General features: G+C 56.6%; 50 protein-coding genes, 1 tRNA gene and 1 riboswitch. Of the genes, 26 read left to right on the top strand and 25 right to left on the bottom strand.

All coding sequences use genetic code 11. The features are described 5' to 3' along the window. Window positions 1-43: 43 nt before the first annotated feature. Window positions 44-832, bottom strand: coding sequence for a 4,5-DOPA dioxygenase extradiol (gene ygiD, locus EKN83_RS19045; protein WP_126801483.1), 789 nt, complete (start codon window positions 830-832; stop codon window positions 44-46). A gap of 196 nt (window positions 833-1,028) precedes the next feature. Here ygiD and zupT point away from each other — a divergent pair, with 196 nt between their 5' ends. Continuing rightward, a complete protein-coding gene (gene zupT, locus EKN83_RS19050; protein WP_025758519.1) occupies window positions 1,029-1,802 on the top strand; it encodes a zinc transporter ZupT in 774 nt (257 codons plus the stop codon). Between the two features lie 31 nt (window positions 1,803-1,833). Here the strand turns inward: zupT and ribB are convergent, their stop codons facing one another. Continuing rightward, the gene (ribB, locus tag EKN83_RS19055) at window positions 1,834-2,487 is read right to left on the bottom strand and encodes a 3,4-dihydroxy-2-butanone-4-phosphate synthase (protein ID WP_008502964.1); all 654 of its coding nucleotides are present in this window, start codon (window positions 2,485-2,487) and stop codon (window positions 1,834-1,836) included. Window positions 2,488-2,596: 109 nt separating this feature from the next. Further along, window positions 2,597-2,747: riboswitch (FMN riboswitch) on the bottom strand. Between the two features lie 119 nt (window positions 2,748-2,866). Between ribB and ubiK the strand changes: the two genes are divergently transcribed. Then, window positions 2,867-3,163 (top strand): ubiquinone biosynthesis accessory factor UbiK, encoded by a 297-nt coding sequence (gene ubiK, locus EKN83_RS19060; protein ID WP_013098757.1) that lies wholly within the window; start codon window positions 2,867-2,869, stop codon window positions 3,161-3,163. Between the two features lie 95 nt (window positions 3,164-3,258). Here ubiK and hldE read toward each other — a convergent pair whose 3' ends face one another. The 3 genes from hldE to EKN83_RS19075 are packed head-to-tail and all read right to left on the bottom strand — an operon-like array spanning window position 3,259 to window position 8,908. Then, a complete protein-coding gene (hldE, locus tag EKN83_RS19065; RefSeq protein WP_126801484.1) occupies window positions 3,259-4,689 on the bottom strand; it encodes a bifunctional D-glycero-beta-D-manno-heptose-7-phosphate kinase/D-glycero-beta-D-manno-heptose 1-phosphate adenylyltransferase HldE in 1,431 nt (476 codons plus the stop codon). Window positions 4,690-4,729: 40 nt separating this feature from the next. Further along, window positions 4,730-7,585, bottom strand: a complete 2,856-nt coding sequence (gene glnE / locus EKN83_RS19070; protein ID WP_126801485.1) for a bifunctional [glutamate--ammonia ligase]-adenylyl-L-tyrosine phosphorylase/[glutamate--ammonia-ligase] adenylyltransferase — start codon at window positions 7,583-7,585, stop codon at window positions 4,730-4,732. A 21-nt stretch (window positions 7,586-7,606) separates the two neighbouring features. Continuing rightward, window positions 7,607-8,908, bottom strand: a complete 1,302-nt coding sequence (locus EKN83_RS19075; protein WP_126801486.1) for an inorganic triphosphatase — start codon at window positions 8,906-8,908, stop codon at window positions 7,607-7,609. A gap of 229 nt (window positions 8,909-9,137) precedes the next feature. Between EKN83_RS19075 and EKN83_RS19080 the strand changes: the two genes are divergently transcribed. Continuing rightward, window positions 9,138-9,758 (top strand): TIGR04211 family SH3 domain-containing protein, encoded by a 621-nt coding sequence (locus tag EKN83_RS19080; protein WP_025912514.1) that lies wholly within the window; start codon window positions 9,138-9,140, stop codon window positions 9,756-9,758. A 60-nt stretch (window positions 9,759-9,818) separates the two neighbouring features. Then, window positions 9,819-11,060 carry a multifunctional CCA addition/repair protein gene (locus EKN83_RS19085; protein ID WP_126801487.1) on the top strand — a complete coding sequence of 414 codons (1,242 nt, stop codon included), beginning with the start codon at window positions 9,819-9,821 and terminating at the stop codon, window positions 11,058-11,060. A gap of 10 nt (window positions 11,061-11,070) precedes the next feature. Here EKN83_RS19085 and bacA read toward each other — a convergent pair whose 3' ends face one another. Together bacA and folB are read right to left on the bottom strand one after the other, a co-directional pair. After that, complete coding sequence (bacA, locus tag EKN83_RS19090) at window positions 11,071-11,892, bottom strand: undecaprenyl-diphosphate phosphatase (RefSeq protein ID WP_025758526.1); 822 nt, start codon at window positions 11,890-11,892, stop codon at window positions 11,071-11,073. Between the two features lie 106 nt (window positions 11,893-11,998). Continuing rightward, window positions 11,999-12,367 carry a bifunctional dihydroneopterin aldolase/7,8-dihydroneopterin epimerase gene (folB, locus tag EKN83_RS19095; protein ID WP_025758528.1) on the bottom strand — a complete coding sequence of 123 codons (369 nt, stop codon included), beginning with the start codon at window positions 12,365-12,367 and terminating at the stop codon, window positions 11,999-12,001. A 107-nt stretch (window positions 12,368-12,474) separates the two neighbouring features. On the opposite strand from folB, the gene plsY reads away from it, so the two are divergent. The 10 genes from plsY to ureG all read left to right on the top strand — a co-directional run bounded on the left by plsY (window position 12,475) and on the right by ureG (window position 20,283). Beyond that, on the top strand, window positions 12,475-13,089 hold the full coding sequence (plsY, locus tag EKN83_RS19100) for a glycerol-3-phosphate 1-O-acyltransferase PlsY (protein ID WP_025758529.1): 615 nt from the start codon (window positions 12,475-12,477) through the stop codon (window positions 13,087-13,089). 90 nt (window positions 13,090-13,179) lie between these two features. Continuing rightward, window positions 13,180-14,646 (top strand): MFS transporter, encoded by a 1,467-nt coding sequence (locus EKN83_RS19105; protein WP_045285918.1) that lies wholly within the window; start codon window positions 13,180-13,182, stop codon window positions 14,644-14,646. A gap of 151 nt (window positions 14,647-14,797) precedes the next feature. Then, window positions 14,798-15,625: an urease accessory protein UreD gene (locus EKN83_RS19110; RefSeq protein ID WP_095441933.1), complete on the top strand. Its 828-nt coding sequence runs from the start codon at window positions 14,798-14,800 to the stop codon at window positions 15,623-15,625. Between the two features lie 10 nt (window positions 15,626-15,635). Beyond that, window positions 15,636-15,938: an urease subunit gamma gene (locus EKN83_RS19115; RefSeq protein WP_025758533.1), complete on the top strand. Its 303-nt coding sequence runs from the start codon at window positions 15,636-15,638 to the stop codon at window positions 15,936-15,938. Window positions 15,939-15,948: 10 nt separating this feature from the next. Continuing rightward, window positions 15,949-16,263, top strand: a complete 315-nt coding sequence (locus EKN83_RS19120; RefSeq protein WP_126801488.1) for an urease subunit beta — start codon at window positions 15,949-15,951, stop codon at window positions 16,261-16,263. Then, complete coding sequence (gene ureC / locus EKN83_RS19125) at window positions 16,256-17,959, top strand: urease subunit alpha (protein WP_126801489.1); 1,704 nt, start codon at window positions 16,256-16,258, stop codon at window positions 17,957-17,959. The genes EKN83_RS19120 and ureC overlap by 8 nt, the downstream gene beginning before the upstream one ends. 9 nt (window positions 17,960-17,968) lie before the next feature. Continuing rightward, entirely contained in the window at window positions 17,969-18,433 is a 465-nt protein-coding gene (gene ureE / locus EKN83_RS19130; RefSeq protein WP_126801504.1) for an urease accessory protein UreE, read from the top strand. Window positions 18,434-18,442: 9 nt separating this feature from the next. Then, complete coding sequence (locus EKN83_RS19135; protein WP_126801490.1) at window positions 18,443-18,982, top strand: HupE/UreJ family protein; 540 nt, start codon at window positions 18,443-18,445, stop codon at window positions 18,980-18,982. Next, on the top strand, window positions 18,982-19,656 hold the full coding sequence (locus tag EKN83_RS19140; RefSeq protein ID WP_126801491.1) for an urease accessory protein UreF: 675 nt from the start codon (window positions 18,982-18,984) through the stop codon (window positions 19,654-19,656). The genes EKN83_RS19135 and EKN83_RS19140 overlap by 1 nt, the downstream gene beginning before the upstream one ends. Window positions 19,657-19,665: 9 nt before the next feature. Then, window positions 19,666-20,283, top strand: a complete 618-nt coding sequence (ureG, locus tag EKN83_RS19145) for an urease accessory protein UreG (RefSeq protein ID WP_126801492.1) — start codon at window positions 19,666-19,668, stop codon at window positions 20,281-20,283. Between the two features lie 37 nt (window positions 20,284-20,320). Here ureG and EKN83_RS19150 read toward each other — a convergent pair whose 3' ends face one another. After that, window positions 20,321-22,345, bottom strand: a complete 2,025-nt coding sequence (locus tag EKN83_RS19150; protein ID WP_126801493.1) for a S8 family serine peptidase — start codon at window positions 22,343-22,345, stop codon at window positions 20,321-20,323. A 286-nt stretch (window positions 22,346-22,631) separates the two neighbouring features. On the opposite strand from EKN83_RS19150, the gene EKN83_RS19155 reads away from it, so the two are divergent. Continuing rightward, a complete protein-coding gene (locus EKN83_RS19155) occupies window positions 22,632-23,315 on the top strand; it encodes a response regulator transcription factor (RefSeq protein ID WP_126801494.1) in 684 nt (227 codons plus the stop codon). An 18-nt stretch (window positions 23,316-23,333) separates the two neighbouring features. Here the strand turns inward: EKN83_RS19155 and tsaD are convergent, their stop codons facing one another. Beyond that, window positions 23,334-24,347, bottom strand: coding sequence for a tRNA (adenosine(37)-N6)-threonylcarbamoyltransferase complex transferase subunit TsaD (gene tsaD, locus EKN83_RS19160; RefSeq protein WP_025758545.1), 1,014 nt, complete (start codon window positions 24,345-24,347; stop codon window positions 23,334-23,336). Between the two features lie 236 nt (window positions 24,348-24,583). Here tsaD and rpsU point away from each other — a divergent pair, with 236 nt between their 5' ends. From rpsU to rpoD, 3 genes are all read left to right on the top strand, one after another. Further along, complete coding sequence (gene rpsU / locus EKN83_RS19165) at window positions 24,584-24,799, top strand: 30S ribosomal protein S21 (RefSeq protein WP_001144069.1); 216 nt, start codon at window positions 24,584-24,586, stop codon at window positions 24,797-24,799. Window positions 24,800-24,913: 114 nt separating this feature from the next. Beyond that, complete coding sequence (dnaG, locus tag EKN83_RS19170) at window positions 24,914-26,659, top strand: DNA primase (protein WP_025758547.1); 1,746 nt, start codon at window positions 24,914-24,916, stop codon at window positions 26,657-26,659. Window positions 26,660-26,824: 165 nt separating this feature from the next. Beyond that, window positions 26,825-28,672: an RNA polymerase sigma factor RpoD gene (rpoD, locus tag EKN83_RS19175; RefSeq protein ID WP_025758549.1), complete on the top strand. Its 1,848-nt coding sequence runs from the start codon at window positions 26,825-26,827 to the stop codon at window positions 28,670-28,672. 87 nt (window positions 28,673-28,759) lie between these two features. Here the strand turns inward: rpoD and mug are convergent, their stop codons facing one another. After that, window positions 28,760-29,266, bottom strand: a complete 507-nt coding sequence (mug, locus tag EKN83_RS19180; RefSeq protein WP_025758550.1) for a G/U mismatch-specific DNA glycosylase — start codon at window positions 29,264-29,266, stop codon at window positions 28,760-28,762. Window positions 29,267-29,391: 125 nt separating this feature from the next. Between mug and EKN83_RS19185 the strand changes: the two genes are divergently transcribed. Beyond that, window positions 29,392-29,467 (top strand) — tRNA-Ile (locus EKN83_RS19185). A 179-nt stretch (window positions 29,468-29,646) separates the two neighbouring features. Here the strand turns inward: EKN83_RS19185 and EKN83_RS19190 are convergent. From EKN83_RS19190 to EKN83_RS19210, 5 genes are all read right to left on the bottom strand, one after another. After that, on the bottom strand, window positions 29,647-30,264 hold the full coding sequence (locus tag EKN83_RS19190) for a hypothetical protein (RefSeq protein ID WP_126801495.1): 618 nt from the start codon (window positions 30,262-30,264) through the stop codon (window positions 29,647-29,649). A 44-nt stretch (window positions 30,265-30,308) separates the two neighbouring features. Beyond that, window positions 30,309-31,634 carry an McrC family protein gene (locus tag EKN83_RS19195; RefSeq protein ID WP_126801496.1) on the bottom strand — a complete coding sequence of 442 codons (1,326 nt, stop codon included), beginning with the start codon at window positions 31,632-31,634 and terminating at the stop codon, window positions 30,309-30,311. Continuing rightward, window positions 31,631-33,613, bottom strand: a complete 1,983-nt coding sequence (locus EKN83_RS19200) for an AAA family ATPase (protein ID WP_126801505.1) — start codon at window positions 33,611-33,613, stop codon at window positions 31,631-31,633. Before EKN83_RS19200 ends, EKN83_RS19195 begins: the two co-directional genes overlap by 4 nt. Before the next feature lie 570 nt (window positions 33,614-34,183). Further along, complete coding sequence (locus EKN83_RS19205; protein ID WP_095441926.1) at window positions 34,184-34,438, bottom strand: hypothetical protein; 255 nt, start codon at window positions 34,436-34,438, stop codon at window positions 34,184-34,186. A 596-nt stretch (window positions 34,439-35,034) separates the two neighbouring features. Beyond that, window positions 35,035-35,718, bottom strand: a complete 684-nt coding sequence (locus EKN83_RS19210) for an outer membrane protein (RefSeq protein ID WP_126801497.1) — start codon at window positions 35,716-35,718, stop codon at window positions 35,035-35,037. A gap of 363 nt (window positions 35,719-36,081) precedes the next feature. Between EKN83_RS19210 and EKN83_RS19215 the strand changes: the two genes are divergently transcribed. Next, window positions 36,082-37,251, top strand: coding sequence for a DNA repair protein (locus EKN83_RS19215; RefSeq protein WP_095450136.1), 1,170 nt, complete (start codon window positions 36,082-36,084; stop codon window positions 37,249-37,251). Here the strand turns inward: EKN83_RS19215 and EKN83_RS19220 are convergent, their stop codons facing one another. Then, window positions 37,252-38,016, bottom strand: a complete 765-nt coding sequence (locus EKN83_RS19220) for a siderophore-interacting protein (protein ID WP_025759595.1) — start codon at window positions 38,014-38,016, stop codon at window positions 37,252-37,254. Window positions 38,017-38,162: 146 nt separating this feature from the next. On the opposite strand from EKN83_RS19220, the gene EKN83_RS19225 reads away from it, so the two are divergent. Then, window positions 38,163-38,657, top strand: a complete 495-nt coding sequence (locus EKN83_RS19225) for a PadR family transcriptional regulator (protein ID WP_025759594.1) — start codon at window positions 38,163-38,165, stop codon at window positions 38,655-38,657. Here EKN83_RS19225 and EKN83_RS19230 read toward each other — a convergent pair. Together EKN83_RS19230 and EKN83_RS19235 are read right to left on the bottom strand one after the other, a co-directional pair. Next, on the bottom strand, window positions 38,654-40,213 hold the full coding sequence (locus tag EKN83_RS19230) for a methyl-accepting chemotaxis protein (RefSeq protein WP_047959500.1): 1,560 nt from the start codon (window positions 40,211-40,213) through the stop codon (window positions 38,654-38,656). The genes EKN83_RS19225 and EKN83_RS19230 overlap by 4 nt on opposite strands. A gap of 336 nt (window positions 40,214-40,549) precedes the next feature. After that, on the bottom strand, window positions 40,550-42,070 hold the full coding sequence (locus EKN83_RS19235) for a PAS domain-containing methyl-accepting chemotaxis protein (RefSeq protein ID WP_126801498.1): 1,521 nt from the start codon (window positions 42,068-42,070) through the stop codon (window positions 40,550-40,552). A gap of 435 nt (window positions 42,071-42,505) precedes the next feature. On the opposite strand from EKN83_RS19235, the gene ygjG reads away from it, so the two are divergent. After that, window positions 42,506-43,885, top strand: a complete 1,380-nt coding sequence (gene ygjG, locus EKN83_RS19240) for a putrescine aminotransferase (protein ID WP_032672648.1) — start codon at window positions 42,506-42,508, stop codon at window positions 43,883-43,885. An 85-nt stretch (window positions 43,886-43,970) separates the two neighbouring features. On the opposite strand, the gene EKN83_RS19245 is transcribed toward ygjG, so the two are convergent. Then, window positions 43,971-44,573, bottom strand: a complete 603-nt coding sequence (locus tag EKN83_RS19245; RefSeq protein WP_025759591.1) for a helix-turn-helix domain-containing protein — start codon at window positions 44,571-44,573, stop codon at window positions 43,971-43,973. 42 nt (window positions 44,574-44,615) lie between these two features. Here EKN83_RS19245 and EKN83_RS19250 point away from each other — a divergent pair, with 42 nt between their 5' ends. Further along, window positions 44,616-45,305: a B3/4 domain-containing protein gene (locus tag EKN83_RS19250; RefSeq protein ID WP_088244385.1), complete on the top strand. Its 690-nt coding sequence runs from the start codon at window positions 44,616-44,618 to the stop codon at window positions 45,303-45,305. Between the two features lie 53 nt (window positions 45,306-45,358). On the opposite strand, the gene lsrG is transcribed toward EKN83_RS19250, so the two are convergent. Genes lsrG through lsrA form a run of 6 tightly spaced genes read right to left on the bottom strand, consistent with a single transcriptional unit; the run spans window position 45,359 to window position 51,045 of the window. Beyond that, window positions 45,359-45,652 carry a (4S)-4-hydroxy-5-phosphonooxypentane-2,3-dione isomerase gene (gene lsrG, locus EKN83_RS19255; RefSeq protein ID WP_008503162.1) on the bottom strand — a complete coding sequence of 98 codons (294 nt, stop codon included), beginning with the start codon at window positions 45,650-45,652 and terminating at the stop codon, window positions 45,359-45,361. Further along, complete coding sequence (gene lsrF, locus EKN83_RS19260) at window positions 45,649-46,536, bottom strand: 3-hydroxy-5-phosphonooxypentane-2,4-dione thiolase (RefSeq protein WP_126801499.1); 888 nt, start codon at window positions 46,534-46,536, stop codon at window positions 45,649-45,651. Before lsrF ends, lsrG begins: the two co-directional genes overlap by 4 nt. Before the next feature lie 11 nt (window positions 46,537-46,547). Continuing rightward, complete coding sequence (lsrB, locus tag EKN83_RS19265) at window positions 46,548-47,549, bottom strand: autoinducer 2 ABC transporter substrate-binding protein LsrB (RefSeq protein WP_025759587.1); 1,002 nt, start codon at window positions 47,547-47,549, stop codon at window positions 46,548-46,550. After that, complete coding sequence (lsrD, locus tag EKN83_RS19270; RefSeq protein WP_025759585.1) at window positions 47,546-48,529, bottom strand: autoinducer 2 ABC transporter permease LsrD; 984 nt, start codon at window positions 48,527-48,529, stop codon at window positions 47,546-47,548. Before lsrD ends, lsrB begins: the two co-directional genes overlap by 4 nt. Beyond that, window positions 48,530-49,561, bottom strand: a complete 1,032-nt coding sequence (gene lsrC, locus EKN83_RS19275; RefSeq protein WP_126801500.1) for an autoinducer 2 ABC transporter permease LsrC — start codon at window positions 49,559-49,561, stop codon at window positions 48,530-48,532. It abuts the gene before it with no gap. Then, window positions 49,558-51,045 carry an autoinducer 2 ABC transporter ATP-binding protein LsrA gene (gene lsrA / locus EKN83_RS19280; RefSeq protein WP_095450132.1) on the bottom strand — a complete coding sequence of 496 codons (1,488 nt, stop codon included), beginning with the start codon at window positions 51,043-51,045 and terminating at the stop codon, window positions 49,558-49,560. The genes lsrC and lsrA overlap by 4 nt, the downstream gene beginning before the upstream one ends. Before the next feature lie 215 nt (window positions 51,046-51,260). Here lsrA and lsrR point away from each other — a divergent pair, with 215 nt between their 5' ends. The 3 genes from lsrR (at window position 51,261) to EKN83_RS19295 (ending at window position 56,089) form a co-directional block, all read left to right on the top strand. Beyond that, window positions 51,261-52,232, top strand: a complete 972-nt coding sequence (lsrR, locus tag EKN83_RS19285) for a transcriptional regulator LsrR (protein ID WP_126801501.1) — start codon at window positions 51,261-51,263, stop codon at window positions 52,230-52,232. 32 nt (window positions 52,233-52,264) lie between these two features. Continuing rightward, entirely contained in the window at window positions 52,265-53,899 is a 1,635-nt protein-coding gene (lsrK, locus tag EKN83_RS19290; protein ID WP_126801502.1) for an autoinducer-2 kinase, read from the top strand. A gap of 168 nt (window positions 53,900-54,067) precedes the next feature. Then, window positions 54,068-56,089, top strand: coding sequence for an NADPH-dependent 2,4-dienoyl-CoA reductase (locus tag EKN83_RS19295; protein WP_126801503.1), 2,022 nt, complete (start codon window positions 54,068-54,070; stop codon window positions 56,087-56,089). The last annotated feature ends 28 nt before the right edge of the window (window positions 56,090-56,117 follow it).

Raw genomic sequence — 56,117 nt, forward strand, 5'->3', positions numbered from 1 at the left:
TAAACACCAAAAACGGCAACCTGACGTTGCCGTTTTGCTTTTATTATCCCACCTGCACCGACAGCATACTCAAACTTCCCATCTCAATACCGTCGACCGGGATCGTAATCGGCTCTTGTCCATCCCATGCGCCAAGAACGTACAGCAGCGGCAGGAAATGCTCCGGCGTCGGGTTAGAGAGCGAACCGCCCTCGTGATCCAGATAGTTCACCAGCGGATGCTCCTCCACCGGGCCCTGCCAGAACAGGTTCGCTTTTACAAAGTCGTTAAACGATGTTGCCCACGGGTACGGGGTATTTTCACCGTGCCAGCGTGCCGTGCGAAGGTTATGCACCACGTTGCCGCTCGCCACCAGCATGATGCCTTCATCACGAAGCGAAGCCAGCTTGCGCCCCATCTCCATGTGCCAGGCGGCCGGTTTGGTGCTGTCGATGCTCAGCTGCACCATCGGGATATCCGCATCAGGGTACATTTTGATCAGCACGCCCCACGAGCCATGGTCAAAGCCCCAGGCTTCTTTATCCAGCGCGACCGGGACAGGTGCCAGCAAATCAACCAGCTTTTGTGCCAGCTCAGGCGAGCCGGGGGCCGGATAATGTGTGTCATACAGCGCCTGCGGGAAGCCACCGAAATCATGAATGGTTTTTGGCGTTTCCATGGCGGTCACGCCCGTCCCACGGGTAAACCAGTGTGCAGACACCACCACAATCGCTTTTGGACGCGGCAACGTTTCGCCCAGATGATGCCATGCGCGGGTATAGACGTTATCTTCCAGCACGTTCATGGGGCTACCGTGGCCTAAAAACAGGGCTGGCATACGGGAAGTAGTCATGGTGATATCCTTACAGAAGGTGTCAATTTAATGGTGCTACATTACGCGCAATCGGGCCAGGATGAACGCTGATAAGCGTGAAGATCATCATCAGGAAATTTGAATGTAAGGAATGTGTAAAACAGCGTTCCCTCTCTCGCTTTACGCGTAGTGAATCATTAGGATTAATGAGAATCATTATCACAAGGAGCAATGCATGTCAGTCCCCTTGATCCTGACCATCCTGGCGGGCGCCGCAACCTTTATCGGTGCACTCCTCGGCGTGCTTGGCCAGAAGCCGTCTAACCGCGTACTGGCCTTTTCACTGGGCTTTGCTGCCGGGATCATGCTGCTTATCTCCCTGATGGAGATGCTCCCCGCCGCGCTGGGCACAGAGGGCATGTCTCCGCTGCTGGGTTACGGTATGTTTGTCTTTGGGCTGCTGGGGTACTTTGCTCTTGACCGTATGCTACCGCACGCGCATCCGCAGGATTTAATGCAGAAAAACATTACCCCCATGCCGCGGAATATTAAGCGCACGGCGATTCTGCTGACGCTGGGCATCAGCCTGCATAACTTTCCGGAAGGGGTCGCCACCTATGTGACGGCCAGCAGTAATCTTGAGATGGGCTTCGGCATCGCGCTGGCGGTCGCCTTACACAATATTCCTGAAGGACTGGCCGTTGCCGGGCCGGTTTATGCCGCCACGGGTTCAAAGCGAACGGCCGTGTTTTGGGCAGGGATATCCGGCATGGCAGAAATTCTTGGCGGCGTGCTGGCCTGGCTGATCCTCGGCAGCCTGGTCTCGCCTGTTGTGATGGCGGCCATCATGGCAGCGGTGGCCGGGATTATGGTCGCGCTTTCGGTGGATGAACTGATGCCGCTGGCGAAAGAGATTGACCCGAACAACAACCCCAGTTACGGCGTGCTGTGCGGAATGTCGGTGATGGGGTTCAGCCTGGTATTGCTGCAGACGGCAGGAATTGGGTAAAAAAACGCCGGGATGTCCCGGCGTTTTATCATCAGCTGGCTTTGCGCTCGTGCGCCTGACGATACTCGATCAGATCTTCAATCGTCACGACCGGCATGTTGTGCAGACGCGCGAAGGTGATGCACTCTGGCGCACGCGCCATGGTACCGTCGTCGTTGGTCAGTTCACACAGCACGCCAGCGGGTTTGAAGCCTGCCAGCGTCACCAGATCGATAGTCGCTTCGGTGTGACCACCACGGGTCAGCACGCCGCCCGCCTGCGCACGCAGTGGGAAGACGTGGCCAGGACGGTGCAGATCGGAAGGTTTTGCGTCATCGGCGATGGCGGCACGGACGGTGGTCAGACGGTCAGCCGCCGATACACCGGTGGTCACGCCATGCGCGGCTTCGATGGTCACGGTAAAACCGGTTCCGAAGGCACTGGTGTTGTTCTCAACCATCATAGGCAGCTCAAGCTGCTTACGACGGTCTTCAGTAATACACAGGCATACGATGCCGCTGCCGTGACGGATGGTCAGCGCCATCTGTTCAACGGTCATGTTTTCGGCGGCGAAAATCATGTCGCCTTCGTTTTCACGGTTTTCATCGTCAAGCACCATCACACCGCGACCTTCGCGCAGCGCATCCAGTGCATGTTCAACACGTTGAGTTGAAGTGCCAAAAGAGGAAAGTAGCGTCTGATTCATGGTAAAAAAACCTCATTAACATTATGGTTACCAGAATCAGGGCAGTCTTAGGAGCGCCGTATTATAAGCGGCAAAAAGATAACGTGAGCGGGCCCATGCCCGACTGGATCGTTACTCTCTCCCATCCGGACTCTAACCGTCGGCCCCGGAATTACACCGGATCTGCTGACCTTTGAGAATGCACCCAAAGCGCTCGCGGGCTTTCAGCGTGACGCTGATTTACCGCCGGTGGGGAATTTCGCCCCGCCCTGAGAATAAGCGAGATAACTATAACGCTATTGATTAACCTGGGCAATGCATAAGCATCAAACAATTTTGTTTACCCCGGGCATGACGCGCTACAATGGACACTAACACCTTTCCATCAAGGGAAACGACAATGATTGACCCGAAAAAAATTGAGCAGATCGCGCGTCAGGTTCATGAATCCATGCCAAAAGGCATTCGTGAATTTGGTGATGACGTTGAGAAGAAAATCCGCCAGACGCTGCAGGCGCAGTTGGTTCGCCTTGATTTAGTCAGCCGTGAAGAGTTTGACGTGCAGACGCAGGTGCTGCTGCGCACCCGCGAGAAGCTGGCGCTGCTGGAACAGCGTCTGACCGAGCTGGAAAACCGTAATACGCCGGAAGAAGTGAAGCCGGCCCCGGCGATTCCGCCGGTGGATGACCAGGCCTAAAATCAATGCAAAACGGCAACCTGGGTTGCCGTTTTTTAGGTTTGCGCCCTCTCCCTGTGGGAGAGGGTTGGGGTGAGGGCATCAGCCCGCACGGACTACTGACTGTCTTTCTGAATCTTCTTAATGATGTTGGTGGTTGAACACCCGTCTTCAAAGTTCAGCACCATCACTTCGCCGCCGTTGGCCCAGACCTCTTCGCTGCCCGCGATTTGCTCCGGTTTGTAATCCCCACCTTTCACCAGCAGATCCGGCAGAATTCCGGCAATCAGGCGCTGCGGCGTGTCTTCCTCAAATGGCACCACCCAGTCCACCGCTTCCAGCGCGCCGAGGACGATCATGCGCTGTTCCAGCGGGTTCACCGGGCGCGTTTCGCCCTTCAGACGTTTCGTCGAGGCATCGCTGTTCACCGCCACAATCAGGCGATCGCCCAGCTTACGCGCATTCGCCAGATAAGAGACATGGCCCGCGTGCAGGATGTCGAACACACCGTTGGTCATCACCACTTTCTCACCGCGCTTGCGCGCAGCGGCGACGGCCACTTTCAGCTCGTCTTCGCTCATGACGCCAAAACCGGTATCGGCACGACCGCGTACCGCGTTTTCCAGCTCGATGGGCGAAACGGTAGAGGTACCGAGTTTCCCGACGACTACGCCTGCCGCCGCGTTGGCAAAATAGCACGCCTCTTCCAGAGAGTTACCCGCGGCGAGGGTTGCCGCCAGCACGCCAATCACCGTATCACCGGCACCGGTCACGTCGTACACTTCCTGCGCCTGAGTCGGCATATGCAGCGGCGCTTTACCCGGTTGCAGCAGGGTCATCCCCTGCTCGGAGCGGGTGACCAGCAGCGCAGAGAGTTCGAAGTCAGCAATGATTTTCATGCCGCGCTCGACGATCTCGGCTTCGGTCTTGCATTTGCCCGCCACCGCTTCAAACTCAGAGAGGTTAGGCGTCAGCAACGTTGCGCCACGGTAACGCTCAAAGTCCGTCCCTTTCGGGTCGATCAGCACCGGCACATTGGCTTTGCGCGCCAGCTGGATCATCGTCTGCACGCTCGCCAGCGCGCCTTTGGCGTAGTCGGACAGCACCAGCGCGCCGATATTGCTCAGCGCCTGGTTGATGCGCTCGTGCAGCGGCTCAGGATCAACCCCTTCGAACCCTTCTTCAAAGTCGAGACGGATCAGCTGCTGGTTACGCGACAATACGCGCAGCTTGGTAATGGTCGGGTGTGTCGGAACAGAAACGAAGTCGCACTTCACGTTCACGTCCGCCAGCGACTTGCTCAGCGCACGCGCCGCATCGTCAATGCCGGTCAGGCCCACCAGACGCGAATGCGCGCCCAGAGAAGCAATGTTCATCGCCACGTTTGCCGCGCCGCCGGGACGCTCTTCAATGGTGTCGACCTTAACCACCGGTACCGGTGCTTCCGGAGAGATGCGGCTGGTCGGCCCATACCAGTAGCGATCCAGCATCACATCCCCAACAACCATTACTCCAGCACGTTCAAACTCTGGCAGTGTTACTTTCATTCCTGACTCCAGAAAGATTCACAATTTGCGCGCGATAATATCACACTTGTTTTGTTACGCACGGTTCCACCAGCCACTTCTGCCAGCTGGCCGTTACCTGAGCGCGTTCAGCGGTGAAACAGTCCAGCGCCACATGCCCTGGCTGCTCCTGCAACGCCAGATGATGAAGTTCATCGCGCAGCGTGGTGTAGGCGCGGGTTAAGGCCAGCGCCTCCTGCTCGTCCATGATGTCGTTTTGCGCCAGCAGTTCCAGAATGCGCACGTTATCCGACCAGCGCGTCAGCTTCGGCTTGTCGTGCGCGTGGAGCAACACCAGATACTGGGTAATAAACTCGATATCGGTAATACCGCCCTCGTCGGCTTTGATATCAAAGCGATCGCGGTGTTTATTGCCCAGATGCGCGCGCATTTTTTCACGCATCTCGCGCACTTCGGTCTGCAGCGTACTGCCCTCACGCGGGGTGGTCATGACCTCCTTACGGATAGCGTCGAACTGCGTTTTGAGCTGCGGATCGCCATACACCACGCGGGCGCGCACCAGCGCCTGATGCTCCCACGTCCAGGCTTCATTCTTCTGATAATCGGCGAAGGATTCCGTCGAGGTGACCAGCATCCCCGCCGCACCGGACGGGCGCAGGCGGGCATCCACTTCATACAAAATGCCCGACGAGGTGCGGGTACTGAACAGATGCATGATGCGCTGCGCCAGACGCAGGTAGAACTGACGCCCGTCAATCTCGCGCTCGCCGTCGGTCATCACGTCGACCGGGCAGTCGTGGAGGAAGATCAAATCCAGATCGGAGCTATAGCCCAGTTCCCAGCCGCCGAGCTTGCCGTAGCCTACCACCGCGAAGCCGCGACCTTCACGATCGGCCAGATGTTTCGGCTGGCCGTAGCGCGCCACCATCTGCACCCATGCCTGCTGTACCACCGCGTCGATGATCGCTTCCGCAAGCCAGGTTAAGTGATCGCTCACTTTCATCACCGGCAGCGTGCCGGCGATATCCGCCGCCGCCACGCGCAGCATCTGCGCCTGCTTAAACTGGCGCAGCGCCTCCAGCTGTTGCTCCTCGTCCTCTTCCGGCACGCGCAGCAGATACTGACGCAGCTCGTCCCGGTAGGCATCGGTTGCCGTCGGCTGATAGAGGGTATTTGGATCAAGCAGCTCATCCAGCAGCAGCGGGTAACGCGCCAGCTTGTTGGCCACCATCGGCGAGGCGGCGCAGAGCGTAATCAGGTGCTTCAGCGCGCCGGGGAACTCGCTCAGCAGTTCAAGATAGGTGGTGCGCGTGATAATGCCACTTAGCAGCGGCATCATGCGTGACAGGGGCACCGGCGCATCCGCCCGCGAACAGACCTCGCTCAGCAGGTGCGGCATCAGGTGATCCAGCACCTGACGTCCGCGCGGCCCAATGGCGCGTTTGTTCAGTTCCAGACGGAAATCGGCAATCAGCGCCACCACGCGATGGCGCGCGTCGTCGGTTAAGTGCGTCAGCACCGGCGTGGTGTCATCCTCCTGGAGCGCGTCCTGCCACAGCTCGCGCCAGTGTTCGGAAAGCGCATCGTCCTGCGATTCGCTTTCATCATCACCGATCAGCTCGTTAAAGATTCGGCGCACGCCTGCCATATGGGCATCGAGTCGTTCGGTCAGCGTTGACCAGTCGTCCACGCGCATTCCCCACGCCAGACGCGCCCGGTTAAGGTCATCGCCCGGCAGGGTCTGGGTCTGTTCGTCATTGATGCTTTGCAGCAGGTTTTCCAGACGACGCAGGAACAGGTAGGCCTCGCGCAGAGTGTGCGCATCGCCGTCCGGCAGAAGGTGCAGTTGCTCAATCGCTGACAGCGTCGGCAGCAGCGAGCGGGACTGTAGCGACGGCTCACGTCCGCCGCGAATAAGCTGGAAGACCTGAACGATAAATTCAATTTCGCGGATGCCGCCTGCGCCAAGCTTGATATTGTCCTTCAGGCCGCGGCGGCGCACCTCACGGGCGATCATCCCTTTCATATTACGCAGGGACTGGATGACACTGAAATCGATATAACGTCGGAAGACAAACGGGCGTAGCATGGCGCGCAGCTCGTTGGCGTAGGCATCGTCACTGTCGCCCATGATCCGCGCTTTGACCATCGCGTAACGCTCCCAGTCGCGCCCTTGCTCCTGGTAATAATCTTCCAGCGCCGCAAAGCTTAGCACCAGCGGGCCGCTGTCGCCAAACGGACGCAGGCGCATGTCCACACGGTAGACAAACCCGTCCTGGGTGGGTTGATCCAGCGCCTTAATCAGACGCTGACCGAGACGGGTAAAGAACTGGGCATTGTCCAGCTCGCGACGCCCGCCGCGCGTAGAGCCGTTCTCCGGCCAGGCAAAAATCAGGTCGATATCGGAGGAGAAATTCAGTTCGCAGCCGCCCAGCTTGCCCATCCCCAGGATCAACAGTGGCTGAGGAACCCCTTCCTCGCTGCACGGCGTGCCCCACTCTTTACAGCAGGCGGCGTAGAGCCAGTCTCGCGCGGCGACAATCAACGTTTGCGCCAGCTCGCTTAACTGCAGCAGCGTGCTCTCTTCACTCACGATTTCCAGCGCCTGCGCCCAGGCAATGCGCACCATCACCCGACGGCGGAACTGGCGCAGGACGCGCATCAGCGCGGCCTCATCCGCAACGTCTTCGAGTGCAGTCTGCAGCCAGCCAGCATAGTGCCGCCACTCATCTGCCTGCGGCGGTGCGTTTTCAAGTTCCGCCAGCCAGTCCGGATTGGCGGTAATACTTTCCTGCACAAAGTCACTGAAGGCGAGCACGCTCTTCGCCTGTTCGCTTAACGATGACGCCGGTAATGACTCAGGCAGACGTTCGCAAACGGTCTGCCACTGCTGCTGTAACTGCGAAGAAAGCGGCATTTTAGGGGTTCCTTGCCAGAGTTAACGTTTTCCGCTGTGCAGCCAGAACGGCTCCTGCGAAATGGCCTCGTTACGGAAATGCTCTATCTCAATATGCTGACGGGTTTCAATGGCATGCTTCAGCCCCTGCCAGTTTTCCAGCCACGCCTGCGCCTTTGGACCGTCGTAAGCGCCGGAGAGGAGCAGCATGCTGTCGATGTTGCGCGAAAGACGAGGGAGCTGATCGCCATACCGATCGCCCAGCGGATAGGCAAAGGTGTTTTTCAGCTCGGCGGCATGACGGGAGAGATGAATATCCGCAAAACGCTTAAAGTTTTCCGCGATTTTGGCCTGCGCTTTCGCATCCAGGAAAGTGCGCCAGCCGCGCGTCACCAGGAACTCGGTCAGTGCGAGTTTTGCCGTTGCGGTTTGCGGGCTGTAGATCGCCGTTTGCGCCGAGACGTCGGAAAGCATCAGCGTTTCGGTTTGCGTCAGCAGATCACGTAAGTGAGCGCTCGCTTTCCGAGGGACGATGCCGCCGAAGAGCGCCAGGGTATGGCGCACCAGGGCAATAGCCGACAGCACGTGGTATTTGGCGTGTTTCACGTTTCGCACCCACAGCTCTTCATGGTACTGCCACTGAGAAAGCGCCAGTTCCAGTGCGGCTTCCAGTCCCTGCTCAACGCTGGCTTTCGGCGCAACATGCAAAATGGTTGTCTCTTTCAGCACACGTGGCGCATTCCCGGCGGCCAGATGGTAGCCCCGCGCGGCTTTGCTCAGGCTCCCCTGGCGCAATCCGGACTGGTTCACCAGCTTGCGCGCCAGCTTCAGCACATCGTTCGCATCCCCTTCCAGCAGCTCAAGCTCCAGTTCGCAAATCGGCTCCTGGAACTCACCCGCCTTCACATCACCCAAATCAAGGGCGATTTCAATGCGGCTTTTGCCTTCTGTCACCAGCCATTTTTCGCGCCAGAAATCGGTGCTGAACAGCGGCTGCACCTGTTCCGCGAGGGTGGAAGGCAGCGCCCCTTCTGGCCAGACTTCGGCCGGGAAACGTTCCAGCTCAAGTTCTGGCTTATTGATGTCGATATTATATTCCGGACGCTGATGTAACCCGCCGACCACGCGGCCGGCAATTTTCATCGTCATCTCGTAGCGTCCGCTTGCGCCACGGATGCGCAGCCCCATATCGTGGCGGCGCAGCCAGTTGTCTGGCGTTTCGTAATAGATATTAAGCAGTTGTACCGGTGCATGGTGTTCGCCGGAAAGCGTATGCAGATGCTGGCGGAGTGCGTCAACGCTGTCTTTTTCGACGATAAATTTTAATTCGATTTCCTGAGCCATAGCCTTGTACTTTTGCGGGCGTCACAGACGCGTCAATGAGGGCGAACTTCCTCGCCATTTATTTGTCAGTACATAGTATTTTGCGCCAAATTGCCATGCAATGAGCAATTTGACGGGCGTAAATGTGTAGAGTCGTGACACAGATGATTCTGATTGCTGACGAATGCTTTGCGTAGAGACACTGTTGCCACTACTATCGTTCCACTTTTTATGAAAATAACGACTAATGATGCTTAAATTACGCCTGATTGGACTTACTTTACTCGCTTTTAGCGCCGCAACCGCCGTGCACGCTGAAGAGAAGCGTTACGTTTCTGACGAACTGAACACCTGGGTACGCAGTGGCCCCGGAGATAATTATCGCCTCGTGGGTACGGTAAATGCCGGCGAGGAAGTGACGCTGTTACAGACCAACGCGGACACCAATTACGGTCAGGTTCGCGACAGTTCCGGCCGTACGTCCTGGATCCCGCTGAAAGAGCTGAGCACCGTGCCAAGCCTGCGCACCCGCGTGCCGGATCTGGAAAACCAGGTAAAAACCCTGACCGACAAGCTGAACAACATCGACGGCACCTGGAACCAGCGCACCGCTGAAATGCAGCAGAAAGTGGCGCAGAGCGACGGGGTGATTAACGGTCTGAAAGAAGAGAACCAGAAACTGAAAAACGAGCTGATTGTCGCGCAGAAGAAAGTGAATGCCGCCAATCTGCAGCTCGATGACAAACAGCGCACCATCATCATGCAGTGGTTTATGTATGGCGGCGGCGTGCTGGGCGTAGGTCTGGTGCTGGGTCTGGTTCTGCCGCATCTGATCCCAAGCCGTAAGCGTAAAGACCGCTGGATGAACTAATTCGTCTTCTCTGCCAGACTTACGTATTATCCTGGAAAAGAGAAAACAGGAGTGTAAGGCGTGAAGAGTTATCTGGTCGGTGGTGCGGTACGAGATGCGTTGTTAGGTCTGCCGGTCAAAGATAAAGACTGGGTGGTGGTTGGCGCCACCCCGGAAGAGATGCTCGACGCGGGCTACCAGCAGGTAGGCCGCGATTTTCCCGTGTTTCTGCACCCGCAAAGCCGCGAAGAGTATGCCCTGGCGCGTACCGAGCGGAAATCGGGCTCGGGCTATACCGGCTTCACCTGCTATGCCGCGCCGGACGTGACGCTGGAGCAAGACCTTCTGCGTCGCGATCTCACCATCAACGCGCTGGCGCAGGACGAGAACGGCCAGATCGTTGACGCGTATGGCGGCCAGAACGATCTGCGCAACCGTCTTTTACGTCACGTCTCCCCGGCGTTTTCTGAAGATCCGCTGCGCGTGCTGCGCGTGGCGCGCTTTGCCGCACGGTACGCTCATCTCAGCTTCCGGATTGCCGATGAGACAATGGCGCTGATGACCGCCATGACCGAAGCCGGCGAGCTTGCACACCTGACGCCAGAGCGCGTCTGGAAAGAGACGGAAAATGCCCTCACCACCCGCAACCCGCAGGTCTTTTTCCAGGTTCTGCGCGACTGTGGCGCGCTGAAGGTGCTATTTCCGGAAATAGACGCGCTGTTTGGCGTCCCCGCGCCGGCGAAATGGCACCCGGAAATTGACACCGGCGTGCATACGCTGATGACGCTCAGCATGGCGGCCATGCTGAGCCCGGACGTGGACGTGCGCTTTTCCACCCTGTGCCACGATCTGGGCAAAGGCTTAACGCCAAAAGAATTTTGGCCTCGCCATCACGGTCATGGCCCGGCGGGGGTGAAGCTGGTCGAAGGGCTGTGCCAGCGTCTGCGCGTCCCGAACGAGATCCGCGATCTGGCGAAACTGGTGGCCGAGTTCCACGACCTGATTCACACCTTCCCGATCCTGAAACCGGCCACCATCGTCAAGCTGTTCGATAACATCGACGCCTGGCGCAAACCCCAGCGCGTGGAGCAGATAGCGCTCACCAGCGAAGCTGACGTGCGCGGGCGCACTGGGTTTGAAGCCTGTGACTATCCGCAAGGGCGCTTGCTGCGGGCGGCGTGGAACGTGGCAAAAGCCGTGCCGACAAAAGACGTTGTCGAGGCGGGATTCAAAGGACCGGAGATTCGGGAAGAGCTGACAAAACGGCGAATTCAGGCGGTATCAGACTGGAAGGAAAAGCATTGCCCTCAGCCAAAAGACTGAGGGCAGTCGGTCAGAAGAAGACCACGTACACCGCAGCCGCGACGATAAAGCGATAGATCGCGAACGGAATAAACGAGATACGCTTAATCAGCTGCAGGAAGGTTTTGATGGCAATCAGCGCCACGATAAACGCGGTGATGAAGCCAACGGCGAACATCGGAATGTCGCCGGTGGTCAGGAAACCCATGCTTTTATAGAGGTCAAGCGCGGTGGCGCCCATCATCATCGGCACGGCCAGCAGGAACGAAAACTCTGACGCGGCGTAACGGCTCACGCCCATCAGCATCCCGCCGGAAATGGTGGCACCAGAACGCGAGAAGCCCGGCCACAGCGCCAGACACTGGAAGCAGCCAATGATAAACGCCTGACGATACGTCATATCATCCAGACCTTCCGCCCGCGGCGTTTTTGGCTTCAGCACTTCCGCGGCGATCAGCAGGAAGCCCCCTACCACCAGCGCGTACATCACGTTAATCGGGTTGAACAGTGATTTAATGGTGTCGTGGAATACCAGCCCCAGCACTACCGCCGGGAGCATGCCGAGCAGAATATGGATAAGCGTCAGACGGCCGGTACCTTCACCTTCGCGCTGAGGAAGACGACCAAAGTGGATCCCGATCAGGCCAAACAAACGACGCCAGAACATGACCACCACGGCCAGAATAGAACCCAGTTGAATGACCACTTCGAAGGTTTTTGCGGTATCGCCTTCAAAGCCCAGCAGATGGCCAACGATAATCATATGGCCGGTACTGGAAACCGGTAAAAACTCCGTCAATCCTTCGACCACACCCAGTATTGCCGCCACCAGCAGCGAGTGCATATCGCTCATCTATAAACCCCTAAAAAGATATAAAAAAACGGTGCCCCATACGGACAACCGATAAAGATACAGTCCTGAGACCGGTATAACCTAAAATGGTTTAGCTATTATGACGTTAAATCTTCCCTTTCAGATTTGTGCCACGCTCGATGATGACCCCCACATTGGCGGCACGCGCCACCGCGCCCGGCTTGCTCAGTTTGATACGCACCCACGGTGAGTTGAATTTACTCAGCAGCAGTTCCGCGACCTCTTCCGCCACCCGCTCGACCAGCGCGAAACGTTGCCCTTCAACGTGGGCGATGACCGTTTCACTGATGTCGGCATAGCTCAGACAGTCATTCACGTCATCACTTTTTGCCGACTTGCGGTTATCCCAGCCCATTTCGATATCGAACACCAGCTTCTGCTCGATGGTCTGTTCCCAGTCGTAAACACCAATTGTGGTGATTACCGAAAGTTGCTCTATAAATACAATATCCATCACGACCTGCCTGCTTTTTGGCTAAACCGGATACCACTTCCGGCGAATTATGCGTATTATCCACAGATGCTGAGAATACAGATACATTTTCAAAACGGAACAGCGTTATGAGTGCAATCGCGCCTGGAATGATCCTCCTCGCCTACCTTTGCGGCTCAATCTCCAGCGCCATTCTGGTCTGCCGCATCGCCGGGTTACCTGACCCGCGTGAAAGTGGTTCCGGGAACCCGGGAGCGACCAACGTACTACGAATTGGCGGCAAGGGAGCAGCCGTAGCGGTTTTGGTTTTTGATGTTCTGAAAGGGATGCTACCCGTCTGGGGCGCGTATGCGCTGGGCGTCACGCCGTTCTGGCTGGGGCTGATTGCGATTGCCGCCTGCGTTGGCCACATCTGGCCCGTATTCTTCGGCTTTAAAGGTGGTAAAGGCGTGGCGACGGCCTTTGGTGCCATTGCGCCTATCGGCTGGGATCTGACCGGCGTGATGGCAGGCACCTGGCTGTTGACCATTCTTCTCAGCGGCTATTCGTCGCTGGGCGCCATCGTCAGCGCGCTGATCGCCCCGTTCTACGTCTGGTGGTTCAAACCGCAATTTACCTTCCCGGTGTCGATGCTCTCCTGCCTTATCCTGCTGCGCCATCACGATAATATTCAGCGCCTGTGGCGTCGTCAGGAGACCAAAATCTGGACGAAGCTCAAGAGGAAGAAAAAAGACGCTCAATAAGGTTAGTTATGCCTTATAGCCAAATGTGATTTTGGTCACCTTCTGCCTGTGGTAACTGTTAGAGACACAACACAACCACATCAGAAGAAAATGGCAGACATTACAGACACCACTCCTCTTTCAACACCACGCCACGCAGCGGATGGCGATATCCAGTGGGTGCGCAACGCCGCTGACGTTTCGCGGCTGGTCAATCACGGTTCGCAGGGACGGGCCAATGCACGCATCGTTATCGGCATCGCATTGGGCGGTATTTTTCTCGACGCCTACGACCTTGGTGCGCTGGCGTTCGGTATCAAAGACATCACCCGCGAATTTAACCTCACGCCAGCAGGCACCGGCATGGTGGCCTCGGCCATTACCTTTGGGGCCATTGTCGGGGCGCTGCTTGGCGGTTATCTTACGGACAAAATTGGCCGCTACCGGGTCTTTATGGCCGACATGCTCTTCTTCGTGGTGGCCGCCATTGCCTGCGCGCTGGCACCTAACGAATACGTGCTGGCGGGCGCCCGGTTTGTCATGGGGCTTGGGGTCGGGATCGACCTGCCCGTGGCGATGGCCTTTTTAAGCGAGTTTGCCAGGCTGAAAGGCCCGGGAAACAAAGCCTCCAGCGTCGCGATGTGGTGCCCCACCTGGTATGCCGCCATCAGCGTCTCCTATCTGCTGGTGCTCTTCTTCTACGCCGTGCTGCCGGAAAGCCACAGTGACTGGCTGTGGCGCCTGATCCTCGGTTTTGGCGCGGTGCCGGCGCTGGTGATTATTGCTATTCGTAGCCGCTATATGAGCGAATCGCCGGTCTGGGCGGCGAATCAGGGCAACCTGAAAGAGGCGGCGTCGATTTTACGCCAGTCGTATAACATCAATGCCCACGTACCGCAGGACGCGCTCAGCCAGCCAGCACCTGTCGTCAATAAAGCAAAATGGGCAAACTACCTGAACCTGTTTCGCGGCATATATTTACGCCGTACGACGCTCGCCACGCTGCTGTCTGTGGTCTCCTCCTTCGCCTATAACGCCGTGGCGTTTGGTCTGCCGGTGATCATCTCCAGCTTCTTTGTACAGTCGATGCTGACGACCATTCTGATTTCCCTGGTGCTTAACCTGCTGTTTGCCTTCGTCGGCGGGCTGCTTGCGGTACGCTACGTGCCGCGCTTCGGTGCCTGGCGGATGTCGCTTGCGGGCTACGCCTGCCAGCTGGTCGCGCTGCTCGGGCTGGCGCTGGTGGGGCGGCCTGAAGGCGCAACGGAAGGTGTGGTCGCCGTCGGCATGCTGGCCCTGTTCCTGTTCGGCCAGGGCTTTGGTCCGGGTGCGCATACCATGACGTTTGCCTCCCTGAGCTACCCGACCTCGTTGCGCGGCGTCGGCGTGGGTCTCAACCAGACGCTGATGCGCAGCAGTTCCACGCTGTCGCTGTTCCTTTTCCCGCTGCTGGTCGCATCCCTTGATACCGCCGTGTTCTGGGTGATTGCGCTGGCGCCGTTTATCGGCCTGGCCTCGCTGCTGGCGATCCGCTGGGAGCCATCCGGGTATGACGTAGATGCGGAGGATTACCGCTAGTCTCATCGCCTTTCTTGCCGGGTGGCGCTGCGCTTACCCGGCCTGCATTAATCATATGAGCCGGTTTTTATCCATAAGCGACTCATATGACAGCCTTCAATTCTGCCAGGGCATACTGAAACGACCCCGATGATGAGCAGATGGATGCAGCATGTTAGCAGCTCAGGTCACTGATAATACGTATAAAGGCTGGCAGGCGTCGCTTGCCCTGCAGTTTTGTCACACCCCTGAGAAAACCCTCCTGCACTCCGCTCATCACCTCGGGCCGCTAACTGTTCAGCGGCCGTTTTATCCTGAAGGTGAAACCTGCCACCTCTATCTGTTGCACCCACCTGGTGGCGTTGTGGGTGGTGATACGCTGGATATTTCTGTCCGGCTGGACGCCAACAGCCACGCGCTCATCACCATGCCCGGCGCCAGCAAGTTCTATCGCAGCAGCGGCCCGCAGGCCTGCCTGAATCAGCACTTTTATCTCGATGATGGCTCCACGCTGGAGTGGCTGCCGCAGGACACCATTATCTTTCCCGGCGCCAATGCCGCGCTGCGTTCCGTCTTCCATCTGAAGGCCTCCAGTACGCTGCTGGCGTGGGAGTTATACTGCCTGGGGCGTCCGGTGATCGGTGAGACCTTCAGCCACGGCACGCTGGAGAGCCGCCTTGAGGTGTGGGTCGACGACGAACCGCGCCTGATTGAGCGTCAGCATCTCAGCAACGGCGATCTCACGCCCGTTGCCGGGCAACCGTGGCTCGGCACGCTGCTGTTCTATCCGGCCAGAGAAGAACATCTCGACGCGGCGCGGGTGCTGCTCGCCCCACTGGATACGTTTGCGGGCGCCACGCTCACGGACGATCTCATGTCGGTGCGTTTTCTCTCCCACGACAACCTGATTTGCCAGCGGGTGATGCGCGACATCTGGCAGTCGCTTCGCCCGCTTCTCACCACCAAAACCGCCTGTTCGCCGCGTATCTGGCAGACATAAGAGAAACGTTATGGAACTGACCCCCAGAGAAAAAGACAAGCTGTTGCTGTTCACCGCCGCGCTGGTTGCCGAACGCCGCCTTGCGCGCGGAGTAAAGCTCAATTACCCGGAATCGGTCGCGCTGATCAGCGCCTTCATTATGGAAGGCGCGCGCGATGGCGAAACCGTCGCCGCACTGATGGAGGCGGGCCGCCACGTTCTGAGACGTGACCAGGTGATGGAGGGCGTACCGGAGATGATCCCGGATATTCAGGTGGAAGCCACCTTCCCGGACGGATCCAAGCTCGTCACCGTCCATAACCCGATCGTCTAAGGAGCGCGTGATGATCCCAGGTGAATACCAGATCCAGCCCGGTACTATCGCCCTCAACCTCGGGCGAGACACCCGGCGTGTCATCGTCGAAAACCACGGCGACAGGCCGATCCAGGTCGGGTCGCACTACCACTTTTACGAGGTCAACCCGGCGCTGAAGTTTGACCGGGAGGCCACCCGTGGCTACCGGCTGAACATCCCGGCGGGTACCGCCGTGCGCTTCGAGCCCGGCCAGAAGCGTGAAGTGACGCTGGTGCAGGTAACGGGCGCGCAGCGCATAGTCGGTTTTCGCGGTGAGGTAATGGGAGAGGTGAAACATGGCTGAGATTTCGCGCCAGGCTTACGCCGATATGTTCGGCCCTACCACCGGCGATAAAGTGCGGCTGGCCGACAGCGAGTTGTGGATCGAAGTGGAAGATGATCTCACCGTCTACGGCGAAGAGGTCAAGTTCGGCGGCGGGAAGGTGATCCGCGACGGCATGGGTCAGGGGCAGATGACCGCAGACGACTGCGTGGATCTGGTGCTGACCAATGCGCTGATTGTCGATCACTGGGGGATCGCGAAAGCCGACATCGGCGTGAAGAACGGGCGGATCTTTGCCGTCGGCAAAGCCGGTAACCCGGACATTCAGCCCGGCGTAACGATCCCGATTGGCGCCGCGACGGAAGTGATCGCTGCCGAAGGGAAGATCGTCACCGCCGGCGGGATCGATACTCACATCCACTGGATCTGTCCGCAGCAGGCGGAAGAAGCGCTGGTCTCCGGCGTCACCACCATGATCGGCGGCGGCACCGGGCCCGCGGCGGGCACCAACGCCACCACCTGCACGCCCGGCCCGTGGTATATCGCCCGCATGCTACAGGCTGCGGATACTCTGCCGGTGAACATCGGTCTGCTCGGCAAGGGCAACGGTTCAAACCCCGACGCGCTGCGCGAGCAAATCGCAGCCGGCGCCATTGGGCTTAAGATCCACGAGGACTGGGGCGCGACGCCTGCGGCGATCAACTGCTCGCTTGAGGTGGCAGAAGAGATGGATATTCAGGTGGCACTGCACAGCGACACGCTGAACGAGTCCGGCTTTGTGGAAGACACGCTGGCCGCCATTGGCGGACGCACGATCCACACCTTCCACACCGAAGGGGCAGGTGGCGGCCATGCGCCGGATATTATCACCGCCTGCGCGCACCCGAATATTCTGCCCTCCTCCACCAACCCGACGCTGCCCTACACGATGAATACCATCGACGAGCATCTCGACATGCTGATGGTGTGTCACCACCTCGATCCGGATATCGCCGAAGACGTCGCCTTTGCCGAGTCGCGCATTCGCCGGGAGACCATCGCCGCCGAAGATGTGCTGCACGATATCGGCGCGTTTTCTCTCACCTCATCAGACTCTCAGGCCATGGGCCGTGTGGGAGAAGTGATTATCCGCACCTGGCAGGTGGCGCACCGCATGAAGGTCCAGCGCGGCGCCCTGCCGGAAGAAAGCGGCGATAACGACAACTTCCGCGTGAAGCGCTATATCGCCAAATACACCATTAACCCGGCTCTGACCCACGGCATCGCCCATGAAGTAGGCTCCATCGAGGCGGGCAAGCTGGCCGATTTAGTGGTCTGGTCCCCGGCGTTCTTCGGCGTAAAACCCGCCACCATCGTCAAGGGCGGAATGATCGCCTGCGCGCCGATGGGCGATATCAACGCCTCCATACCCACCCCGCAACCGGTTCATTACCGCCCGATGTTTGGTGCGCTGGGTGCCGCGCGCCACGCCACGCGGCTGACGTTTGTCTCACAGGCCGCTGACGCGCGGGGCATTCCGCAGCAGCTCAACCTGCAGAGCGCCACCGCGGTGGTGAAAGGCTGCCGGACGGTGAAAAAGGCGGACATGATCCATAACGGTCTGCAGCCAAATATCACCGTCGATTCGCAAACCTATGAAGTGCGCGTTGACGGTGAACTGATTACCAGCGAACCGGCTGAGGTTCTGCCGATGGCGCAACGCTATTTCCTGTTTTGAGGAGTGATGATGATCTATTTAACCCAACGCCTGGACCATGCGCATCCGATTACCGCCAGCGTCACGCTGCCGATTGACGTGCGGGTGAAAAGCCGCGCCCGCGTGGCGCTGAACGACGGCCGCGAAGCCGGGCTGATGCTGCCGCGCGGTTTACTGCTGCGCGGCGGCGACCTGCTCAGCAACGACGACGGCAGCGAGGTGATCGAAGTGATCGCCGCCCCGGAGTCCGTCTCCGTGGTGCGCTGCGCCGATCCGTTCCTGCTCGCCCGCGCCTGCTACCACCTGGGCAACCGCCACGTGCCTTTGCAGGTGATGCCCGGCGAGTTGCGCTACCACCACGATCATGTTCTCGACGACATGCTGCGCCAGTTCGGGCTGGAGGTGACGTACGCCACGCTGCCGTTTGAACCGGAAGCGGGCGCGTATGCCAGCGATACCCACAGCCATAGCCACTCTCACGCCCATTCACACTAAGGATTACTCATGCGCACGTTACTTCCCCTGTTACTGCTGGCCTTTTCGGTTCCCGCGCTCGCCCATCCTGGCCACGGCGCCGACAGCTTTCAGGCTGGTTTCTTCCACCCGCTGACCGGGCTCGATCATCTGTTGATGCTGACGGGCGCCGGCGTGCTTTCGGCGCTGAGCGGCCGCAAACTGCTGCTGCCGTTTGCCACCCTCGGGATGATGCTTGTCGGCGCCGTGGCGGGTAGCCTGCTCGGCGGCTTTAGCGGCATGGAGATGCTGATTATCGCCTCGCTGGCGGTCTGCGGCGTGATGATGTTTAAAACCGAAAACCGCCTGCTGCTGGCGGTGCCAGCCCTGGCGATGTTCCACGGCTGGGCGCACGGCGTGGAGATGTCCGGCCATAGCTTCTGGCTCTTCACCAGCGGGTTTATGTTCGCCAGCGCGACCGTACTGTGCGCCAGTTTCGCCGCAGGCTTGCTGCTGCGCCGACACGAAGGTCTGCGCAAAACCTTCGGCGGCGGGCTGATCGTCTCTGCCCTGCTGGCGCTGATGAGCTGATGGAGCATTCCCGCCAGTGGCTGCGCCTGATGCAGCTCTCCAGCAGCAGCCTGCCGGTCGGGTCGTTTACCTGGTCGCAGGGGCTGGAGTGGGCCGTGGAAGCAGGCTGGATCACGGATGCCGACGCCTTTAAACGCTGGCAAACGCAGCAGATGGAGCAGAGCTTTTTCTGCGTTGACCTGCCGCTGTTTGTCCGGCTGTACCGGGCCTGTGAACAAGGCGACCTTGCGGCAGCAAAACGCTGGACGGCTTACCTTCTCGCCTGCCGGGAAACCCGTGAACTGCGGGAAGAAGAGCGCAATCGCGGTGCCGCCTTTACGCGTCTCATTAAAAGCTGGGAGCCGGACTGCCCGGCCCGGTGGCAGGCGCTGTTTATGCAGAGCCAGCTCTGCGGCATGGCGTGGCTCGGCGTACGCTGGGGCATTGGCGTGCACGAGCTGGCCCTGAGTCTCGGCTATAGCTGGATTGAGAGCGCGGTAATGGCGGGCGTCAAGCTGGTGCCGTTTGGGCAACAGGCCGCGCAGCAGCTGATCATTGCGCTGAGCGACCATTTTGCGGCCGGGCTTGAACAGGCTTTTTTACGTGGCGACGACGAGCTGGGGGCGGCAACGCCGCTTTCCGCCATCGCTTCTGCCCGCCACGAAACACAATATTCACGACTTTTCCGTTCCTGAGGAAGCAATATGGCTAATTACAAACATCCCCTGCGCGTGGGCGTGGGCGGCCCGGTGGGGTCGGGCAAAACCGCGCTGCTGGAAGCACTCTGCAAGGCGATGCGCGACACGTATCACCTGGCGGTGGTGACGAATGATATCTACACCAAAGAGGATCAGCGCATCCTGACCGAAGCAGGTGCCCTTGAGCCGGAGCGCATCGTCGGCGTGGAGACTGGCGGCTGCCCGCACACCGCCATCCGCGAAGATGCTTCGATGAACCTGGCAGCCGTTGAAGCGCTGAGCGAAAAATTCGGCAATCTGGATCTGATCTTCGTTGAAAGCGGCGGCGACAACCTGAGCGCGACCTTCAGTCCCGAGCTGGCTGACCTGACGATCTACGTCATCGACGTGGCCGAAGGTGAGAAGATCCCGCGCAAGGGCGGGCCGGGGATCACCAAATCCGATTTTCTGGTGATCAACAAAACCGATCTCGCGCCGTACGTGGGGGCTTCGCTGGAGGTGATGGAGCGCGACACCAACCGCATGCGCGGCGAACGTCCGTGGACCTTTACCAACCTGAAAGCGGGTGACGGTCTGGCGACGATCGTTGCGTTTCTGGAAGAAAAAGGGATGTTGAATGTGTAATGCGGAAAAAGCCTGGCAGGAGGCCAGGCTTCACGCGTTATTTACAGCTGTTTCCAGCACTTCCCTGTTCTCGCCATGCGCCCCACTGGCCGCCGGTTCCCGGCGTTTCCTGGCCCGGGTTGACATACCACTGGTTAAACCAGATTTTACCGTCGTACGAGACTTTGGTGCATTTGGTTGGATAGGCAATTTTGGCGTTGTAGGCCGGCGCCGCAGGTTTTACCGGTGTGTCATCTTTCGCCGGCGTATCGTCCTTCGGCGGCACCGCTGGCTTACTGACCTTAATGGTCATGCTGTCGGTCGCGGTACGCCCATCCGCGCCGGTGGTGGTCAGGGTGTAGGTCGCCTCTCCCTCGCTGTTAGCAGGAATGACGGCATAGGCATGCGCGCTATCCACACTCTTGACCAGCGTGCCATTCAGTTTTTCTTCCAGCGAGAAGGTTTCCGTCCCTTTCGTCACGCTCCAGTTAAAGGATACGGCATTCAGGCTCTTGCTGCCGTCCAGCGGATAGGTACTTACGCCAGTCGTCGGGGAGACCATCGTATAATCCGCTCCCGCGGCGGCAGTTGGCGCCGGAGCGGCAGGCGTGCCGCCGTCTTTCAACGCCATAATACGGGCAACCGCACGCTCCATATCCGGGAAGGTGCCAATCTTAGCCGAATCCCCGTTTGCCAGCGGCGTCCCGGTTTCCTGCAGAATCTGACGCATCTGCTTCGGCGTAACGGTAATCCCGTGCGCTTTTGCAATCCCTGACAGGCTCGCCACCACACCTGCAATGATGGGGTTAGCGGAGGACGTACCGGCAAATGAACGGGTGTAGTTATTGACGCCGTCTCTGTACAAATCGCCACTGCCGGTAGTCACCACGTCCCAGCAGCCCCACGCCGCGCTGGTCACGCGTGAGCCATAGCTGCTGAAGTACGCTTTTTTGCCATCACTCGCACACATTGCGCCAACAATAATCGCGCCGGAATCCTTCACTGACAGATCAAATTTACCGTTGTAAGCCGGATCGTCAAGGCTGAGGCCACCGTTACCTGCGGCAGCGATGACATATACTCCTTTATCGGTCAGCGCCTTAGTGATATCAAAGAAGGCTGGCTGCGCCTCCCACGGGTTATAACACTCTTTCGTGCAGCCAGCAGGTTTGGCGCTTTCGGCCTGCATACCCACCTGCACCACGTCGCCCGCTTTCAGCAGGGGGATCATGTTATAAAGATTGTTCGTCTGCCAGGCGGCATAACCCACCTTACTGTTCCAGGCAAAGCCGCGAATACCGCTGCCGATATCTTTCCCTGCCATAATCCCCACGGAAGAGGAGTCATGATCGCCACAGCCGGGTTTCCAGGTGCGGTCGCCCTGGCTCAGGGCCATCGCCGGTAAGTTAACGTGGCTGGTGTTCCAGGCGCAGTTTTCGGTGGAGATAATGGTAACGCCAGTCCCATCGCTACCGGCATAACCGCTAACGCCGTCGCGGTTAACTCCACCCATATAATAACCCGGGCGTTTTTCCGCAGAGGATTTTAAATAATCCTGCAGGTTACGGAAATCAGGAACGGCAGTGGCGGTCAGCGTCGCATTTCCGGCGGACTGGCGTAAAAGCGGCGGCGTGGTATTATCATGTTGATATTCATCCAGCGAAACCGGCATGGCTTCCGCATACACTAATTCTACTTTTGGATTTTGTTCCAGCTCGGCAATCGCGTGGTTAATAAAGGCTTTATCCTGACTTTTGTTTTCAGGAATATCTATCCGCATATAGCGATCAAACCCGTAGGTAGCATCCAGTTTAGTTAATTCATCCGACTGGGTGCTACGAAGTTTATTGGAGCGAAACATTTTATTCGCCACTAAAGAGGGATCGCCGAGCGTGAGCTCATCTGACGCCGTCGTGGTGGCGGTATTTGTAGCTTTCAGGAGGGGCTTGCCGGGCTTAAGTTTTACGACGATAGCCGTATACGTGACGCCCTCCTGAGCGAACTCTACCTTTGTCGCTGCTTCAGCATACGCAGAGCTGGTTACTGCTGCGCAAATTAACAGTGAGAGAATACTTTTTTTCATTTGAGCCATTGTTCCTTTATGACATGTATACGCTTAATTGCTTTATTCAAACTGTATTAATGCGCATCACGGAACAATGAGAACCCTCTATTTAACGCTGAGAATTTTCTTTATAAAGCGTCACAAAAAGGAGAGAAAATAAGTCAACCAGTTATGAAAATAAAATTACTTAAAAACAAATAACGATAATAAAAATATCTTCCCGCATGTTTTACAGATAAAACCATCTCTCAGGTAAAATAATTTCAACCAGGACATATACGCGTATAACGCAAGAGGAACCTCCGTGACCGTCAAATTTGCCATTGCTGATGAAAACCCTATTTTTCGGCGGGGAGTGTACGCCATTATTGTGGATCAGCTGGCAACTAACCTGAGTCTTCACTCGCTTTCCTTTACGTTGGTGGGGGAAGCGGATGCGACATCAGCCCTGGTGGAGATGCTCGCGCAAGAAACGCCTGACATTTTGCTGCTGGGCTACAACCTGCGCACATCGCAGGGGCCACATCCTGCTTGCGGAATGGACGGTCTGGCGCTGCTGAAGTGGATCACCCGTCAATATCCGCTGCTGAAGGTCATTATGGTTTCCCCCTACAGCAACCCACAGCTGATTCGCGCGGCGCTGAAAGCGGGCGCCCACGGCTACATTACCCGCAATGTCAGTGAAAAGCGGCTCATTCAGGCCCTGGTTACCGTGGCTGGCGGGGAGATGTATATTGAGCGCTCAACAATGAACGCCTTTTTCCAGTCAGGAAAGCAGAGCGCAGACGAGCTGTCGCCGCGTGAGATGGATGTGCTGCGTCTGCTGTGCAGAGGGTTACCGCTGGTGGCAATCGCGAGGCAGATGCATCTGAGCATCAAAACCGTCAGCGCACATAAGCTCCGGGCGATGGAGAAATTACATGTCGCCAGCGACTGCCATCTTTATTGTCTGCTCACTACGACCCGGATGTTTGATATCGCCATCTGACATCCGGGTTTAGCGCCTTCAGGCCTCGGGCAGCTCCGCCAGCGGCCAGCGCGGACGTACGGAGACGCTGAGATCGGCGGTCGCTCCCGCGTTCAGACGCACCATCCCGGCGTAGGCGATCATCGCCCCGTTATCGGTACAGAATTCCGGACGCGCATAGAACACTTCCCCGCGACGTTTTTGCATCATCTCGGCCAGCTTCGCGCGCAGCGTGCGGTTGGCGCTGACGCCACCGGCCATCACCAGACGCTTAAAGCCGGTCTGATCCAGCGCGCGCTTGCACTTGATCATCAGCGTATCGACCACCGCATCTTCGAACGCGCGGGCAATATCGGCCCGGGTCTGCTCGCTGTCATCATTATTGCGGATAGTGTTGGCCGCGAAGGTTTTCAGCCCGGAGAAGCTGAAATCCAGCCCTGGCCGGTCGGTCATCGGGCGTGGGAATACAAAGCGCCCTTCCGTTCCCTGCGACGCCATTCTGGACAGCATCGGGCCGCCCGGGTAATCCAGCCCCAGCAGCTTGGCGGTTTTGTCGAACGCTTCACCGGCGGCGTCGTCGATCGACTCGCCCAGCAGTTCATACTTGCCAATCCCCGTCACGCTGATCAGCTGGGTATGCCCACCTGAAACCAGCAGCGCCACAAACGGAAACTCAGGCGGATTCTCTTCCAGCATCGGTGCCAGAAGATGCCCTTCCATATGGTGCACCGGAATGGCCGGCACATCCCACGCGAACGCCAGCGAACGTCCCACCGTGGCGCCAACCAGCAGCGCGCCAACCAGCCCCGGGCCTGCGGTATAGGCCACGGCATCAATATCGTTTGAACGCAACCCGGCCTCTTTCAGCGCCGCCTGAATCAGGGGAACCGTTTTACGCACGTGGTCACGAGAGGCCAGTTCAGGCACGACGCCGCCGTAGTCAGCGTGCAATTTCACCTGACTATACAGTTGGTTGGCCAGAAGCCCTTTTTCGTCGTCGTAAATGGCGATGCCGGTTTCATCGCAGGATGTTTCAATACCCAGTACACGCATGACTTGTTTTACCTCGCTTCAATACCGCGCAGTGTAGGGCGAATGCGGGTTGATGTAAAACTTTGTTCGCCCCAGGACATCCGCTCGTGTATACTCTTCCCCCTTATAAAAGTCCCTTTCAAAATCGCTTCGGTGCTTTACAAAGCAGCAGCATTTGCAGTAAAATTCCGCACCATTTTGAAATAAGCTGGCGCTGATGCCAGCGGCAAACCGAATTTATTAAAGGTGAGAGTTACATGCCGGTAATTAAAGTACGTGAAAACGAGCCGTTCGACGTAGCACTGCGTCGCTTCAAACGTTCATGCGAGAAAGCAGGTGTTCTGGCTGAAGTTCGTCGTCGTGAGTTTTATGAAAAACCAACGACCGAACGTAAGCGCGCTAAAGCTTCCGCTGTGAAACGTCACGCGAAGAAACTGGCTCGCGAAAACGCACGCCGTACTCGTCTGTACTAATTGATTGAGGGCCAACGCCCTCAATTGACAGACAGAGTAATAGTCGTAAGGCCGTGCTTCCGGAAGGAATGCGCGGCTTGTTTTCGTTTATAAGTCGCTTAAATTTTGGGGCATATGGCCGGAAGAATCCCACGCGTTTTCATCAATGACCTGCTCGCCAGAACCGACATCGTCGATCTCATCGACGCGCGGGTAAAGCTGAAAAAGCAGGGCAAGAATTACCATGCGTGCTGTCCGTTCCATAACGAAAAAACCCCCTCCTTCACCGTAAACGGTGAAAAGCAGTTTTACCATTGCTTCGGCTGTGGTGCTCACGGTAATGCCGTTGATTTTTTAATGAACTACGACAAGCTCGAGTTCGTTGAAACCGTCGAAGAGCTGGCGGCGATGCATAACCTTGAAGTGCCGTATGAAGCAGGCAGTGGCCCAAGTCAGATCGAGCGCCATCAACGGCAAACGCTGTATCAACTGATGGATGGCCTGAATTCGTTTTACCAACAGTCTCTTAAGCACTCTGCGGCTGAGCCTGCGCGTCAGTATCTGAACAAGCGCGGACTGAGCGATGAGGTCATTGCGCGTTTCGCTATTGGTTACGCCCCGCCCGGCTGGGACAACGTGTTAAAGCGTTTTGGCGGCAATAGCGAAGATCGTAAGTCTCTTATCGATGCAGGCATGCTGGTCACCAACGACCAGGGACGTAGCTACGACCGCTTCCGTGAACGGGTGATGTTCCCGATCCGCGACAAGCGTGGCCGGGTGATTGGTTTTGGTGGTCGCGTGCTGGGTGATGCCCTGCCGAAGTACCTCAACTCCCCGGAAACCGATATTTTCCATAAGGGCCGCCAACTGTATGGCCTTTATGAGGCGCAACAGAACAATGCGGAACCTCCGCGTCTTCTGGTCGTCGAAGGGTATATGGACGTTGTTGCGCTGGCGCAGTACGACATTAACTACGCGGTAGCGTCGTTAGGAACGTCCACGACGGCGGATCATATCCAGCTGCTGTTCCGCGTGACCAACAACGTGATTTGTTGTTACGACGGTGACCGCGCAGGACGTGACGCCGCCTGGCGCGCACTGGAAACCGCGCTACCCTACATGACCGACGGCCGACAGTTGCGCTTTATGTTTCTGCCTGACGGTGAAGACCCGGATACGCTGGTGCGTAAAGAGGGCAAAGCGGCGTTTGAAGCGCGGATGGAGCAGGCTCAGCCGCTCTCCACGTTTCTGTTTAACAGCCTGATGCCGCAGGTCGATTTGAGTACCCCTGACGGGCGCGCGCAGCTCAGCACGCTGGCGCTGCCGTTAATCAGCCAGGTGCCAGGCGAAACGCTGCGTATCTATCTGCGTCAGGAGTTAGGCAACAAGCTCGGCATTCTGGATGACAGCCAGCTTGAACGTTTAATGCCTAAACAGGCTGAAAACGGCACGGTTCGCGCCGCGCCTCAGCTAAAACGCACAACCATGCGTATACTGATAGGGTTGCTGGTTCAAAACCCCGAGCTTGCGCCGCAGGTGCCGTCGCTGGCGGGTTTGGACCACGAAAAATTGCCCGGACTTGGCTTATTTTCAGAACTGGTCAACACTTGTTTGTCTCAGCCAGGTCTGACCACCGGACAACTTTTAGAGCATTATCGCGGTACAAAAGAGGCCGCTACCCTTGAAAAATTGTCGATGTGGGACGATATAGCTGATAAGGACATTGCAGAAAAAACGTTCACCGACTCACTCAACCATATGTTTGATTCGATGCTTGAGCTGCGCCAGGAAGAGTTGATTGCTCGCGAGCGCACACACGGTTTGAGCAGCGAAGAGCGCCGGGAGCTCTGGATGATTAACCAGGAACTGGCGAAGAAATAAGTCAAAGACAAAAGTATTTAACGGCTTAAGTGCCGAATATCGATCGGGAAGCCCCCGGCAGCCGCACTGAGAGGCAGCGGCAAAAATATAAGTACGCCCTCGCTTTAAAGGTTGGCAGCCCCATCGCCGACACCAATCAAACGAATTAAGTGTGGATACCGTCTTATGGAGCAAAACCCGCAGTCACAGCTGAAACTTCTTGTCCAACGTGGTAAGGAGCAAGGCTATCTGACCTATGCCGAGGTCAATGACCATCTGCCGGAAGATATCGTCGATTCAGATCAAATCGAAGATATCATCCAAATGATCAATGACATGGGCATTCAGGTGATGGAAGAAGCACCGGATGCCGATGATCTGTTGCTGGCTGAAACCTCCAACAACACTGACGAAGATGCGGAAGAAGCTGCTGCACAGGTACTGTCCAGCGTGGAATCTGAAATCGGGCGTACTACTGACCCGGTCCGCATGTATATGCGCGAAATGGGCACCGTTGAACTGTTGACCCGCGAAGGCGAAATTGACATCGCAAAACGCATCGAAGACGGGATCAACCAGGTTCAGTGCTCTGTAGCCGAGTACCCGGAAGCGATCACCTATCTGCTGGAGCAGTACGATCGCGTTGAAGCGGAAGAAGCGCGCCTGTCTGACCTGATCACCGGTTTTGTCGACCCGAACGCTGAAGAAGATATGGCACCAACCGCTACTCACGTCGGTTCTGAACTGTCTCAGGAAGAGATGGATGATGACGAAGACGAAGATGAGGAAGAGAGCGACGACGACACCGCGGATGATGACAACAGCATCGACCCGGAACTGGCACGTGAGAAATTTGCCGAGCTGCGTACTCAGTACGAAGTGACGCGTGACACCATCAAAGCGAAAGGCCGCAGTCATGCCGCCGCTCAGGAAGAGATCCTGAAACTGTCTGAAGTGTTCAAACAGTTCCGCCTGGTGCCAAAACAGTTCGACTACCTGGTGAACAGCATGCGCGTGATGATGGATCGCGTACGTACCCAGGAACGCATCATCATGAAGCTGTGCGTTGAGCAGTGCAAAATGCCGAAGAAGAACTTCATCACCCTCTTCACCGGCAACGAAACCAGCGAAACCTGGTTCAACGCAGCTATCGCGATGAACAAGCCGTGGTCTGAAAAACTGCACGACGTGAAAGAAGACGTGTATCGCGGCCTGCAGAAACTGCAGCAGATTGAAGAAGAGACTGGCCTGACCATCGAGCAGGTTAAAGACATCAACCGTCGTATGTCCATCGGTGAAGCGAAAGCCCGCCGAGCGAAGAAAGAGATGGTTGAAGCGAACTTACGTCTGGTTATCTCTATCGCCAAGAAATACACCAACCGTGGTCTGCAGTTCCTGGATCTGATTCAGGAAGGCAACATCGGTCTGATGAAGGCGGTAGATAAGTTCGAATACCGTCGTGGTTACAAGTTCTCCACCTACGCAACCTGGTGGATCCGTCAGGCTATCACCCGCTCTATCGCGGATCAGGCGCGCACCATCCGTATTCCGGTGCATATGATTGAGACCATCAACAAGCTCAACCGTATTTCCCGCCAGATGCTGCAGGAGATGGGTCGTGAGCCGACGCCGGAAGAGCTGGCCGAGCGTATGCTGATGCCGGAAGACAAGATCCGTAAAGTGCTGAAGATCGCCAAAGAGCCAATCTCCATGGAAACACCTATCGGTGACGATGAAGATTCGCATCTGGGGGATTTCATCGAGGATACCACCCTCGAGCTGCCGCTGGACTCTGCCACCACCGAGAGCCTGCGCGCCGCCACGCACGACGTGCTGGCCGGCCTGACCGCCCGTGAAGCGAAAGTACTGCGCATGCGTTTCGGTATCGATATGAACACCGACCACACGCTGGAAGAAGTGGGTAAACAGTTCGACGTAACCCGCGAACGTATCCGTCAGATCGAAGCGAAGGCGCTGCGTAAGCTGCGTCACCCAAGCCGCTCTGAAGTGCTGCGTAGCTTCCTGGACGACTAACCCAGGTAAACAGCAAAAAGCTCCCAATCGGGAGCTTTTTTTTTGTTTATTTCCTCTCCCAGGGTGAGGGCATCAGGCCGCAGAGGATTAAAGCCCCCGCACCATCAGCGCCTCATCCAGCTCCCGATAGGCCTCTACCAGCTTGTCCAGCGTTGCCCTGTTGAGCCCGCTCGGATTCGGCAGCACCCACACCTGCGTCACGCCGATGGTGATAGCCTGCTTGCCCCACTGCGCCCCACGCTGGCTGAACGCCTGCTCGTAGGCCTGCTTACCGAGGATCGCCAGCGCGGCGGGCTGATAATCTTCAATTTTCTTGATCAGCTCCCGACCGCCACTGCGCAACTCATGCAGGTTGACTTCGCTCGCCTGTACCGTCGGGCGCTCAACCAGCATGGTAATGCCGCAGCGCGTATCCAGCAGGTGCTGTTCCTCTTCGGGCTTTAGTAACCTGTCGGTAAACCCGGCCTGATAGATCACCTTCCAGAAGCGATTTCCCGGATGGGCAAAGTGAAAACCGGTGTGCGCCGAGGACTTGCCGGGGTTAATGCCGCAGAACACCACCCGCAGTCCTGGGGCCAGAATATCGTTGATCATCGTTACTCCCGCTCAATACATCGTCAGGGAAGTATAAAGGATTGATTATGCATTGTTTATAAAAACAGCAGGCAGGTGTGAATGGCTGGATTGCTGAGGGGAGTTACTTTATAATTCACCGCCACGGCCCCTTAGCTCAGTGGTTAGAGCAGGCGACTCATAATCGCTTGGTCGCTGGTTCAAGTCCAGCAGGGGCCACCAAACATATCAAGGACTTAGATGAGAAATCATCTAAGTCCTTTTTCTTTGCGTCGGATTTGGGTCTGGGAATGGGTAAGTCCAGCTATAGGGCAGGATCGTCTACCGGGGGGTTAGTCCATAAATGGCTCTGAGCAGTCTGTTAAACCCGTGCCGATTCAATATAAATCGTTAAGGTGGAATTAAGGTATTTTACTCTTTAAACAAGAATGCTTTTTCACAGTGCTAAGCTTTGTTATATTGATGGCTTCTTTCTCAAGAAGACAAAGGCTTACTGAGCAAATTTTAAAGTAATCATTACCAGTAAATGGCTCTGAATGAGAATAACTGCGTTCATTATTTACCGAAGAACAGCCAGCGGAATGCAGACAAGTTGAATTTGTAAGGTCCAGTTCACTACTTATCTCACTTCTTTTAAGCAAATTTAAAACATAGCCTTCAGGATTTTCTTTTAGCCAGTATTTATATTGCATTTCGCTGTTGTGAATTTCTTCACTGTGGAATCGCACAACAGATGCATTCTGCTCAGTAATATATTTCATTGCTGCCAACAAATAGGAGGCTTTGAAAGTCACATCCTGATAGTCTTTTGCTAACAAACTTTCACTTTCTTCAAAGCGCTCAACAAACGCTGCAACTTCTTTAGGATCGATACGGCTGATATTATCTTTTCCATTTCGGACAAACAGTTTTGTTTCTTCAGCATAGAGAGTAAAAGGTACATTTCTTGAGCCAGTGAATAGCTCAACTGGTTGGGAAAATGTCTCCAACAGTAAATGGTAGAAATCTTTATAGAGCATGATTACTTCTCCCTCGCCATTCTAACTTTCTAGAAGTGAATGGCTTATTCATAAGCCGTTGCAGGATCATCCCCCGGAAAGCAGCGGAACGAATCCCGCCATTCACCTTTTACTAACCCCCCCGACTCAAGGTCAAAGGGCACGCACCACAATGATAAATCTTCGTCGAAACGGAACACCGGTAGTGGTTTAGCAAAGTACTGATGCCGCGGATAAATCAACATCATATTTCCTTGCCCATGGAGATACTTCTGCCCATAGGCAAACATCTGATAGAGGTCAGCCTGGCTGATTTCATACTTCCTTAGGCTGTCACCGGCTCTGCTATCTAATAGTTTCCATTTAGCATCGAGGACCAACGTCTGCCCACCGATGATAAGAAAGTCCGGTTTAAGCATAAACCATCGTTGAGATGACTTTTCGCTAACAGGAACATGCTCTAGCAAGTACTGGCTCTTAGTCTGTTCTATGAGTTGGTAATCGTGATGCAACGCTCCAGCCAGACCGTATCCTACCCAGCCCTCATATAACTTCTCCATCGGGAACAACAAAGAAATTCCCTGATGCGACCCATGTTGAAAATCCGGATTCATCTGTTCAAGAATGAGTTTGCACCACGGTTTTATGGCGCGATAACCCAAAAGATATTTACCATCACTCCATTGCCTCATGGATTGTGTTTTACTACCACAAATAGGCTTAATGCCATCCAGTTGGTGGCTAAGTGAATTTGCCTGCCTCCAATTCTGTCCTTGCCTGGTCATTTTAAGCGCCCAATCCAAAGCGGTCCGCAACAGACGGTTCTCGATACGCTGTGGGGAAAACTCGGCATAACGCACATGAAAATGAGTCTCTCTGCCCGGAGGCGTTCTCATCTGCGCAGTGACATTCCATTGACCACGGATGAACGCGCTATGTTCATCCTCGATAAGGTGGTAATCAAAACGCAGCCCTTTACGCACTAACTCAGTAAGATTCCGCAAAAATTCACTGATTATCCATTCATGTAGAGGCTGGTCACTACGTTGCAACGCCGCCTGGTTCGCCTCACGGGGTGTAATACCTAAAGAGGTGCTTAGCATTCGGCGTAAAAGCAGACGCAGGGAGACTACTTCAGCTGGAGCTTCAAATGTGGTTTTTGGTAAAATTTCAATTGATTCGCCATTCGGGGATTGGAGATAACCGACATAACTTCCCAAACGCAAAAAACGCTTTCCTTCTCGGTTGAGAATTTGAGAAGTACCACTCCACTTTTGTTGCAATTGCTCAAGCCAGGAAAAGGTTGCCTCAGAGACAATCCCCAAGTCCATACTGGCTACTTGAGAGTTATCACAGGTAAGCAGAGCGTATTCCCGAACCTGGATCATCATGCGACAATACCCTGATAAGCTTCTGCCGACACGAAAGCATGCTCATTGATACGGAAACGCCTGTCAGACAAACTATCCGCAATATCTTTCGGGAATAGTGCAGAAAATGATGGTAGTTGTGCTGACTGTTGCAACAGGATAAAACGATTTTCTTTTGCTTTCACCGAATCATTCAGCACCCAACCGATACGCTCATAATCGTCAAAGAAATACTCTCTCAGCAATGGAATGATTTTGTCCTTGAAAATGCTGGCAAGACAGGCCTCGCGGTCGTCATTATCATCTAATTTCTTTAATGGCATAAAGTAAGCATGACCAATCATATGCTCACTATCCAGCAGCGCTTCGATACGTTGATTAATACGCGTTAACAACGTTTCGACATTAACGCCAAATACCGTGACCCCTGCTAACAGCTCCGGGCGTGAGGGCATTTCGGTAAAGCTAAAACGTCGTCTTAGTGCCAGGTCTATTTGAATCAGGGATTTATCCGCAGTATTCATCGTCCCAATAACATAGATATTTTTTGGTACTGAGAATGTTTGTTTTGAATAGGGGAGCATGAGTGACCGCTCGTCATCAGCCCCCTGACGCTTGTCTGGTTCAAGAAGAGTAATAAGCTCACCAAATATACGCGCTATATTACCGCGATTGATTTCATCTATTATCAGTACATGTGGAAGATCCTGACTATCGACATTCTCAACTGGAGCCAACAACTGTGCTAATTTTTCACGATCAATCGTCGTATCCTGCAATTCATAAAGGGTCATCTGAGATAGCGATTTGGTGAAAATTTGCTCTTTAGGCAGACTTGGGGTGTATGTTCTTAACCATTTAACTGAGCGCATTTGATGGTAATACTCACGCTCATCATTGGGGAAGTAAGTATATTCTCCAGTAATTTCAGCTATTGCACGGAACTTATGATTACCATCAGAGACGACGACTAAATCACCTTTCTTAATAATATTTTTAAAAGTATTAACGGCGACTGCCATATAATTACTGGTGCCTTCCAATGACTGTTTTGCTGATGCAATCCGAGCTTTAATTGATTCATAGGTTGGGCAATGACTAAAGTCGATATCTTCTCCCCAGCCCAGGAGGACATAATTGTTTGCCAGGCAATCTTCATACACATCCTCTTCTCCTCCCATGGTATTACCCAAAGACATTTTCCAGATCCGCCGACCTTTGAGAGAGATAGATTGTGTTGCATTCCCCTGGATCTTAACCCTGGCATTCAGACACAGCTGTTTAAAAATACCATCCACAACGTCGTAGCGTAGCGCGCCCGATTTTTCATCAGTTGTCGCGCGAATTCCTTCAATAAAGTCTTCATAGGAGAAACTCTGATGGAAAGTGGTGAACATAATGCGCTGCTTTTCTACCAATGCCTTATAGCGTTCTTTTACCAACTCCCGAAAGTCATTGCCATGATGTTCTCGCGTAGCTTGTTGGTACCAGGCATGATCGGCAATTTTGACCGCCATTTCAGTCGTCGTATAGGTTTTGCCTGTGCCAGGTGGTCCGAAGAGAATCTGATTTAAGGGGTACATAGGCGATCGTTCCTTGTGTTCGTTGTCTCTTTTTAGTTCGGTTTGGGGAATCGAAGAGGGTTGACCACCCAGTAAAGTCACCAGCGCCAGTAGCGCTTCGACTGATTCAACATCAGCCGCGAAACCATATTGAGACGTACCATTATCTTTCGGGTAACGACGGTAGCTGGTGCTTTTTACTTTTTCCCAAAGGCAGTGTATACCCGCAATACGATCAATTTCCGCCTTTAAGGATAGGGTTTCCGGTGCAAGAACCAATGGGCTCTTGTTAACCACGCCATCCCGGCTACGTTTGACATACAGATACTTTCCATCCCCAAGCGCATGCTCGGATGCATAGCTTGGCTCGAATTTTCCAGCCTCAAGCCGGTAACCCAATTCATTCAACGCCTGGTATATCTCGAGCGAATTCAGCATTTCCTGCACCACACTCCTTGATGAAAAGGCGTTAAGCCCCTTCCAACATATCTAACACAACCCGCTCAAAGCCGTTCGCCAGTCAGGGTTAGAGAGGTATTGCACCATCAACTCTGCTATCTGGTAAATGCGTTTCCATGTCATCGCCTGTTCATTTTCACTTACCTCACCCAATCAAATTTTGGGTCAGGCAATGGGCCAGGTAACGATATTACTGCCGCAAACATTTACGGACAAACAGAAACCAGGGTAAAGGAATTACACAATGATTTATATCACCTTAAATCAAGTCCCCGCATAAATGAGCACATATAAGAAATAATGATTTTTATGATTCATAATCGCTTGGTCGCTGGTCCAAATCCAGCAGGAGGAAAAAAATTTTATCTTTAAAATCATATAATTAAACCACTCTAACGAGTGGCTTTTTCTATGTAACTGACAGTATCCCATTACCGTTACATAGCATCTTAACTTAACCCGATCTCGATCCAGCCCCCAACAGTATGACGCAGATCAGAACACACTTAACTCCCCCTCACCTGCCGCCTTGTGGATCAGTTTTGAAGATTAGCTTTTGTATCGAGTGACATGGCGGCAAATTTTTTTCGTTACAAAAATGGCGAGTACACCCAGCAGAATGGAAGCTAAGCCAAGGAAAATCAATAAAGAAAGGATATGACTGAACAAGCCGCCAAAGCTTGTAAAATCACTTAATCGAGCAAACTGCTCTGGAGTGAGTACACGAACGACGATCTCCGGAATAGTGAGAAAGAAAATAATCACCACCAGAACATAAATTGCCACTCTACCGCTTTTTTTCATTTTCTTGCTTGCCCCTATGACGATGATGATCAATTATTGGCAGGGTAATTTTACAACAAGGAAAATTATAATGGCAGACAGCTATGCAAAAATGAAGGTGAAATCAGAAAGGAATTTTACCCTGACGATTACTGCCGCAATGCCTGTCGCGAGGTAATAAATGAAGAATGACGTCTGACATTAGCACTTGTCGAAATCTATAACCGAAACGATGTTGCTCTTGATATACCACAAATGACAAAAATAATTTATCAAATTGAATCAGGTGGCAACAATGAGGAAATAATCGGTGATGCTTTATATGAGTTATTAAAAAGATGAAACGAGCAATATTATGGTTTCTGCAGTCATATATTTATTATATCCCTATAGCGCTCATCGTTGCTGGCGCTTATCTGTTCGCGCGTTTTATCCCTGACTATTTTGGTCTTCTTACCCTGGCATGGATCATCATCGTTACCTATTTTTATGTAAAACATAATCGATGGTTTTGATGGGAATCAGCAAACCTACATGCCACATGCACGCAAGAAAAAAGCCAACCCCGCACTTCCACGGTGTTGGCCCTGTTTTAAAGCAGTGACATTCACAACAGGTTAAAACACGTAACGCATGCCCAGCGTAAATTCGTTAGAGACGATGTGCGCCTTCATCTGCTCATCTTTTAAGCCACGCGCGTTAGTAAAATTGTTATATCCGCTTTCAATCTTACCCATATCGATATAACGATAGCCCAGATCGACATACAGACGTTCAACCGGCGTGTAGCTTACTCCCGCCCCTAACGCATAAGTCAGGTTGCTTTGTGTTGTCGAGGCATATTCACGTCCGGCGTTACCCTGCCAGCCGCCCGCTTTGATCTTGCTCACGCCAAGCCCTGCGGTTCCGTAAACAGAGACACCGTAGCCGAGTTCATAATCGCGGTAGACATTCAGCATCAGACGTTCTGTTTCGGTCTGCAGGTGGTTAAAGCTGTTTGCGAATGTGCTGGAGCCGCTGGTGTACTCCGTTTTTTGTTTAAAGGTGTATTCACCTTCGGTACGCCAGCCGTTACCGAACTGGTAACCTGCGGCAATCGCCGCGCCGCCAAAATGCTCTTTCTCTTTACCGCCCACAAACTGCCCGACACCCGGACGGGAGCTGGTATCCATCTCTTTGGCCCGCTGTTCAATCTGCAGATATTTTGCCGAACCGTAATACCCTTCTTCCGTATTTGCCGCCAGAACGGTAGCCGGGATCATCGCGACAGGCAGGGCGACTACAATAGCTTTCATCTTCATCTACACTCCTTTGGAAAAACATTCCGCACGGCGAACCATCGTCTGCCGGTGTCAGGAAAAGTCAGTGAGACGAAGCATAAGCACTCCCGAAAGGTCAAACTATTCGGAGGAATACGCGTTTTACCTGGTAATTTTACGTAGGGACTGGTCTTGTTTTTAAAACGATTGTTATTTCTTTCAATGGATTAGCGCTTATCATCAAAATCAACTTGCTCATTTCATCTGTTACGCGCCCATCTTCACATTCTGCAATTCTAAAGAAATCCCCCATCGCGCCGATCATCATCCGTGTGTATTATTTCCTGTAGCTTTTACAACAACTACCCTTAACTCAAATACTTAAGCGCCAAAGCGAAAGGCATCATGAGCACACCGATCAAACGGCTAGAAATCATTAAAAATGCCATTGAACTGGAAGATGACGACATCATCCAGAGCCAGCTGACACGCCTGAAAAATGAAGCGTTTGACGATGCGCTACAGGCAATCGTCGTGGCGCTTGAGGAGAAGAACTACACCGCGGCGATGGCAGCAATCGTCGCCTGGTTGCAGGGCCAGCGCGCCGTGACCCCATGGCGCGACCCGCAGGTGGCGGCCAGTAAGCTGGAGCTGAAGGCGCTGGAAGAGCGTCTTCGCGATCTGATTGACCGTCGCAACGCGCGGGTGCAGCAGCTGGATGAATTTAACGATCTCTATTTCTCCCGCCTCGGTCCCCTGATGCAGCAGATCCTCGCCCTGCGTAAAACCCTGGCGGAGCTAAACCTGCGTCGTCAGCAGGCGGAGGCGCGTCGTCGCGAGGAAGATTACCGTCGCTGCCAGCACTATATGGCGCAGGCGGTAGAGGTGCTGGCGACGCTCACCCAGCGCTGGCGCGATCTCCCGGCAGATTCCGTACAGGCCGCCGAGGCACGTAAGCATCTGGAGCAGCAAAGTAATCTGATTGCCAACCTGCTGGCCGAGGCGCTCGAACTGGAGAGCGGCTTAACGCGCGAAGAGGAGCCTGCGCGGCAGGCCCGCGACGAAGCCAACGAAGAGTATGAGAAGTATCGCGAGCAGCATCACGATGCCGAAGTGCGGATGCGTAAGGGGAAAGATCTTTCGGACGAAGATCGGAACGAACTGAAGCGACTCTGGCGACAGGCGAGCAAACTTTGCCATCCGGACCTGGTGGCAGACGACCTGAAAGAAGAAGCCAACGCGATGATGGTGCAGCTTAACCAGGCCAAACAGCGTGGAGATGTGAAAGCCATCCGCTCACTGGTGGCCCGTCTGCAGCAGGGCTTCGAGCCGCTGATGGCCAGCGACAGGCTGAACGATCTGGAGCGTATCCGCAAAAAAATGGCGCAGGTGCGCGAGCAGATCGACATTTTAGTGAACGAGCTGGCGGAGCTGGAGAAAGAGGAGTCCTGGCTGCTGGTCTCGTCGCTGAGCAATATGGAAGCGTACTTTGCGCAGCAGGAGAAGGCGCTGCACGAGGTCCGCGCCTCGCTCGAACATCAGGTGAACGAAGCGCAGCTGGATTCCGCCGCCTGACTATTTGTCGTGCCAGTATGCGCTGGCACGCACCAGCTGTGGGTCAATCGCGTCGGTTTCAAACTGACGGCTCAGCGTTTTCACCACCTTCCCTTCCCCGGTGAGCCAGATGAAATAGTCCTCCGCCGGGACGCTCAGCGCCGCCAGATGATCTGCGACCGCCTGCTCGCTGTGCCCCACCATCCAGGTGATATCGAACCCACTCAGGTGCGCCAGATACGCCTTATAAGACTCGTCTCCAACCGTCACTACCGCATGAACCTCCGGGGGAACCGGCAGTTTAGCAAGGCTCTCCAGGCGACGACGCAGCGCGGGCATGCCGGATTCATCGCACACGTACAGCTGCCAGGCGTAATCTTCCGGCACCACCAGCGAACCGCGCGGGCCGCCGATGGTCAGTCTGTCGCCCGCTTTCGCCTCAAGGGCCCAGCGGCTGGCAATACCGCCGTCATGAATGAAGAAATCAAGCATCAGCTCATGACGGGCTTCATCGTACAGCGGCGTATAGTCGCGCGCCTGCGGACGCACGCCTTCACCCCAGTCGATGCCTTCATCGGTCACCACCGGCGGTACAAACGTTGTCCCGGGGGCCGGGAAAAAGACTTTGGTGTGGTCGTCGAAACCGCGGGAGCTGAAGCCTTCCAGCGCCTCGCCGCCCAAAACAATACGCTGGAAGCCCGCGCTGACGCGCTCAACGCGAAGCACCGTCAGCTCGCGAAAACGCAGCTCATTACGAACACGCTGTGGGTAACGGGTAGATGCCATTTTTAGACCCTTCTCTGGTGAATACGATATATCTAAATCAATTTTAAATGATAATGATTACTAATCAGAGAAAAAGCAAGATCTTTTAGATTGCATCTGAATATATCTTAGATATAGTTTAGATATATCAAATTAAAGGGGATAGTATGCGACACGAACACGAGGGCGGCGGACGTCGACCGCGCTTTTTCGGCCACGGCGACCTGCGGCTGGTGATTCTGGATATCCTGACCCGCAACGCGAGCCACGGCTATGAGCTGATTAAAGAGATCGAGAACCTGACCCAGGGAAACTACACCCCAAGCCCTGGGGTGATCTATCCGACGCTGGACTACCTTCAGGATCAGGCCTTTATCACCATTACCGAAGAAGACAACGGGCGTAAGCGGATTGCGATTAGCGCTGCAGGACAGCAGTGGCTGGATGAAAACCAGGAACAGCTTGAACACATACAGGCCCGCATTAAAGCGCGCTCCGTCGGCTTTCAGCTGCGCAAAAACCCGCAGATGAAGCGGGCCCTGGATAACTTCAAAGCGGTGTTAGACCTGAAGGTGAATCAGGGAGAGCTCAGCGACGCGCAACTGAAGCAGATCGTCGGCGTGATTGACCGCGCGGCGCTGGAGATCTCCCAACTGGATTAAGCCGGCGCGTGTTCGCTCACGCGGAAGACGCGTACCAGCTCTTTAAGGTGCATCGCCTGTTCGTTAAGCGATGCCGCCGCCGCAACCGACTCCTCGACCAGCGCGGAGTTTTGCTGGGTGGTGGCATCAATCAGGCCAATCGCGCTGTTGATCTGCGAGATCCCCTCCGTCTGCTCATGGCTGGCCTGGCGGATCTCGCGCAGGATCACATCCATCTCCTCCACGTTGCCGACCATCCCGTTGATCAGCGCGCTCGCTTTCTCCACCAGATTCATCCCGTCCTGAGTCTGACTGGTGGAACTCTCAATCAGCTCGCGGATTTCACTGGCTGACGACGCGCTCTTCTGCGCAAGCTGGCGCACCTCACCGGCCACCACCGCAAAGCCGCGACCGTGCTCGCCGGCACGCGCCGCTTCCACTGCCGCGTTCAGCGCCAGAATGTTGGTCTGGAACGCAATGGCGTCGATCAGGTCGATAATGTCGGACATCCGGTTCGAGGTTTCATTAATCAGGCGCATTTTGCTGGTCACCTGCTTCATCATCTCGCCGTTGTTTTTGACCACCGTGGCGGCATCTGCCGAGAGGTTGGTCGCTTCCCCGGTGTGCGCGGCCGTGTTTTTCACCGTCGCGGTGATCTGCTCCATTGAGGCGGCGGTCTGTTCAACGGAACTTGCCTGCTCTTCCGTGCGCGCGGCCAGATCCTGGTTCCCGGCGACAATCTGCGCGGCTGCGCTGGAGATATTCTCCGAGCCGGTCTGGACCTGCTGCACAATATCCAGCAGACGCGACTTCATCTCCATCAGCGCATGCAGCAGCAGGCCCGTTTCGTCTTTGCCGTGCGGCGTGATGCTCCCCGTCAGATCGCCTTCTGAAATCGCTTTTGCAAAATTCACCGCCTCGCCGAGCGGACGAGTGATAGCGCGCACAATTAACCAGCCAATCAGGCTACCTGCCGCGACGCTAAAGAGAGTAATCAGGATCAGCAGCAAACGGCTGGACCGGAAATCCCCTTCCACCTGCGCGCCAGCACTCTGCATCTCGCTGTTTTGAATGGCAATCAGCTCCTTCACCTTCGCTTTGTAAGCCTGCTGCACGGCGAGAGTGGTGGTCATCATCTCCTGAATGGCGCCCTCACGATTGTTGTTCTGCACCGCCTGCAAAATGCGGTAGCGCGAGTCCAGATACTGCTGGCGCACGCTGCGGATCTCCGCCAGCACCTGCTGAGACTTTTGATCCTGCAGGGCGTTGTTCAGCTCGCCCAGGATCACCGTGATATGCTCGCTGATCTCTTTCAGGCGCTGCTGAGACTGCCCCGTGTAAGTTCCCCGTTCATCCAGCAGCATCAGTTGCTGAGTGCTAATAAATTCCTGGAAGTTATCAATTAACTGGTTCGCTTTTACCGTGGTGGGATAATCACGGGTAATAATGGATTGCATCCCGTTATTTGCCCGGTTCAGACTCAGCAATGACAGGCTCGCGCTGATGACCATCAGGACAATAAAGAAACCAAACGCCAGAAATAATTTCGTGCCGATCTTTACGTCATGTAGGAACATATTTTCTCCATCGATGTGATTATTTCTCAGACGATCGCTGTTATCGGTAACTGACAAGCTAACTTTATGACTTTGATCGTTTTTTTATTTCATAACCATCACAATGGATAGGTAGCGGCTATTAATATTGCTTCATCGATCGTTACCAGACCGCCAGACGGGGCTTTTTCGAAATAGCATTCTGAAGAACTGACTTAGGCAGGAATAAATAACTGAGGCACTTTCTTTAGTTATTTAATATCAAATTAACATTAAACCACATGAATAGTTACAATCGGAAAAATAAAAAGCCGCTTATGCCTTACGGTATAAACGGCTTTTCTGGAACATAATGGTTTAATGGAGCACGGTCACGGCATCCTTAAGACGTCCGGCGCGGTGTTTCACCATTGCAGAAATGTGCGCGCTCTCCTCGACCAGGTCGGCGTTTTTCTGCGTGATGCTGTCGAGCTCAGCCACCGCGCGGGTTAACTCTGACAACCCGGTGGCCTGCTCGGACGTGGCGTGGCTGATCTGGGCGATCAGCTGCGTCACGTTTTGCACCTGCTCGACAATATCATCCATCGTGCGGCCTGCGGCGTGGACCTGTTCGGAGCCGGACTGCACCTTGCTGGCGCTGGCATCAATCAGCTTACGAATATCATTTGCTGCGCTGGCGCTGCGGCTGGCGAGATGGCGCACTTCACCAGCCACCACGGCAAAACCTTTCCCCTGTTCGCCGGCCCTTGCCGCTTCAACAGCCGCATTCAGCGCCAGAATGTTGGTCTGGAACGCGATGTCGTTAATCAGGGAGGTAATGGAGCCAATGCGCTGCGTGCTGTCGGCGATGTCATCCATGGTTTTAACGACGGTCTGCATCGCATTACCCCCTTTCGTCGCCGCACTGCTGGCAGCCACGGAGAGTTTATCCACCTCGGCGGCGGTTTCAGAATTACTCTGTACGGAAGCGGCCATCTGGTTCATTGTCGCGACGGTCTGCTGCACGTTTGCCACGGTCTGACGCGTACGATCGTTCAGATCGTCATTTCCCTTCGCCAGCCTGTCGCTGCCGTCACGGACGCTCACCACCTGGCTCGAGACGTCATTGATCAACCAGCGGCACATCAGGCCCAGCTGCCCTACCGCCCGCAGCGTCAGCCCCAGCTCATCGCTGCGGTTCAGATGCTCCACGCTGTTGCGCTCACCGGTTGCAACCCTCAGCGCCTGTCGCGCCACATTCTCTACCGGGCGGACAATCTGTTGCTCAAACAGCAGCGTCCCCAGCAGCATCACCACCGCAGCAGCGGCGAGCGGCGTCCAGCCTGCGGAGGTGGCAACCAGCGAGGCGGCAAGTACGGCAAAGAGTACCGCCATCACGCTGCGCACGCGCCAGCGCAGCGGCATGGCCGGTAGTTTACCCAGCCAGCCCTTTCTGACCACCAGCCCTTTATGAATACGTTTCTTACAGCTTCCGCCATTCAGCGCCCGGTAGAGCGGCTCCACGGTGGCAATTTCCTCCGCAGTGGCCCTGGTGCGAATCGACATATAACCTGTCACCTGCCCGTGGCGCACCATCGGCACCGCGTTAGCACGCACCCAGTAGTGGTCACCGTTTTTACGTCGGTTTTTGACGATCCCGCTCCACGGCTCGCCCTGCTGCAGCGTGTACCACATATCGGCAAACGCGGCTTTTGGCATATCGGGGTGGCGCACCATATTGTGTGGCTGGCCCGTCAGCTCATCGAGCTGGTAGCCGCTCACCTGCACAAAGGTGTCGTTGGCGTGGGTGATGTAGCTGTGGATGTCTGTGGTAGACATTAAGGTGGTGTCATCGTCCAGAGGATATTCATTCTGGGTGACATAGGTTGGAGAGGACATCGTGGGCATCCCTTGCAGGTTATTTGAATGTTAATTTTGTGGGTCAATGTTTTTTCGGCGGTAAACAATTTATCTTTAGTTGTTAAACTTGATGAAGATCGCAGATTTGACTTAAACCATACTTTTTGTACGATTTTATAATCCATTGATTTCAAATACTTTCGATAAGAAATTACCCACAGTGCATGACCCGTTAACGCCCACTTAAGTTGCAGCAACTGCACCTCTTTAGTGCAACGTGGCGCTTACCCTCTCCCTGATGCTCGCAATCCTGTACCGCGAAATCCCGTTTCGGTTGTATCGGCATGATTAAATATTGTGCAACATTATTTTAACCTGGCGTTTATCCCGATTTTCGTTAAGGCAGCTGAAGTGGCGTAATCCCTGCAATACTTAAACCAGTATCATGTGATACGCGATCCCCGGGAGCATATTTTGAACAGGTTACCTTCCAGCGCCTCGGCTCTTGCCTGTACCGCGCACGCACTGAATCTCATTGAGAAGCGAACGCTTGATCATGAGGAGATGAAACAACTTAACCGAGAGGTCATCGATTACTTTAAAGAGCACGTCAATCCAGGGTTTCTTGAGTATCGCAAATCTGTTACCGCCGGCGGGGATTACGGAGCCGTAGAGTGGCAAGCGGGGAGTCTGAACACGCTTGTCGACACCCAGGGACAGGAGTTTATCGATTGCCTGGGAGGTTTTGGAATTTTCAACGTGGGGCACCGTAATCCAGTTGTGGTTTCCGCCGTACAGAATCAACTTGCGAAACAACCTCTCCATAGCCAGGAGCTGCTCGATCCGCTTCGCGCCATGCTCGCGAAAACGCTGGCAGCCTTAACGCCCGGCAAACTGAAATACAGCTTCTTTAGCAACAGCGGCACGGAATCGGTCGAAGCGGCGATTAAGCTCGCCAAAGCGTACCAGTCGCCGCGCGGGAAATTCACCTTCATTGCCACCAGCGGCGCGTTCCATGGTAAATCCCTGGGCGCACTGTCGGCGACCGCGAAATCCACCTTCCGCAAACCGTTTATGCCGCTGCTGCCGGGCTTCCGCCACGTGCCGTTTGGCGACATTAACGCCATGCGCACCGTGCTGACGGAATGCCGTAAAACCGGTGATGACGTGGCCGCGGTGATCCTGGAGCCGATTCAGGGTGAAGGCGGAGTGATCCTCCCGCCGCAGGGCTATCTGCCTGCCGTGCGTCAACTGTGCGATGAGTTTGGCGCATTGCTGATCCTCGACGAAGTGCAGACCGGGATGGGGCGCACCGGCAAGATGTTTGCCTGTGAGCACGAGAACGTTCAGCCGGACATTTTATGCCTGGCGAAAGCGTTGGGCGGCGGCGTGATGCCAATCGGTGCGACGGTCGCCACCGAAGAGGTCTTCTCGGTGCTGTTCGACAATCCGTTCCTGCATACCACCACCTTTGGCGGTAACCCGCTGGCCTGTGCGGCCGCGCTGGCGACCATCAACGTGCTGCTTGAGCAAAACCTGCCTGCGCAGGCGGAGCAAAAAGGTGACATGCTGCTGGACGGCTTCCGCCAGCTGGGCCGTGAATACCCGGATCTGATCCAGGAAGCACGCGGCAAAGGGATGCTGATGGCGATTGAGTTTGTTGACAACGAAATCGGCTATAGCTTCGCGAGCGAGATGTTCCGCCAGCGGGTGCTGGTCGCCGGCACGCTGAACAACTCGAAAACCATCCGCATTGAACCGCCGCTGACACTGACTATTGAGCAGTGTGAGCAGGTGCTGAAAGCGGCACGCAAAGCGCTGGCGGCGCTGCGCGTGAGTGTGGAAGAGGCGTAATCAACGCCGGGTGGCGCTACGCTTACCCGGCCTACCAAATACGGCATATGTAGGCCCGGTAAGCGTAGCGCCACCGGGCTGCTTTTTATCGGTGAAACTCCGCAACCGTCATGGTGAAGCGAAGTACGGTATTGCCTTCATTGGCATAGCCGTGCGCGGCTTCCGTTTTCGCCACTGCCGACGCCCCGGCAGCCACCTGCGTCACCGTCTCGTCCACCGTCAGCGTTAACATGCCCTCATTCACGTGCAGCAGCTCAAAGGTGCCCGCCGGATGTCCCGAAGAGCTAAAACGCTCTCCCGGCTGCATCTCCCACTGCCATAGTTCAATCATATCCGGGCCCGCGGTGCCTGCCAGCAGTCTGGCGTAACCGCCCTGTGTGCCCTGCCACAGCACCGGAATCGCGGCTTCTTCGATAACGTGCACCTGCGGCTCGCTGGAGACGTTAACGATATCCGCCACTGAGATACCGAGCGCGGCGGCCAGTTTGCACAAAATGGCGATGCTGGGGTTGGCTGCGCCCTTTTCGATCTCCACCAGCATGCCTTTGCTGACGCTGGCGCGGCGGGATAGCTCATCCAGCGACAGTTTTTTCTCTTTGCGCCAGTTGCGTATGCGGTTCGCGACGGCCAGGCTTACCTGGGCAATATCGGCCCCCTGCTCAGTCATTATATTGACTTTATCAGTCATTGGTCACTACCATGGTATAAAACAGTCAATACAGGATTATTTATGTCTCTCGTTACGCCGTCAATAGACTCACGTCTTGCCGGGATTGCCCCAGGCTTTCGGGCGTTGAGCATTCTGGTTGAAGCTGCGCCGATTACCCACCCGGAAGTGGCGACCGCCGCGCTGGCGCAGGCCTGCCAGCAGATGCTTAATGATGATGTGCCCTGGGCTGATGCACACCTTTCAGGCTGGGATGAGGTGTTTAAAGCCTTCGGTGCGAAACCGAAACGCACGCCCTGCTCGGCATCCGCCCTGCGTAAGCGGGTCCTGAAAGACGGATCGCTGCCGCCGCTGGATCCGGTGGTGGATATCTATAACGCGGTGAGCATTCGCTACGCCATTCCGGTCGGCGGAGAAAATCTCACGGCGTATTCAGGCGCGCCGCGTCTGACGCTGGCCGACGGCAGCGAGCCGTTTGATACCTTCAAAGAGGGACAGCCGGTGGTGGAACATCCGGAACCGGGCGAGGTTATCTGGCGCGACGATCTCGGCGTCACCTGCCGCCGCTGGAACTGGCGCCAGGGGATACGGACGCGCCTGAACAGCCAGGCGCACACCATGTGGTTTATTCTTGAAAGCCTGCCGTCGATGCCGCTTGCAGCGCTGGAAGAGGCGGGTGCGGAGTTGGTGGATAGCCTGCAGCGGCTGATGCCGGGAGCCAGGTCTCAGGTTCAACTGCTGGCGCTGGCCTGAACAACGCCGGGTGGCGCTACGCTTACCCGGCCTACAAACCTTTATAACGCCTGTTACTCCGGCAACAACCCGACAAAACTGCGTTTTTTGCGCGGCTCGGACATCAACTCTTCAAGTTTATCCACGCACGCCAGATAGTGCGGAGTTTGCTTGTGCGCCAGCACCGCCTCTTCGTCTTTATAGGCCTCGTAGATAAAGAACCGGGTTTTCACCCTGGGGTCCTGCAATACGTCAAAGCGCAGATTTCCGGGCTCCTGAATCGCCCCCTCGTGGTTGGCGCGAAACACCTCCAGAAACTCGTCCACCCGCTCGGGCTTAATGTTGATTTCAACCAGCGTCACGTTCATTTTGCTTCTCCCTGTTTCTCTTCCTGCCAGAACTGGAACGCCTCCCGGGCGTTCATGTTCTCGTGAACCACTTTCTTCACCGCTTTCAGCATGGCGAGCGGCGCGCTGGACTGGAAGATATTGCGTCCCATGTCCACGCCGGAAGCCCCCTGATCAATCGCGCGCCAGCACATCTCCAGCGCCTCGTGCTCCGGCAGCTTTTTGCCGCCGGCGATGACGATCGGGACCGGGCTGCTGGCGGTCACTTTTTCAAAGCCCTCGTCCACATAGTAGGTTTTGACGAACTGCGCTCCCATTTCGGCGGCGATGCGGCTGGCGAGCGAGAAATAGCGCGCGTCCCGCGCCATCTCTTTCCCGACGCCGGTCACCGCCAGCGTGGGCATACCGTAACGCGCCCCGGCGTCCACCAGCTTGATGATGTTGTTGATCGACTGATGCTCAAACGGGCTTCCGATATAGACCTGCGCCGCCACCGCGCAGACGTTCAGGCGCAGCGCGTCCTCCATCGCCACCGCCACGCACTCGTTGGAGAGCTCACCCAGAATCGAATTCCCCCCGGAGGCACGCAGCACCACCGGTTTATTCGTCGCGGCCGGCACCTGGCTCCTGAGGATGCCGCGGGTACACATCAGCACGTCGGTTTCGCCGAACAGCGGCGCGATGGAGAGATCGATACGCTCAAGGCCGGTGGTCGGCCCCTGAAAATAGCCGTGGTCAAAGGCCAGCATCACCGTGCGGTTGCTTTGCGGGTTAAAGATGCGCGCCAGCCGCGACTGCATTCCCCAGTCCAGCGAGCCGCAGCCTTTCAGGGTGAATGGCACATTTTGCTGCGGCGTGCCGATGCCAAAATCCTTACCGTCTTTGATGTCGTCTAAATCAGCCATTTGCTCCCCCGTCAGAAATCGTATTTGTTGATGTTCTCTTTCGTGAACACCACGCGCTCCGGCAGCAGCACAATGCCGTTGCCCTTCGCCTCATACTGGTAGCCCTGCACGCTGTTTGGCTCGACCTTCAGCGCCCCGATATTTTTGACGTCCACGCTGTCACCAACGTTAAGATCGCCTTTTTTCAGCAAACGATCGGCGACATTGACCGCAATTTTGCCCTGTTGTACGACATCCCACAGACCGAAGGCTTTCACCGTGCCGCGCTCCACGTACGGGCGCATCACGTTCGGCGTGCTGAACCCGACAATCGCTACCCCTTCCCGTTTCAGGTTTTCTGCCGCCTGAGCGGCGGCGGGAAGTGCGTTGGCGTCCGGCGCGATGATGGCATCCAGATCCGGATACGCTTTTAAGATCCCCTCGGCGGTCTGCAGGGATTTGGTGGCGTCGTTATAGCCAAACTGCGTGGTCACGATCTGCCACTGAGGATGATCTTTCTCAATTTTGGCCTTCGCCTCTTTCACCCACTGGTTCTGGTCGGTAACGGTGGGGCTGGAGTAGAAGAACGCCACTTTGGCATTCGGTTTGGTGACCTGCTTGCCCGCCATCTCCACCAGCAGGCCGCCGAGCTGTTCCGGCGTCCCCTGGTTGATGTAGATGCTGCGGCACTCCGGTTTGGTGTCGGAGTCCCAGGTCAGGACCTTGACGCCGCGCTGCATCGCGCGCTTCAGCGCCGGGCAGAGGCCGTCCGGCGACACGGCGGAGACAATAATCGCGTTATAGCCCTGGTTGACGAAGTTATTGATGAGCTGCACCTGACCGGAGACGCTCGGTTCGGTGGGGCCGTCGTAGGTGACGTCCACGCCAAGATCTTTCCCCGCCTCTTTCGCGCCGTTGCCGCCGCTGGTGAAGAAGCCGACCCCCACCAGTTTCGGGATAAAGGCAATGCGGTCCGCGGCCTGCGCCGAGGCGAAGCTGAGGGCCATTGCCAGGACGAGCAGTTTTGTTTTCATCTTACGCTCCGGGTAGTTTTCAGGAAGATATTGCGCACCCATTCACGGTGCAGACTCAGCGACCGTCCCATCACCACCACAACCAGCAGCGCCCCTGACAGCGCGCTCGACACCTGGTTGGGGATGCCGACCATCTGTAAACCCTGTTGCAGGTAGCCCACCAGCAGCGCCGCCAGCGCCGTACCGACAACCGAACCTGACCCGCCGTAGATATTGGCCCCGCCGAGCACGGCGGCGGTGAGTGCAGGCATCAGCAAATCGCGCCCCAGATCCGAGCGCGCAGAGCCGAAATAGGAGACCATCACCAGCGCGGCAATGGCCGAGGCCACGCCCACCAGGCCGTACAGCGCGTAGGGCATGCCGTTCACCGACAGCGCTGCGTAGCGCGCCGCGCGCGGGTTCTGCCCGATCAAGAACAGATGACGGCCAAAGCGCCCGCGGTGGGCAATCAGCCAGAAGAAAACGGTCATCACCGCGAACAATACCAGCGGGAGTGGCAGGCCAAGCACCGTGAGGTTAGCGAACGCGGTAAAACTGTCCGGGAAACCGCCAATCCCCTCATAGCCCGTCGCTCCCGCCATGCCGGAGAGCAGCAGCGCCCCGCCGCCGTAGAGGTAGAGCGTGCCGAGGGTGATAACCAGAGGACTAATGCCGGTGTAGTGGATCAGCGCCGCATTCAGCAGTCCGCACAGCAGGCCCAGTAGCAGCGTCAGAGGAATGGCAACCGCCATCGGCCACCCGGCCTGCATCATCACCCCCAGCGCGATAGCGCACAGGCCGATGGTGGACCCCAGCGAAATATCGATCCCGCCGCTGACGATCACCAGCGTCAGCGGCAGCGCCACAATACCGATGCAGATGAAATCGCTGGTGCTGAACAGCAGCATGTTGATGTCGAGCATGCGCGGGTTGAGGGCGCCAAAGAGCAGGATCTCCAGCACCAGTAACATCAGCAGCGCGCTTTCCCAGTTAAGCTTCATTTACGCCACCTCTTTTTTGCGTTTGGGAAAGGGGGTGACGTGCTTTCCCCCTCGGTTGCCCGGCTGGAAGCGACCGTACTTGAGCGCCCGCTGATGACGCGCCAGCGCCTGGCGCAGCCGCCCGTCGAGCACCAGCACGCCCAGCAGCACCAGCCCGGCGATAAAGTCGTTCCACCACGCCGGGAGCTTAAACAGCACCAGCACGGTGTCGATTTGCGTCAGGAAGAAGGCACCGAGTAACGCACCAATCAGCGTGCCCGTGCCGCCCAGCAGTGAAATGCCGCCGAGCACGCAGGCTGCAATGGCTTTCATCTCCAGCCCGCTGCCGGTCTGGTTCGGCACAAAACCGATCTGTGAGGCAAAGACGATCCCGGCGCAGGCCGCCAGCATGCCGTTAAGCGTAAACGCGATCATCCGCGTGCGGTTCACCGCCACGCCCAGCTGGCGCGCCGCGGCAAGGTTATCCCCCACGGCATAGAAATCACGACCAAAGGCGGTGCGCGACAGCGTCCACGCACCTGCGGCGGCTAAAAACAGCACCCCCATACCGAGCGGCGAAACGCCGAGGGCCATCGGCTCTGAGAGGGATTTCAGCCCGGGCGGCAGCCCTTCAATCCACTTCCCGTCGGTCCAGAGCAGCATTGCCCCGCGGTACAGCCCCAGCGTGCCGAGGGTGGCGACTATCGCCGGAATGCGCAGCCCCACCACCAGAAAACCGTTGAACGCCCCCGCCAGCGCCCCAACGGACAGGGCAAAGAGCATTGCCACCGGCAGGCTGTAGCCGCTGTTGAGCGCCACGCCGACGGCAATCGCCGACAGCCCGACGGTAGAGCCCACGGAGACATCAATATTGCGGGTCAGCATCACCAGCGCGGCACCGAGCGCCAGCAGGATCAGGATTTGCGCGCTGGCGAAGATCATCCCCAGCGTCTGAAGGCTCAGGTACGCTGGATTAAGCGCCACCAGCACGACAAACAGCGCCAGAATGGCGAGAAAGGCGCTCAGCTCACGATTTTTCAGTAACGTCTTCATGATTGTCCTCCGAACGCCAGCGCCATCATGCGATCCAGGCTGACGGCATGGCGCGGCAGTTCGCCGCTGAGCACACCCTGGTGCATCACCAGCACGCGATCGGCGAGGCCGGGAAACTCATCAAGATCGCTTGAGATCATCAGCACCGCCACGTTCTGCGCCGCCACGCTTTTGAGCAGCTGATAGATATCGGCCCGCGCCGCCACGTCCACGCCGCGCGTGGGCTCATCGACGATCAGCAATAATGGATTGGCTTCAAGACAGCGCGCCAGCAGCACCTTCTGCTGGTTGCCGCCGGAGAGGGTGCGCACGGGTTGATCCGCATGGTTGAGCTTGATCCCGAGCGCCCGGTGGTAGCGTTCCACCACCGCAGACTCCCGCTTGCGCTGCTGCCAGAGAGACGGCTCGTTCAGGGCCACCGTGTTCCAGCGAACCGGCGCATCCAGGAACAAACCGGATACCTGCCTGTCCTCCGGCAGGTAGACCAGGCCTTTGTCCAGCCGTGCGCCCACGCACTCGTGAGTGATCTCCTGATTCTCCAGCCAGACCCGCCCGCCGCGCACCGGGCGCAGGCCGTAGAGGGTTTCGGCAAACTCGGTGCGCCCGGATCCCACCAGCCCGGCCAGACCGACGATCTCTCCCGCGTAGATCTCAAGGCTCAGATCGATAAACCCCTCCCCGGTGAGTGAGTCCACCCGCAGCACCGGAAAGTCCTGCGGCTGGGTACGGCGATTGCCCGGCAGCGCCAGCCACAGTTTTTGCGCATCGCTTAAGCCTTTCTCCCGGCTCACCGGCGTCATGGCTGCGATCAGGGCGTTATCGTCGAACTGCGCCGTTTCGCCGCTCAGCACCACCGCACCGTCGCGCATCACCGAGACGTGGCTCGAAAGCATGCGGATCTCCGGCAGCTTGTGGGAGATAAAGACAATCCCGACGCCGAGATCCTGAAGGGCACGGATCTGACGGAACAGGCGCTCGGTTTCGCCGGGCGTGAGCGAGGCCGTGGGTTCATCAAGGATCAGGATCCTGGCGTTGCGCATTAATCCACGCAGGATCTCCACCATCTGCTGATCCGCCACTTCCAGGGTGCTGGCGGTGGCGTCGAGGTTAAGCTGGCACTGCAGCTGCTGGAGCTTATCGGCCAGCCGCTTTTCCAGATCCCGTTCGCGCGGCAGGCGGAAAAGGATGTTCTCCCTCACCGTCAGGTTGGGGAACAGCAGCGGCTCCTGCGGCACCAGATAGATGCCTAACGAGTGCGCCTGCACCGGGGAGAGCCGCGCATATGACTGCTCCCCGACACAAAGTTCACCGCTGTCCGGCGTCTCAACCCCGGCGATGATCTTCATCAGCGTCGATTTTCCCGCACCGTTACCACCCATCAGCGCATGTACCTGACCCGCAAGCAGTGTGAAATCAATGCCTTTCAGAACCGGCACACCGGAGAACTGCTTGCAGATATCGCGCGCTTTAAGAAGTGGGGTCATCATCGCTCCGCTACTGAACAAATGATTTTTAGATTTAATAATGTTCAAAAGCGTAGACGGTGAACTATATTTACAACCGTGCAGGGATCACAGTTTTATCGATTAAGATCCAGATTAAACAGAAAGCACCATAAAGATCCGTTTTGTCGCGTGGCTCACATTTTCCCCGCGCGCCAACGCGAACATATGATCTAAATTTTTATAAGAGTTCAACTATGAGCGATAAACGCACTGCGGAAGAAGGACGGTTTGCCGGGCTGGCGCTGGCGGAAGAGGAGCTGGTGGCCCGCGTGGCCTGGTGCTACTACCACGACGGGCTGACCCAGAATGACATAGGCGAACGGCTTGGCCTGCCGCGGCTTAAAATCTCCCGCTTGCTGGAGAAGGGGCGTCAGTCCGGGGTGATCAGGGTGCAGATCAATTCCCGCTACGAGGGCTGTCTGGCGCTGGAAACCGAGCTACAACAGCGCTTTGGCCTGAAGCTGGTGCGCGTACTGCCTGCCCTGAATACCCCGCCGATGAGTGTGCGGTTAGGCATTGGCGCTGCGCAGTCACTGATGGGCGTGCTGGAACCCGGCCAGCTGTTAGCGGTGGGATTTGGTGAAACCACCATGAGCAGCCTGCAGCACCTGAGCGGCTTTATCAGCTCACAGCAGATCCGCCTGGTCACCCTTTCCGGTGGCGTGGGGCCGTATATGACCGGAATCGGCCAGCTGGACGCCGCCTGCAGCGTCAGCATGATCCCCGCCCCGCTGCGCGTGTCATCCGCAGAAGTTGCCGGGATCTTAAAACGCGAAACCAGCGTGCGGGACGTGATCCTCGCCGCGACCGCAGCCGACGTGGCGGTGGTCGGCATTGGTTCGGTGAACCAGCGCCGTGACGCAACGATACTGCGCTCCGGCTATATCAGCGAGGGCGAACAGCTGATGTACGCCCGTAAAGGCGCGGTCGGCGACATTCTCGGTTATTTCCTCAATGCCGAAGGAGAATGCGTCGAGGAGCTGGAGATCCATAAAGAATTACTGGGCGTCACGCTGGATGAACTGGCGCAGCTGCCCACCATCGTTGGCGTAGCCGGCGGTGTTGAAAAAGCCGATGCGATTTATGCCGCACTGAAAGGTCGCCGTATCAATGGCCTGGTGACGGAAGAGACGACAGCCCGCGCGGTGCTGGCTCTGGCCGAATAAGAGTCGCCCTGCGCTAACAACGAGGCAAGCTCATGAGTTACCTTTTAGCGTTAGATGCAGGGACAGGCAGCGTTCGCGCCGTTATTTTCGATTTACAGGGCAACCAGATTGCCGTTGGTCAGGCCGAGTGGAAGCACCTGAGCGTGGAAAATGTGCCGGGCTCGATGGAGTTTGACCTCGACACCAACTGGCAACTGACCTGCCGGTGTATTCACCAGGCGCTGGCGCAAGCGGGCCTGAGCGCGGCGGATATTCAGTCCGTCGCCTGCTGCTCAATGCGCGAAGGGATTGTGCTGTATGACCGCAACGGCGAGGCCATCTGGGCCTGCGCCAACGTTGACGCCCGCGCCAGCCGCGAGGTGGCGGAGCTCAAAGAGATCCACGACGACCGTTTTGAATCCGAAGTGTACGACGTTTCCGGCCAGACCCTGGCCCTGAGCGCGATGCCGCGCCTGCTGTGGCTGGCGCACCATCGTCCGGACATCTACCGCAAGGCCGCAACCATCACCATGATCAGCGACTGGCTGGCGGCGAAACTCTCCGGCGAGCTGGCCGTTGACCCCTCCAACGCGGGCACCACCGGCATGCTGGATCTCTTCTCCCGCGACTGGCGTCCGGCGCTGCTGGACATGGCCGGGCTGCGGGCCGATATCCTCTCGCCGGTGAAAGAGACCGGCACCGTGCTGGGGGCCATCACCCATGACGCCGCGCAGCAGAGCGGACTGCGAGAAGGGACCCCGGTGGTGATGGGCGGCGGTGACGTGCAGCTGGGCTGTCTGGGGCTGGGCGTGGTACGCGCCGGGCAGACGGCGGTGCTGGGCGGCACCTTCTGGCAGCAGGTGGTCAACCTGCCGCAGGTACGCACCGATCCTGAAATGAACATCCGCGTGAACCCGCACGTCATCCCCGGCATGGCGCAGGCGGAGTCGATCAGCTTCTTTACCGGGCTGACCATGCGCTGGTTCCGCGACGCCTTTTGTGCCGAGGAAAAACTGATTGCCGAACGGATGGGGATGGACACCTATTCCCTGCTGGAAGAGATGGCCAGCCGCGTGCCGGCAGGTTCCCACGGGGTGATGCCGATCTTCTCCGACGCGATGCATTTTAAGCAGTGGTACCACGCTGCACCGTCGTTTATTAACCTCTCCATCGACCCGGAAAAGTGCAACAAAGCGACGCTGTTCCGCGCGCTGGAAGAGAACGCGGCAATTGTCTCGGCCTGTAACCTGGCGCAGATATCCCGCTTTTCCGGCGTGACGTTTGAGAGCCTCGTCTTCGCGGGCGGCGGGTCAAAAGGCGCCCTGTGGAGCCAGATTTTAAGCGACGTTACCGGCCTGCCGGTGCGTGTGCCGGAAGTGAAAGAAGCCACGGCGCTGGGCTGCGCGATCGCGGCCGGAACAGGCGCGGGACTGTTTGCGGATATGGCCTCGACGGGCGAGCGGCTGGTGAAATGGAGCCGCGAGTTCACGCCGAACCCACAGCATCGCGAGCTCTACGACGGTATGATGCAGAAGTGGCAGGCGGTATACGCCGACCAGCTTGGGCTGGTGGACAGCGGGCTGACGACGTCGATGTGGCAGGCGCCGGGGCTGGTGCGGGCATCCCCCTCACCCCGGCCCTCTCCCCAAAGGGGCGAGGGAGAAAACCAGATCGAGCCAATACATTAAGACCGCACCGGCCAGTCCCCTCTCCCCTTTGGGGAGAGGGTTAGGTGAGGGGCGAAGTTCTTTGAGATCTATCACAATCATTCGATCCCGCTTTTACCTTTCTTCCGCCGCTGGCTAAATTAGTAACTCATCCGACCACATAACAATAATTTTACACTGGAAGAGACTATGAGCCGCTACCCGTCGTTATTCGCCCCCCTCGATCTGGGGTTTACCACCCTCAAAAACCGCGTGCTGATGGGCTCGATGCACACCGGGCTGGAGGAGCATCCGGACGGGGCCGAGCGTCTGGCGGCCTTCTATGCCGAGCGCGCGCGCCACGGGGTGGCGCTGATTGTCACCGGCGGCGTGGCTCCTGCCCCTTCCGGCGTCGGTATGGAGGGCGGCGCGGTGTTAAACGATGCGTCACAGCTGCCGCACCACCGCATAGTGACCGACGCGGTACACCGTGAGGGCGGCAAAATCGCCCTGCAAATCCTCCACACCGGGCGCTACAGCTACCAGCCGAATCTGGTGGCCCCCTCCGCCATTCAGGCGCCGATTAACCATTTCACGCCCCATGCTCTCAGCCACGACGAGATCCTGGCGCTGATTGACGACTTCGCACGCTGCGCCGCGCTGGCCCGTGAAGCGGGTTATGACGGCGTCGAGGTCATGGGTTCCGAAGGCTATCTGATTAACGAGTTCCTCGCCGCGCGCACCAACCAGCGTGACGACGATTGGGGCGGCGACTATGCCCGCCGCATGCGCTTTGCCGTGGAGGTGGTACGCGCGGTGCGCGAACGTGCGGGGGCTGATTTTATTATTATTTTCCGCCTGTCGATGCTCGACCTGGTGGAGGGCGGCGGCACCTTCGACGAAACCGTGCAGCTGGCGCAGGCGATTGAAGCCGCCGGCGCCACCCTTATTAACACCGGTATTGGCTGGCACGAGGCGCGTATCCCGACCATCGCCACCCCGGTACCGCGTGCGGCGTTCAGTTGGGTGACGCGCAAGCTGAAAGGGAAAGTCTCTGTTCCGCTGGTCACCACCAACCGTATTAACGACCCGCAGGTGGCGGACGATGTGATATCACGCGGGGATGCCGATATGGTCTCCATGGCGCGGCCGTTCCTGGCCGATGCCGAACTGCTGTCCAAAGCGCAAAGCGGCCGTGCGGATGAGATCAACACCTGCATCGGCTGTAACCAGGCCTGTCTTGATCAGATCTTCGTCGGCAAGGTCACCTCCTGTCTCGTCAACCCGCGTGCCTGCCATGAAACCAAAATGCCGGTCATTCCGGCGGTCCACAAAAAACGCCTGGCGGTTGTGGGTGCAGGCCCTGCGGGCCTGGCGTTTGCGGTTAATGCCGCCTCGCGCGGGCACAGCGTGACACTGTTTGATGCCGCCGGTGATATTGGCGGGCAGTTTAATATCGCCAAACAGATCCCCGGCAAAGAGGAGTTCTATGAAACCCTGCGCTACTACCGTCGGATGATCGACCTGACGGGCGTGGATCTGCGGCTCAATCAGTGGGTAAAAGCGGCCGATCTGCTGGCGTTCGACGAGGTGATCCTGGCGAGCGGTATCGCCCCACGCACGCCTGCAATCGAGGGTATCGATCATCCGAAGGTTCTGAGCTATCTCGACGTGCTGCGTGACAAAGCACCGGTTGGGGAGAAAGTGGCGATTATCGGCTGCGGTGGGATCGGCTTTGATACCGCCATGTACTTAAGCCAGCCGGGCGAGGCCACCAGCCAGAATATTGCCGAATTTTGCGTGGAATGGGGGATCGACACCAGCCTGAACCAGTCCGGCGGCCTGCGTCCGGAAGGGCCACAGCTGCCGAAAAGCCCACGAAAGATCGTGATGCTGCAGCGCAAAGCGAGTAAGCCGGGCGAAGGGCTGGGGAAAACCACCGGCTGGATCCACCGCGCCACCCTGCTATCGCGTGGGGTGAAGATGATCCCGGCGGTAAGTTACCAGAAGATCGACGATGAGGGCCTGCACGTCACGATCGGCGGTGAGCCGCAGCTACTGCGCGTGGATCATGTCATTTTGTGCGCCGGCCAGGAGCCGAGGCGCGATCTGGCGGATCCGTTGCGTGACGCCGGGAAAACGGTGCACTTGATCGGCGGGTGTGATGTGGCGATGGAGCTGGATGCACGGCGCGCGATTGCGCAGGGGACGAAGTTAGCTCTGGCGATCTAGGACATTGCCGGGTTTGCTCCCTCTCCCT

Source organism: Enterobacter sp. WCHEn090032 (genome assembly GCF_003986875.1).
GTDB classification, from domain to species: domain Bacteria; phylum Pseudomonadota; class Gammaproteobacteria; order Enterobacterales; family Enterobacteriaceae; genus Enterobacter; species Enterobacter sichuanensis.

Coding starts and splice junctions, on each gene's coding strand:
- lsrB (WP_025759587.1), bottom strand. CDS start 47,549: ATGAAAACAAAACTGCTCGTCCTGGCAATGGCCCTCAGCTTCGCCTCG.
- lsrA (WP_095450132.1), bottom strand. CDS start 51,045: ATGACCCCACTTCTTAAAGCGCGCGATATCTGCAAGCAGTTCTCCGGT.
- EKN83_RS19235 (WP_126801498.1), bottom strand. CDS start 42,070: ATGTCCTCTCCAACCTATGTCACCCAGAATGAATATCCTCTGGACGAT.
- EKN83_RS19205 (WP_095441926.1), bottom strand. CDS start 34,438: ATGAAAAAAAGCGGTAGAGTGGCAATTTATGTTCTGGTGGTGATTATT.
- EKN83_RS19195 (WP_126801496.1), bottom strand. CDS start 31,634: ATGATGATCCAGGTTCGGGAATACGCTCTGCTTACCTGTGATAACTCT.
- EKN83_RS19220 (WP_025759595.1), bottom strand. CDS start 38,016: ATGGCATCTACCCGTTACCCACAGCGTGTTCGTAATGAGCTGCGTTTT.
- EKN83_RS19120 (WP_126801488.1), top strand. CDS start 15,949: ATGATCCCAGGTGAATACCAGATCCAGCCCGGTACTATCGCCCTCAAC.
- lsrK (WP_126801502.1), top strand. CDS start 52,265: ATGAGTTACCTTTTAGCGTTAGATGCAGGGACAGGCAGCGTTCGCGCC.
- EKN83_RS19115 (WP_025758533.1), top strand. CDS start 15,636: ATGGAACTGACCCCCAGAGAAAAAGACAAGCTGTTGCTGTTCACCGCC.
- dnaG (WP_025758547.1), top strand. CDS start 24,914: ATGGCCGGAAGAATCCCACGCGTTTTCATCAATGACCTGCTCGCCAGA.
- folB (WP_025758528.1), bottom strand. CDS start 12,367: ATGGATATTGTATTTATAGAGCAACTTTCGGTAATCACCACAATTGGT.
- ureG (WP_126801492.1), top strand. CDS start 19,666: ATGGCTAATTACAAACATCCCCTGCGCGTGGGCGTGGGCGGCCCGGTG.
- tsaD (WP_025758545.1), bottom strand. CDS start 24,347: ATGCGTGTACTGGGTATTGAAACATCCTGCGATGAAACCGGCATCGCC.
- EKN83_RS19230 (WP_047959500.1), bottom strand. CDS start 40,213: ATGTTCCTACATGACGTAAAGATCGGCACGAAATTATTTCTGGCGTTT.
- EKN83_RS19295 (WP_126801503.1), top strand. CDS start 54,068: ATGAGCCGCTACCCGTCGTTATTCGCCCCCCTCGATCTGGGGTTTACC.
- ureC (WP_126801489.1), top strand. CDS start 16,256: ATGGCTGAGATTTCGCGCCAGGCTTACGCCGATATGTTCGGCCCTACC.
- EKN83_RS19225 (WP_025759594.1), top strand. CDS start 38,163: ATGCGACACGAACACGAGGGCGGCGGACGTCGACCGCGCTTTTTCGGC.
- lsrG (WP_008503162.1), bottom strand. CDS start 45,652: ATGAACGTGACGCTGGTTGAAATCAACATTAAGCCCGAGCGGGTGGAC.
- ureE (WP_126801504.1), top strand. CDS start 17,969: ATGATCTATTTAACCCAACGCCTGGACCATGCGCATCCGATTACCGCC.
- EKN83_RS19105 (WP_045285918.1), top strand. CDS start 13,180: ATGGCAGACATTACAGACACCACTCCTCTTTCAACACCACGCCACGCA.
- hldE (WP_126801484.1), bottom strand. CDS start 4,689: ATGAAAGTAACACTGCCAGAGTTTGAACGTGCTGGAGTAATGGTTGTT.
- EKN83_RS19135 (WP_126801490.1), top strand. CDS start 18,443: ATGCGCACGTTACTTCCCCTGTTACTGCTGGCCTTTTCGGTTCCCGCG.
- EKN83_RS19110 (WP_095441933.1), top strand. CDS start 14,798: ATGTTAGCAGCTCAGGTCACTGATAATACGTATAAAGGCTGGCAGGCG.
- bacA (WP_025758526.1), bottom strand. CDS start 11,892: ATGAGCGATATGCACTCGCTGCTGGTGGCGGCAATACTGGGTGTGGTC.
- ubiK (WP_013098757.1), top strand. CDS start 2,867: ATGATTGACCCGAAAAAAATTGAGCAGATCGCGCGTCAGGTTCATGAA.
- EKN83_RS19150 (WP_126801493.1), bottom strand. CDS start 22,345: ATGAAAAAAAGTATTCTCTCACTGTTAATTTGCGCAGCAGTAACCAGC.
- lsrC (WP_126801500.1), bottom strand. CDS start 49,561: ATGAAGACGTTACTGAAAAATCGTGAGCTGAGCGCCTTTCTCGCCATT.
- EKN83_RS19190 (WP_126801495.1), bottom strand. CDS start 30,264: ATGCTCTATAAAGATTTCTACCATTTACTGTTGGAGACATTTTCCCAA.
- EKN83_RS19200 (WP_126801505.1), bottom strand. CDS start 33,613: ATGCTGAATTCGCTCGAGATATACCAGGCGTTGAATGAATTGGGTTAC.
- ribB (WP_008502964.1), bottom strand. CDS start 2,487: ATGAATCAGACGCTACTTTCCTCTTTTGGCACTTCAACTCAACGTGTT.
- ygiD (WP_126801483.1), bottom strand. CDS start 832: ATGACTACTTCCCGTATGCCAGCCCTGTTTTTAGGCCACGGTAGCCCC.
- EKN83_RS19075 (WP_126801486.1), bottom strand. CDS start 8,908: ATGGCTCAGGAAATCGAATTAAAATTTATCGTCGAAAAAGACAGCGTT.
- EKN83_RS19245 (WP_025759591.1), bottom strand. CDS start 44,573: ATGACTGATAAAGTCAATATAATGACTGAGCAGGGGGCCGATATTGCC.
- EKN83_RS19250 (WP_088244385.1), top strand. CDS start 44,616: ATGTCTCTCGTTACGCCGTCAATAGACTCACGTCTTGCCGGGATTGCC.
- plsY (WP_025758529.1), top strand. CDS start 12,475: ATGAGTGCAATCGCGCCTGGAATGATCCTCCTCGCCTACCTTTGCGGC.
- lsrR (WP_126801501.1), top strand. CDS start 51,261: ATGAGCGATAAACGCACTGCGGAAGAAGGACGGTTTGCCGGGCTGGCG.
- EKN83_RS19080 (WP_025912514.1), top strand. CDS start 9,138: ATGCTTAAATTACGCCTGATTGGACTTACTTTACTCGCTTTTAGCGCC.
- EKN83_RS19140 (WP_126801491.1), top strand. CDS start 18,982: ATGGAGCATTCCCGCCAGTGGCTGCGCCTGATGCAGCTCTCCAGCAGC.
- EKN83_RS19215 (WP_095450136.1), top strand. CDS start 36,082: ATGAGCACACCGATCAAACGGCTAGAAATCATTAAAAATGCCATTGAA.
- lsrF (WP_126801499.1), bottom strand. CDS start 46,536: ATGGCTGATTTAGACGACATCAAAGACGGTAAGGATTTTGGCATCGGC.
- lsrD (WP_025759585.1), bottom strand. CDS start 48,529: ATGAAGCTTAACTGGGAAAGCGCGCTGCTGATGTTACTGGTGCTGGAG.
- mug (WP_025758550.1), bottom strand. CDS start 29,266: ATGATCAACGATATTCTGGCCCCAGGACTGCGGGTGGTGTTCTGCGGC.
- rpoD (WP_025758549.1), top strand. CDS start 26,825: ATGGAGCAAAACCCGCAGTCACAGCTGAAACTTCTTGTCCAACGTGGT.
- glnE (WP_126801485.1), bottom strand. CDS start 7,585: ATGCCGCTTTCTTCGCAGTTACAGCAGCAGTGGCAGACCGTTTGCGAA.
- rpsU (WP_001144069.1), top strand. CDS start 24,584: ATGCCGGTAATTAAAGTACGTGAAAACGAGCCGTTCGACGTAGCACTG.
- EKN83_RS19210 (WP_126801497.1), bottom strand. CDS start 35,718: ATGAAGATGAAAGCTATTGTAGTCGCCCTGCCTGTCGCGATGATCCCG.
- zupT (WP_025758519.1), top strand. CDS start 1,029: ATGTCAGTCCCCTTGATCCTGACCATCCTGGCGGGCGCCGCAACCTTT.